Annotated in this window: 30 protein-coding genes and 1 pseudogene; 8 read left to right on the top strand and 23 right to left on the bottom strand. The window is 74.2% G+C overall.

Annotation, left to right across the window (positions count from 1 at the left end):
* The 3 genes from LG632_RS12785 to LG632_RS12775 form a co-directional block, all read left to right on the top strand.
* Positions 1 to 741 (top strand): citrate/2-methylcitrate synthase (locus LG632_RS12785; RefSeq protein ID WP_308108330.1); only part of this gene is annotated, 741 nt, incomplete at its 5' end.
* 565 nt (positions 742 to 1306) lie between these two features.
* Positions 1307 to 2959, top strand: coding sequence for an ATP-binding protein (locus LG632_RS12780; protein ID WP_226727133.1), 1653 nt, complete (start codon positions 1307 to 1309; stop codon positions 2957 to 2959).
* A complete protein-coding gene (locus tag LG632_RS12775) occupies positions 2956 to 3675 on the top strand; it encodes a response regulator (protein WP_226727132.1) in 720 nt (239 codons plus the stop codon). The genes LG632_RS12780 and LG632_RS12775 overlap by 4 nt, the downstream gene beginning before the upstream one ends.
* Before the next feature lie 22 nt (positions 3676 to 3697).
* Here the strand turns inward: LG632_RS12775 and LG632_RS12770 are convergent, their stop codons facing one another.
* The 3 genes from LG632_RS12770 to LG632_RS12760 all read right to left on the bottom strand — a co-directional run bounded on the left by LG632_RS12770 (position 3698) and on the right by LG632_RS12760 (position 8136).
* A complete protein-coding gene (locus tag LG632_RS12770) occupies positions 3698 to 5290 on the bottom strand; it encodes a monocarboxylic acid transporter (RefSeq protein ID WP_226727131.1) in 1593 nt (530 codons plus the stop codon).
* The gene (locus LG632_RS12765; RefSeq protein ID WP_226727130.1) at positions 5287 to 5874 is read right to left on the bottom strand and encodes a DUF485 domain-containing protein; all 588 of its coding nucleotides are present in this window, start codon (positions 5872 to 5874) and stop codon (positions 5287 to 5289) included. The genes LG632_RS12770 and LG632_RS12765 overlap by 4 nt, the downstream gene beginning before the upstream one ends.
* A 144-nt stretch (positions 5875 to 6018) precedes the next feature.
* The gene (locus tag LG632_RS12760; protein WP_226727129.1) at positions 6019 to 8136 is read right to left on the bottom strand and encodes a DNA gyrase/topoisomerase IV subunit B; all 2118 of its coding nucleotides are present in this window, start codon (positions 8134 to 8136) and stop codon (positions 6019 to 6021) included.
* A 457-nt stretch (positions 8137 to 8593) separates the two neighbouring features.
* Here LG632_RS12760 and LG632_RS12755 point away from each other — a divergent pair, with 457 nt between their 5' ends.
* Positions 8594 to 8824, top strand: coding sequence for a DUF7455 domain-containing protein (locus tag LG632_RS12755; protein ID WP_226727128.1), 231 nt, complete (start codon positions 8594 to 8596; stop codon positions 8822 to 8824).
* A gap of 329 nt (positions 8825 to 9153) precedes the next feature.
* Here LG632_RS12755 and LG632_RS12750 read toward each other — a convergent pair.
* The 7 genes and pseudogenes from LG632_RS12750 to LG632_RS12720 form a co-directional block, all read right to left on the bottom strand.
* Positions 9154 to 9978: pseudogene (locus LG632_RS12750) on the bottom strand (serine protease); the annotation flags it as partial.
* A 98-nt stretch (positions 9979 to 10076) separates the two neighbouring features.
* Entirely contained in the window at positions 10077 to 11642 is a 1566-nt protein-coding gene (locus tag LG632_RS12745; RefSeq protein ID WP_308108327.1) for an RNA polymerase sigma factor, read from the bottom strand.
* 770 nt (positions 11643 to 12412) lie between these two features.
* On the bottom strand, positions 12413 to 13300 hold the full coding sequence (locus tag LG632_RS12740; RefSeq protein WP_226727127.1) for a FadR/GntR family transcriptional regulator: 888 nt from the start codon (positions 13298 to 13300) through the stop codon (positions 12413 to 12415).
* A 130-nt stretch (positions 13301 to 13430) separates the two neighbouring features.
* Complete coding sequence (locus LG632_RS12735; protein WP_226727126.1) at positions 13431 to 15902, bottom strand: ATP-binding cassette domain-containing protein; 2472 nt, start codon at positions 15900 to 15902, stop codon at positions 13431 to 13433.
* Positions 15903 to 16012: 110 nt separating this feature from the next.
* Entirely contained in the window at positions 16013 to 16762 is a 750-nt protein-coding gene (locus tag LG632_RS12730; protein WP_226727125.1) for an NUDIX hydrolase, read from the bottom strand.
* 90 nt (positions 16763 to 16852) lie between these two features.
* Entirely contained in the window at positions 16853 to 18967 is a 2115-nt protein-coding gene (locus LG632_RS12725) for a glycogen debranching N-terminal domain-containing protein (RefSeq protein ID WP_226727124.1), read from the bottom strand.
* Between the two features lie 233 nt (positions 18968 to 19200).
* The gene (locus LG632_RS12720) at positions 19201 to 20430 is read right to left on the bottom strand and encodes a DUF4192 domain-containing protein (RefSeq protein ID WP_226727123.1); all 1230 of its coding nucleotides are present in this window, start codon (positions 20428 to 20430) and stop codon (positions 19201 to 19203) included.
* Positions 20431 to 20552: 122 nt separating this feature from the next.
* Here LG632_RS12720 and LG632_RS12715 point away from each other — a divergent pair, with 122 nt between their 5' ends.
* Both LG632_RS12715 and LG632_RS12710 read left to right on the top strand, forming a co-directional pair.
* Positions 20553 to 22712, top strand: a complete 2160-nt coding sequence (locus tag LG632_RS12715; protein ID WP_226727122.1) for a RecQ family ATP-dependent DNA helicase — start codon at positions 20553 to 20555, stop codon at positions 22710 to 22712.
* A 214-nt stretch (positions 22713 to 22926) separates the two neighbouring features.
* Positions 22927 to 23553, top strand: coding sequence for a hypothetical protein (locus LG632_RS12710; protein ID WP_226727121.1), 627 nt, complete (start codon positions 22927 to 22929; stop codon positions 23551 to 23553).
* Between the two features lie 2089 nt (positions 23554 to 25642).
* Here LG632_RS12710 and LG632_RS12705 read toward each other — a convergent pair.
* The 3 genes from LG632_RS12705 to LG632_RS12695 form a co-directional block, all read right to left on the bottom strand.
* Positions 25643 to 26299 (bottom strand): hypothetical protein, encoded by a 657-nt coding sequence (locus LG632_RS12705; RefSeq protein WP_226727120.1) that lies wholly within the window; start codon positions 26297 to 26299, stop codon positions 25643 to 25645.
* A gap of 59 nt (positions 26300 to 26358) precedes the next feature.
* Complete coding sequence (gene rnhB, locus LG632_RS12700; protein ID WP_226727119.1) at positions 26359 to 27069, bottom strand: ribonuclease HII; 711 nt, start codon at positions 27067 to 27069, stop codon at positions 26359 to 26361.
* 272 nt (positions 27070 to 27341) lie between these two features.
* Complete coding sequence (locus LG632_RS12695) at positions 27342 to 27923, bottom strand: TetR/AcrR family transcriptional regulator (RefSeq protein WP_226727118.1); 582 nt, start codon at positions 27921 to 27923, stop codon at positions 27342 to 27344.
* Between the two features lie 265 nt (positions 27924 to 28188).
* Here LG632_RS12695 and LG632_RS12690 point away from each other — a divergent pair, with 265 nt between their 5' ends.
* Positions 28189 to 29742, top strand: coding sequence for an MFS transporter (locus tag LG632_RS12690; protein ID WP_226727117.1), 1554 nt, complete (start codon positions 28189 to 28191; stop codon positions 29740 to 29742).
* Between the two features lie 85 nt (positions 29743 to 29827).
* On the opposite strand, the gene LG632_RS12685 is transcribed toward LG632_RS12690, so the two are convergent.
* The 7 genes from LG632_RS12685 to nrdR all read right to left on the bottom strand — a co-directional run bounded on the left by LG632_RS12685 (position 29828) and on the right by nrdR (position 38689).
* Positions 29828 to 31408, bottom strand: coding sequence for a DUF4153 domain-containing protein (locus LG632_RS12685; protein WP_308108332.1), 1581 nt, complete (start codon positions 31406 to 31408; stop codon positions 29828 to 29830).
* A gap of 531 nt (positions 31409 to 31939) precedes the next feature.
* Positions 31940 to 32878, bottom strand: coding sequence for an ADP-ribosylglycohydrolase family protein (locus LG632_RS12680; RefSeq protein WP_226727115.1), 939 nt, complete (start codon positions 32876 to 32878; stop codon positions 31940 to 31942).
* Positions 32879 to 32890: 12 nt separating this feature from the next.
* The gene (locus tag LG632_RS12675; protein ID WP_226727114.1) at positions 32891 to 33550 is read right to left on the bottom strand and encodes a histidine phosphatase family protein; all 660 of its coding nucleotides are present in this window, start codon (positions 33548 to 33550) and stop codon (positions 32891 to 32893) included.
* Complete coding sequence (locus LG632_RS12670) at positions 33550 to 34155, bottom strand: YdbC family protein (RefSeq protein WP_226727113.1); 606 nt, start codon at positions 34153 to 34155, stop codon at positions 33550 to 33552. The genes LG632_RS12675 and LG632_RS12670 overlap by 1 nt, the downstream gene beginning before the upstream one ends.
* 33 nt (positions 34156 to 34188) lie before the next feature.
* A complete protein-coding gene (locus LG632_RS12665; RefSeq protein WP_226727112.1) occupies positions 34189 to 35010 on the bottom strand; it encodes an arylamine N-acetyltransferase family protein in 822 nt (273 codons plus the stop codon).
* 139 nt (positions 35011 to 35149) lie between these two features.
* Positions 35150 to 38029 carry a vitamin B12-dependent ribonucleotide reductase gene (locus LG632_RS12660; RefSeq protein ID WP_226727111.1) on the bottom strand — a complete coding sequence of 960 codons (2880 nt, stop codon included), beginning with the start codon at positions 38027 to 38029 and terminating at the stop codon, positions 35150 to 35152.
* A gap of 147 nt (positions 38030 to 38176) precedes the next feature.
* A complete protein-coding gene (gene nrdR / locus LG632_RS12655) occupies positions 38177 to 38689 on the bottom strand; it encodes a transcriptional regulator NrdR (protein ID WP_226727110.1) in 513 nt (170 codons plus the stop codon).
* A gap of 505 nt (positions 38690 to 39194) precedes the next feature.
* Between nrdR and lexA the strand changes: the two genes are divergently transcribed.
* A complete protein-coding gene (gene lexA, locus LG632_RS12650; protein ID WP_226727109.1) occupies positions 39195 to 39989 on the top strand; it encodes a transcriptional repressor LexA in 795 nt (264 codons plus the stop codon).
* A 136-nt stretch (positions 39990 to 40125) separates the two neighbouring features.
* Here lexA and LG632_RS12645 read toward each other — a convergent pair whose 3' ends face one another.
* The 3 genes from LG632_RS12645 to LG632_RS12635 all read right to left on the bottom strand — a co-directional run.
* A complete protein-coding gene (locus LG632_RS12645; RefSeq protein WP_226727108.1) occupies positions 40126 to 42096 on the bottom strand; it encodes an ATP-dependent DNA helicase in 1971 nt (656 codons plus the stop codon).
* Positions 42097 to 42190: 94 nt separating this feature from the next.
* The gene (locus LG632_RS12640) at positions 42191 to 42871 is read right to left on the bottom strand and encodes a GNAT family N-acetyltransferase (protein WP_226727107.1); all 681 of its coding nucleotides are present in this window, start codon (positions 42869 to 42871) and stop codon (positions 42191 to 42193) included.
* A 33-nt stretch (positions 42872 to 42904) separates the two neighbouring features.
* Positions 42905 to 44701 (bottom strand): IucA/IucC family protein (locus LG632_RS12635; RefSeq protein WP_374203463.1); only part of this gene is annotated, 1797 nt, incomplete at its 5' end.

The raw sequence follows: 44701 nt of genomic DNA, 5'->3' as shown, positions 1-44701 counted from the left end.
CGGCCGACGGGCGGGCCCGAGCCCCGTGGGGCCGTGCCGGGGCTGGAAGCTGACGGGCCGCGACCCCACGCGGCCGAAGGGGCGGGCGAACCGCTGGCGCGGCGGCTGTGGGAGCGGCTCACGCCGCGGCCCGCCGATCCGGCGGCCGTCGCGATCCTCGACCTGGCCCTGGGCCTGCTCGTCGACCACGACCTGGCCGCCTCGACCCTGGCGGTCCGGGTCGCCGCCTCGGGCCGGGCCCACCCGTACGCCGCCGTGTCCGCCGGGCTCGGCGCACTGGAGGGGCCGCTGCACGGCGCGGCCGGGCGGCTGGCCCACCGGATGCTCGTGGAGGTGCTGGAGCGCGGCGGAGCGGCGCCCGTGGTCGCCGAGTACCTGCGCTCGGGCCGCCGGGTGCCGGGCCTGGGGCACCGGCTGTACCGCTCCGAGGACCCTCGGGCGAGCGCGCTGTTCTCCCGGCTGGCGGACCTGGACGCCGCGGCTCCGGCCCTGGCGGCGGCCCGCGACGTGGTGGCGGTCACGGCCCGCCAGGGCCGCGGGCTGCCGGCCAACGTGGACCTGGCCCTGGCGGTCCTCACCGTCTCCTGCGGCATGCCGCCCGAGGCCGGCGAGACGGCCTTCGCCGTCTCCCGCACGGCGGGCTGGATCGCCCACGCCCTGGAGGAGTACCAGGAACCCCCACTCCGCATGCGTCCCACCGGCCACTACACCGGCCCCCGCCCCCCGCGCCCCCTCCCCTGACCGACGACCACCGCCGAGCGAAGGCGGCCCGCCTCCCCGGCGAGACGGCGCCTCCCCCGCCGCCTCCGAGGCCTACGCCCGGCCAGGCCGCAGCCCCGGTGGCTGAGGACGCGGGGTCGCCACCCACCCCGCGGCCCCTGCGCACGCAGCCGAGCGGCGGGAAGCGCGCCCCGCAGCGTCCTGCCAGTGCCGCCCCGCACCGTCCCGCAGCCCCGGCTTCCGAGCCGAGGCCAGGGCCAAGCGCCGATCGGCCGGATCCGGGCCACGTCCGGACGGGCCGCGACCCCGGAAGCTCGGGGCGCAGTCCGAGCCCCACCCGGCGCCGCCGCCCCCGAAGCGGAGCCGGAAGGGGCCCACCAACGACGGCGTCCTGCGAGCCCCGCACCGCCCCGTCCCACGGCCCGGGCAACCAGGCGACCAGGCCACCACGCCGTGGCCAAGCGCCGTCGGCCACGCCCGCCCCGGGCCGCAGGACCTCGGGCCCCGGCCCCGTCCGCCCCGGCCCCGCCGGCCCGAGGCGTTGGTGGTTACGGGGAAGCGGAGCGGGGTCGTACCGTGTGGGGTCATGCGGAGTGGAGCGGGATCCGGGCGCCGCGCCCGGCAGGACGGGGCGCCTCGGCGTCGGCGGCGGTTCGCGCTGCCGCGGCGGGCCGTCTCGCAGATCCTGCTCACGCAGCTCGCCATCGCCGCCGGTGTCACGGCCCTGGCCACCGGCCTGTTCCTGGCCCCGCTCGGCGCCCAGCTCGACGACCAGGCCATGCGGCGCGCCCTCGCCATCGCGCAGAGCGCCGCCGCCGACCCCGCCCTGGCCCAGGGGCTGCTGGCGACCCCGCCCACCCCCGACAGCCCGGTCCAGGCCGCAGCGGAACGCATCCGCCGGGCGACCGGCGCCGAGTACGTCGTCGTGCTCGACCTCCACGGCATCCGCCGCTCCCACCCCAGCCCCGACCGGATCGGCCGGCACGTGTCCACCGACCCGGCCGACGTCCTCGCCGGCCGCGAGGTGATGGAGATCGACGAGGGCACCCTCGGCCGCTCCGCCCGCGGCAAGGTCCCGCTGCTGGCCGCCGACGGCGAGCTCGTCGGCGCGGTCTCGGTCGGTATCGAGTACGACAGCGTCCGCGACCGGCTGCTGGGCGCCGTCCCCGGGCTGCTCGTCCACGCCGGCGCCGCCCTGGCCGCCGGCGCGCTCGCGGCCTGGCTGATCTCCCGCCGGATCCACCGGCAGACCCGCGACCTGGCGTTCTCCGACATCGCCGGCCTGCTCGCCGAGCGCGAGGCCATGCTGCACTCGATCCGCGAGGGCGTGGTGGCCCTCGACCGGCACGGCCGGATCCGGCTGGTCAACGACGAGGCGGCCCGGCTCCTCGGGCTGGAACCGGGCGCCCCGGGTGCGGCCGGGCGCCCGCTGGACGACGTACTCGGCAGCGGCCGTACCACCGACGTGCTGGCCGGCCGGGTCACGGGCCGCGACCTGCTCACCGTCCAGGGCCCGCGCGTCCTGGTCGCCAACCGGATGCCCACCGAGGACGGCGGTGCCGTCGCCACCCTGCGCGACCGGACCGAACTGGAGCGCCTGGGCCGCGAGCTCGACTCGACCCGGGGCCTCATCGACGCCCTGCGGGCCCAGGACCACGAGCACGCCAACCGCCTGCACACCCTCCTCGGGCTGCTGGAGCTCGGCCTGTACGACGAGGCGGTGGAGTTCGTCACCGAGGTGGCCGGAGTGCACCGGACCACCGCCGAACAGGTCACCGAGAAGGTCCACGACCCGCTGCTCGCCGCGCTGCTCGTGGGCAAGGGCACCGTCGCCGCCGAACGCGGCGTCGCCCTGCGCCTGACCCCGGCCACCTCGCTGCCCGACCGGCTGGTGGATCCCGGCGGTCTGGTGACCGTCCTCGGCAACCTCGTGGACAACGCCCTGGACGCCGCCGCCGGTTCGCCCGAGCCCGTGGTCGAGGTGGAGCTGCGGACCGAGGACCCGCACACGGTCGTCCTGCGGGTCCGGGACAGCGGGCCGGGCGTTCCCGCCGACCGCCGCGAGGAGATCTTCACCGAGGGCTGGTCCACCAAGCAGCCCCACGCCCACCGCGAGCGCGGCCTCGGCCTCGCGCTGGTCCGCCGCCTCGTCGAACGCCAGGGCGGCTCCGCCCGGGTGGGCGCACCGGCGGCAGGCGGTGCGGAGTTCCTCGTCGTGCTCCCGGAGGCCCTGCGATGACCCGGCCCGGCAGCGCGGCCCCGGCGGAGGAGCTCGCCGTCCTGGTCGTGGACGACGACGCCCGCGTCGCGCGGATCAACGCCGCCTACGTCGCGAAGGTGCCCGGTTTCACCGTGGCCCGCGAGGTGCACACCGCCGCCGAGGCGCTGGCCTTCGTCGCCGCCCACCGCGTCGACCTGATCCTGCTCGACCACTACCTGCCCGACGGCACCGGCCTGGACCTGGTCCGCCGGCTGCGCCAGCTCGGCCACCACACCGACGTGATCATGGTCACCGCGGCCCGGGACCTGGCCACCGTACGGGCCGCGATGCGCCTCGGGGCCCTGCAGTACCTGGTCAAGCCGTTCACCTTCGGTGGCCTGCGCGCCAAGCTGGAGGCGTACGCCGCCCTGCACCGCGCCCTGGCCACCGGCGGCGAGGCCGAACAGGCGGAGGTGGATCGCATCTTCGGCGCCCTCGCCGGCGCGGCCAGCCGCAACGAACTGCCCAAGGGCCACTCCCCTGCCACGGCCGCGACCGTCCGCGAGGTACTGCTCGGCGCCGAACGCCCGCTGTCCGCCCAGGAGATCGCCGAACGCGCGGGCGTCAGCCGGCAGACCGCCCAGCGGTACCTCAAGCTGCTGGACCGCTCCGGCCGCGTCCGGCTGACCCTGCGCTACGGCGAGACGGGCCGCCCCGAGCACCGTTACGCCTGGATCCCGGCGGACCAGGGCTGACGAGCCTGCGCCCGTGTGCGCGCTAGACCGCCCCCGCCCCGGTGAGCGAACGGACCTCCGTCTCCGCGTGCTTGGCCGCGTCCGCCGTCTCCCCGGAGGTCACCGTGCCCAGCCAGCCGGCGAGGAAGCCCAGCGGGACCGAGACGATCCCGGGGTTCTGGAGCGGGAAGAGCTGGAAGTCGACGCCCGGGAAGAGGGATTCGGGGCTGCCGGAGACCACCGGCGAGACCACCACCAGCAGCACGGCCGGCACCAGGCCGCCGTAGACCGACCAGACGGCGCCCCGCGTGGTGAAGTTCCGCCAGAACAGCGCGTACAGCAGCACCGGCAGGTTCGCCGAGGCCGCCACCGCGAAGGCGAGGCCCACCAGGAAGGCGACGTTCAGGTCCTGGGCGAGCAGGCCCAGGGCGATGGCGACCGCGCCGATCCCGACGGCCGCCACCCGCGCCACCGCGACCTCGCTGCGCTGCCGGGCGCGGCGCCGCTTGAGCGAGGCGTAGAGGTCATGGGCGACGGCGGCGGAGGAGGCCAGGGTGATCCCCGCGACCACGGCCAGGATCGTGGCGAAGGCGATGGCGGCGACCAGCGCGAACAGCACCGCCCCGCCGGTGGTCCCCGGCCCGCCGCCCAGCAGCGTGGCCAGCAGCGGGACCGCGGTGTTGCCCGAGGCGTTGGAGGCCCGTACGGCGTCCGGCCCGACCAGCGCCGCCGCGCCGAACCCGAGGACCACGGTCATCACGTAGAAACCGCCGATCAGGGCGATGGCCCAGACGACGGACCGGCGGGCCGCCCGGGCGGTCGGCACGGTGTAGAAACGGGCGAGGATGTGCGGCAGACCGGCGGTGCCGAGGACCAGGGCCAGGCCCAGGCTGAGGAAGTCCAGCCGCGCCGTCCAGTCGCCTCCGTACTTCAGGCCCGGCCCGAGGAACCGGTGGCCGTGGCCGCTGCGGTCGGCGGCCGTGGTCAGCAGCTGGTCGAGGTCGCCGTGGAAGCGGATCAGCACCAGCACCGTCAGCGCCACCGCCCCGCCCATCAGCAGGACGGCCTTGACGATCTGGATCCACGTGGTGGCCCGCATGCCGCCGAAGGACACGTAGACCACCATCAGCGCGCCCACCCCGACCACGGCCGCCGTGCGGGCGGTGGCACCGGACGAGCCGAGCAGCAGGCCGACCAGACTGCCGGCGCCGACCATCTGGGCGACGAGGTAGAGCACGGAGACGGTCACGGAGGAGGCGCCCGCCGCGATCCGCACCGGCCGCTCGCTCATCCGGGCCGCGACGACGTCGGCGAGGGTGAAGCGGCCGCAGTTGCGGACGAGCTCGGCCACCAGGAACAGCACGACCAGCCAGGCGACGAGGAAGCCGACGGAGTAGAGCAGGCCGTCGTAGCCGAACAGGGCGATCAGGCCCGAGATGCCGAGGAAGGAGGCGGCGGACATGTAGTCGCCCGCGATGGCGAAACCGTTCTCCATGGGCGAGAAGAGCCGCCCGCCGACGTAGAACTCCTCCGCCGAGCCGCGCCGGTTGCGGCTGACCCAGGTGGTGATCCCGAGCGTGACGGCGACGAAGAGGCTGAACAGGATGAGCGCGAGCGTCTGCTGGTCGCCGGTCACCGACCCGCCCCCTGCCCGCCGCGGCTCCGCTCCCGGGCGTCGCGTGCGCCCCGGGCGTCATGGGCGCCCCCGGAGTCGCGTGCGCCCCGGGCGTCGCGGTCTTCCCGGGCCTGGTCCCGCGCCTGCTCGTGGGCCTGCTCGAAGACGGTCCAGCGCAGGTCGAGGGCCGCCCGGTCCCGCCGCAGCCGGGCGTGCCGGGCGTAGGCCCAGGTCAGGGCGAAGGTGCTGAGGAACTGGCCGAGGCCCGCCAGCAGGGCGACGTTCACCGCGCCCCACACGGGCCGGGCCATCAGTCCCGGCGCGGCCACGGCCGCGACGACGTAGGCGACGTACCAGAGCAGGAAGCCGAGGACCGCCGGGACGACGAAACGGCGGTAGCGGCTGCGCACCTCCTGGAAGGCGGCGCTGCGCTGGACCTCCAGGTAGATGTCGGCCGGGCGGGGGCGGGGTGGCGGCCCGGCGGGGCCGGGGGCGGCAGTGCGGGCGGCCGGTCCCGTCCCCTCGCCCCACCCCGCGGCCAGTGCGTCGTACCAGGGATCGTCCAGCCGGACCGTTCCGGGGTCGCGGCCATCGTGCTTGTCCACCGCAGTCTCCTTGTCCGCGGTCGCAGTGGCCGCGTGCCCCAAGGATGGGCGGAGTGACGTTTTCCGGACTGGTGTACCGATGCGCTTCACCCCATCAGGTGACGGGGTCGGGGACGGGGTGAAGCGCCGGTGTCCGGGGCCCGGTCAGGCGTCGATGCGCGAGCGGTCCAAGGTGGCCGCCGAGCTGGTGATGAACTCCTTGCGGGGCGCCACCTCGTTGCCCATCAGCAGGTCGAAGACCTGCTCCGCCGCCTCCAGGTCGCCGATGTTGATCCGGCGCAGGGTGCGGTGGCGGGGGTCCATCGTGGTCTCCGCGAGCTGGTCGGCGTCCATCTCGCCGAGGCCCTTGTAGCGCTGGATCGAGTCCTTGTAGCGCACGCCCTTGCGCTGGTACTCCAGCAGGGTCTGGCGCAGCTCGTGGTCGGAGTACGTGTAGACGTACTTGTCCTGGCCCTTCTTGGGCTGGACCAGCTCGATCCGGTGCAGCGGCGGGACGGCCGCGAAGACCCGGCCGGCCTCGACCATCGGGCGCATGTAGCGCTGGAAGAGGGTCAGCAGCAGGGTGCGGATGTGGGAGCCGTCGACGTCGGCGTCGGTCATCATGATGACCTTGCCGTAGCGCGCCGCGTCGATGTCGAAGGTCCGGCCCGAGCCGGCCCCTATGACCTGGATGATCGCGCCGCACTCGGCGTTCTTGAGCATGTCCGAGACGGACGACTTCTGGACGTTGAGGATCTTGCCGCGGATCGGCAGCAGCGCCTGGAACTCGGAGTTCCGGGCGAGCTTGGCGGTGCCGAGCGCGGAGTCGCCCTCGACGATGAACAGCTCGCTGCGGTCCACGTCGTCGCTGCGGCAGTCGGCCAGCTTCGCGGGCAGCGAGGAGGACTCCAGCGCGGTCTTGCGGCGCTGCGCCTCCTTGTGCTGACGGGCCGCGATCCTGGTCCGGGCGGCCGCGACGATCTTCTCCATCACGGCGCGGGCCTGCTGCTTGTCGTCGCGCTTGGTGGAGGTCAAGAACGCCTTGAGCTCCTTGGCGACCACCTGGCCGACGATGCGCGTGGCCGCGGAGGTGCCGAGGACCTCCTTGGTCTGGCCCTCGAACTGCGGCTCGGCCAGCCGGACGGTCACCACCGCCGTCAGGCCCTCCAGCGCGTCGTCCTTGACCACGTCGTCCTCGGCGACCCGGAGCAGCTTGCTCGCGCGGAGCACCTCGTTGACGGTCCGGGTGACCGCGCGCTCGAAGCCGGACACGTGGGTGCCGCCCTTGGGGGTGGCGATGATGTTCACGAAGGACCGGACGGTGGTGTCGTAGCCGGTGCCCCAGCGCAGCGCGACGTCGACGCCGAGCTCGCGGGTGACCTCGGTGGGGGTCATGTGGCCGCGGTCGTCGAGGACCGGGACGGTCTCCTTGAAGGTGCCCTGCCCGGACAGCCGCAGCACGTCGCAGACGGCCTTGTCCTCGGCGAGGTACTCGCAGAACTCGCTGATGCCGCCGTCGTAGCGGAAGACCTCCTCGGTCTTGCCGGCGCCGTCGATCGCGCGCTCGTCGCGCACCACGATGGTCAGGCCGGGCACCAGGAAGGCGGTCTGGCGGGCGCGCTGGTAGAGGGTCTCCAGCGAGAGCCGGGCGTCCTTGAGGAAGATCTGGCGGTCGGCCCAGTAGCGGATGCGCGTGCCGGTGCGGCCCTTGGGTACCCGCTTGCCCTTGCGCAGGCCGCTGCCGGGGTCGAAGGGCGCGTCGGGACCCTGCTCGGTGAAGATGCCGGGGACGCCGCGGCGGAAGCTGATGCTGTGGGTGGTGCCGCGGTCGACCTCGACGTCGAGGCGGGCGGAGAGGGCGTTGACGACGGAGGCGCCGACACCGTGCAGACCGCCGGAGGCCGCGTAGGAGCCGCCGCCGAACTTGCCGCCGGCGTGCAGCTTGGTCATGACGACCTCGACGCCGGACAGGCCGGTCTTGGGCTCGACGTCGACCGGGATGCCGCGGCCGTTGTCCTTGACCTCGACCGAGCCGTCCTCGTGGAGCACGACCTCGATGTGGTCGCAGTAGCCGCCGAGGGCCTCGTCGACGGAGTTGTCGATGATCTCCCACAGGCAGTGCATCAGGCCACGGCTGTCGGTGGAGCCGATGTACATGCCGGGGCGCTTGCGGACGGCCTCGAGCCCTTCGAGGACGAGGAGGTGCCGCGCGGTGTAGTTGGAGCCGTCCCGGTCTGCTCCGGTCAGCAGCGCGCTGGAAGGCACGGACGTGTCGGCGGTCACGCAGTTCGCTCCTCGCTGAATTTCTTTTCCCGCCCCGCTGGGCGCAGGGTGGCTCTGTTGCCGTCCAGAGGGTACCGAGGCCTGGTAGAGCCGATGCAACGCCACCCTCGTGGTTCTTCAGCCTAATACAGAACCGTACGGGTGTTCGATCGCCCGAAGGGGTGAAGGAAACATCACGTTCCCTTCCGCGCATGAACCATTTAGGGTTCGGGCACGTCCTCATGAACAACCGGCACACAGGCCGGGGAGGGCAGACCCCCGATGAGACGACCACAAGCAGCACCGACAGACAACGCGAAACCGTAGAGCAACGCAATACGGCTCCTTCGCCGCCAACCGGCAGCAGCCGGCCAGCTTCGGAAGGAAGTTTCGAGGAAAAGCCGCGAGCGGGAACGTTTTCGGCCTGGTTGGATGTTGACCCTGGTACGACAGCTCGTCGAGCTAGAGAAGAGGCGACGTGACTACTGTTCTGACCCCCGCGACCCCGCTGACGGCCGCTGACCGATGCGACCGTTGCGGCGCCCAGGCATATCTGCGCGTCGTCCTGATGAGCGGCGGAGAACTGCTCTTCTGTGCCCACCACGGGCGTAAGTTCGAGCCGGAACTCAAGAAGATCGCCGCGGAGATACAGGATGAGACCGAGCGGCTCACCAGCGTGCCGGCTTCCGCCGACACCGAGGAGCGCTGACACCTCGCATCCCGACGAGCCAGGACCGGCCAGGCCGGTCGACGGGCGGCCCCTGTGATCCAGGGAGCCGCCCGTTCTCGTTCTCCGGGGCCGGTCGGGCCTGCTGTCCGGGCCGGTCAGCCGCCGGTGCCGACGGGTGCCGCGGCGGTACCGGTGGCCGGGCCTGCGCCGCCGGTGGGGGTGCCCGAGGCTCCGGTCGCGGTACGGGAACCCGAGGCTCCGGTCGCGGTACGGGAGCCCGAGGCGCCGGTCGCGGTACGGGTGCCCGAGGCGCCGGTCGCGGTACGGGTGCCCGAGGCGCCGGTCGCGCCGGTCGCGGCGCCCGCCGCTCCCGTCACGAAGTCCACCAGCGGTGAGACCCGCGTGTACACACCGGGGCTGTCCGCACGTCCGCAGCCGCGCCCCCAGGACACCAGGCCGATCAGCCGACCCCCGGCCACCAGCGGGCCGCCGCTGTCGCCCTGGCAGGCGTCCTTGCCGCCTGCCGCGTGCCCCGCGCACACCATGGAGTCGGACCGGTACTGTCCGCTCGCGTCCCCCGGGTACGCCCGAAGGCAGTCGTCGTCGGCGAGCACCGTCACGCCTGCGGCGTGCAGCCCGTACGCGTAGTCACCGAAGCCGCTGGTGTCCCCCCAGCCGTAGACGGTCGCCGCCGTCCCCGCCGCGTACGCCGGGTCGCCGGCCGCGGCCAGCGGCAGCACGGAGGACGCCGGCACGGCCTCGGCGAGGTCCAGCACGGCGAGGTCGCCCGCGTTGCTCGCCGCGTCGTAGCCGGGGTTGACCCGCGCCGCCCGGACGGCGATCTCGCGGCCCTGGTCCTCGGCGCGCAGCTCGGTCCGGCCCGTGATCACCCGGAAGTCCTTCACCGACTCGACCGACCCGCCCAGCACCTGCCGGCTCAGGCAGTGCGCGGCGGTCACCACCCGGGTCGGTGCGACGATCACACCCCCGCAGAACTGCCCGGCCCGCGTTCCCCCGAACCGGTCACGGCTGGAGAGTGCCACCACCCACGGACTGTCGGCCACGTCCACCGGCGTGCCGCCGATCACGATGCTGTCGGCGGCCGCTTCCGGCGCCTGGACCAGCGGCGCCGCGCCCGCGCCCGCCACCAGGGTCAGCACGCCCGCCAGGACACGGGCAAGGGAACGACTCATAGGGCCTCCTGACTCTGTGTGTGCATGACTCCACCCAGAGTGGGACGCCCGGTGGCCGCGCGCACCCGCGCACGGCCACCTCGCGGGGGATCCGCGTGCTAGTCGAGGTAGTCGCGCAGCACCTGCGAACGCGACGGGTGGCGCAGCTTCGACATCGTCTTGGACTCGATCTGACGGATCCGCTCACGCGTGACGCCGTACACCTTGCCGATCTCGTCCAGGGTCTTGGGCTGGCCGTCGGTCAGGCCGAAGCGCATGGAGACCACGCCGGCCTCGCGCTCGCTGAGCGTGTCGAGGACGGAGTGCAGCTGTTCCTGCAGCAGCGTGAAGCTCACCGCGTCCGCCGGGACGACGGCCTCGGAGTCCTCGATGAGGTCACCGAACTCGCTGTCGCCGTCCTCGCCGAGCGGGGTGTGCAGGGAGATCGGCTCGCGGCCGTACTTCTGGACCTCGATGACCTTCTCGGGGGTCATGTCGAGTTCCTTGGCCAGCTCCTCCGGGGTGGGCTCGCGGCCCAGGTCCTGGAGCATCTGGCGCTGCACCCGGGCGAGCTTGTTGATCACTTCGACCATGTGCACCGGGATGCGGATGGTGCGCGCCTGGTCGGCCATGGCGCGGGTGATCGCCTGCCGGATCCACCAGGTGGCGTACGTGGAGAACTTGTAGCCCTTGGTGTAGTCGAACTTCTCGACGGCGCGGATCAGGCCCAGGTTCCCCTCCTGGATCAGGTCCAGGAAGAGCATGCCGCGACCGGTGTAGCGCTTGGCGAGGGAGACCACCAGGCGGAGGTTGGCCTCCAGCAGGTGGTTCTTGGCGCGGCGGCCGTCCTCCGCGATGATCTCCAGCTCGCGCTTGAGCTTGGGGGCGAGCTTGTCGGAGTTCGCCAGCTTGTCCTCGGCGAACAGGCCCGCCTCGATGCGCTTGGCGAGCTCGACCTCCTGCTCGGCGTTGAGGAGGGGGACCTTGCCGATCTGCTTGAGGTAGTCCTTGACGGGGTCGGCGGTGGCGCCGGCCACGGCGACCTGCTGCGCCGGGGCGTCGTCCTCGTCGTCGTCGGAGAGCACGAAGCCCTTGGCCTCGCCGGTCTCCTCCTCGTCCTCGGCCTTGGCCCCGGGGGCCTCGTCGAGCGGCTCTTCCTCGACGGCCTCGTCGACGTCCTTCTTGGCGGCCGTCTTCTTCGCCGCCGTCTTCTTGGCGGCGGTCTTCTTCGCGGCCGTCTTCTTGGCCGCGGTCTTCTTCGCCGCCGCCTTCTTCGCGGGAGCGGCCTCGGCGGCGGGCTCGTCCGCGAGGGCGTCGGAGGTGTCCAGGTCCGCGGCCGGCACCTCGGGCGCGGCGGGCACGGCGGGTTCCGGGGCCGCCGGCTTCGCCGCGGCGGTCTTGGCGGCCGTCCGCTTGGCGGGGGTCTTCGCTGCGACGCTCTTGCGGGGACGCTTGGGCGACTCCGCGGCACTGACCATCAGCGTCACACCCTCTTCCTCAAGGATCTGGTTGAGGCTGCGCAGAACATTCTTCCACTGGGTTGGCGGAATCTGGTCAGCCTCGAAGGCCCGACGCACGTCATCGCCGGCGATCTGCCCCTCGGCCTTGCCCCGCTCGATGAGCGCCATCACAGACTCGGACTCGGCGATCTCCGGCGGGAGCGTACGGGATGTGCTGGCCGACACGAACAACCTCTCGGGAACGATGGGAACGGCTTCCGACCCCGGCCGTGGTGCAGATACCGGAGCCGACGAGCACCGACTGGGGATGGGCCGGCGGCGCGGGCAGGGGCCGGGGAGCTGTCCAGCACCCGCAAGGGCTGCTGTCTTCCCTCCGTCGGCCATCACCACCTAGGTCATCGTGTGACCTCGCAGAGTGTTACGCCCAATCTTCAGTGGCCCGAGTCACACCCCCTTCGCCCGAAACGGGCCGTAAGGCCCTGACAGCGGGTCCGGCCCGGCGCGTGTCCCTACCGCTGCGTACTGTCCACGTCGCCCCGACGGCGCCGCCGAGGCTCATCTACGGCCTCGTACCCGCCCTGGCCCGGCGTACGCCGGTGCTGGCGGACGCGTCGGGGGGTCGCAGGGTCGGGGGTGCCGGCGGTGCGGGCGGACGCGTGGGTACGGGCGGGACGGGTGGTTGCGGGCGGACGCGTAGGTGCGGGCGGGACGGGTGGGTGTCGCGGGAGCCGTGGGTGTCGCCGGAGCCGTGGGTGTCGCGGGAGCCGTCGGAGCCGCGTCCCGCTGGAGCCGGATGTCGCCGGGCCCACCGATGGCCGGTCTCGTCGGGGAAGGCGTTGCCCGGACCCGACGGTACGTGATCGGACCCGACGGTGCGCGGCCGGACCCGACGGTGATCGGACCCGATGGTGCGTGGCCGGACCGCCGGTGTCGCCGGACCCCGGGGCCCGGCGACGACGTGTGCTACCGCCCCCAGCGCGCCGTTCCACCGCCCGTCAGTGCTCGCGCGGGGCCGGGACGACGCGCTCGACCTCGGGGTGAACGGTCAGGAGCTGGCGCATCGCCGACTCGGCGGCGGTCGCGTCGCCGGAGGCGAGCGCCTCGACGATGCGCGCGTGGTGCGCGACGCAGGTCTCGCTCGGGCGGTCGCAGGCGGTGACCGGGCTGCCGGAGACCTGGAGCGCGGCGGAGACGATGCCGGAGAGGTGCTCGAGCATCCGGTTGCCGGCGACCTGGATCAGCAGGGCGTGGAACTCGTTGTCGGCGCGCGAGAAGGTGATCGCGTCCCCCTGGCCGAGCGCGTGGCCCATGATCTCGACCATGTCGGCGAGGCGCTGCTGGATGTCCGCGCGGCCGTGGCCCGCGGCGAGACGGGCGGCGAGCGGCTCGATGGTCCAGCGGAGCTCGTTGAGCTCGCGGCGCTGGTCGTCGCGCTGGGGGCCGAACGCCCGCCACTCGATGATGTCGGGATCGAGGAGGTTCCAGTCGCTGACCGGGCGGACCCGGGTGCCGACGTTCGGGCGGGCGCTGACGAGGCCCTTGGCCTCCAGGACCCGCAGCGACTCGCGGACGACCGTGCGGGAGACCTCGAAGCGCTGGCCGATCTCCTCGGGGACCAGGGGGCGGTCCGCGCCGAGGTCACCCGAGACGATCATCTGGCCGAGCTGCTGGACGAGTTGGCCGTGCAGCCCGCGCCCGCGGCTGCCTGCCGCACGGCGGCCCGCCCGGCTCAACTCGACGTCGGCGCCGTCCCAGTGGGGCGCTCCGACGCGGTCGGTGCCGGGGGCCTCCGCGTAGGGGTAGCGATCGAGTTCGCCCGGGCCGGCGAGGCCGGTGTCGGCATGGCGGGCGGCGGTCATCATGGTGTGCGCAAGGGTACTCACGAATCCTTTGTCGGCCGTGCTTCGACGACCCTTGAGGTCTTTGGTGAAAAGCACACGAAAGGGTGATCGGTGCCACCTGCGCAATTGACGACTTATCGTAAAGAACCGTGCTGTTTGCGAGGAGTTGCGGTCACCACCGGACGCGGCTGCGCAGACCGGTGAACCCATAGGCGCACAAGAGGACCATCACCGACAACGTCAGCGCGGCCCCGACGGGTTGGGCCAGCACCCGGACCGCCCCGCGCACCAGCCGGTCCGCCTCCGGCGGCCACTGGTTCCAGGGCAGCCCGCGCAGCCGCGCCGCCAGCCCGGAGGCGGGGTGGGCGGACGGCCCGTCGAGGGCCCTGCGCACCGGCGGAACCACCAGCAGCGGTACAGCGAGCACCGCGCCGAGCCCGGCCAGGGCGGAGCGGAACACCCCCGAGGCCAGCACCCCGGCCCAGGCGCACCCGACGAGCAGCCCGGCCCAGCTCACCGCCGGGGCGATCCATTCGACGGCCGGGGACCGCAACGGGCCGCGCCCGAACACCAGCCACAGCGCGCCCGCGTCGGCACCGACCGCGAGGGCACCCAGCACCAGCGCGAGCGCCCCGCAGACCCCGAGCTTGGCGCCGAGCAGGCCCAGCCTGCGCGGCACGGTGCCCCGGTGGGCGGCCAGCGCGGGGTAGCGGTACTCCTCCCCGAAGGCCAGCGCCCCGAGCAGCCCCGCGCCCAGCGCGGCCGGGGGCAGCGGCAGCAGCTGCGGCCAGGCGGCGAGCAGTCGGCTCTGCGGTGCTCGCCCGGCCCGGGCGAGCACCAGCGAGACCAGCACCGACACCACGACGACGACCACCGCGGTCAGCACCGGCGTGGCGGTGCCGAACATGCGGCGCACCTCGTACCGCCACGGCCGCAACGGCCCCCCGACCCGCCGCACCCCGCACACGGGCACCCCACTCCCCGCCCACGCCCGCCCCGCGACCCCACCCACCCCGACACCCATCCCACCGCCACCGGCGCCGCCCCCGACTGCGGCGGCGACGGTGGCAGGGGTGGCGGTGGCAGGGGTGGCGACGGCACCCGGGGCGGGGCGGAGGGTGGGGACGGCGGAGACAGGAGCGGAGCCAGGGACGGAGGCGGAGGCGGAGCCAGGGACGGAGGCGGAGATGGGGACGGGAGCGGAGACGGAGCCGGAGGCGGAGGCAGGAGCGGAAAGGGAGACGGAGGCAGGGGCCGGGACGGCACCGAAGGTGGGGAGGCGCGGCGCGGCGGCAGCCGTCGCCCCGGCGTCGAGCAACGGCCCGGCCGGGGCCCAGGGCCGGCTGCCGGTCCCGGCGCCGAGCCGACGACCGACCTCCGCCCCGGCTCCGGCCGCAGGTCGGACGAGGGCGGCCCCGTTCCCGAGCTCGGCCCCGGCCGCAGGTCGGACGGTGGCGGCCCCGCCGCCGACCTCGGCCGCATGCCGGACGGTGACTACCCCGTCCCCGACCTCAGCCCTGACTCCCGCCGCGGGCCGGACGGGGGCGACCCCGCCCCCGACCTCGGCCCCGGCACCGGCCGCCGGTCGGACGGTGACGGCCTCGTCGCCGGCCTCGGGTCCGGGCCGGGCCGCTGCTCCGGCGCCGGCCTGTGGTCGGGTGGAAGCCGTGGAGTCGGCCCAGGCCTGGGCGTCGGGCAGAGGTGCGGCCCAGGCCGCGCGGTCGGGGTCCGGGGGTGCGGGGGTGGACGGGCTCGGGTGCGGCACGGGGGTACCGGTGTCACCCGTTTCGTCGGCGAGCTGGTGGACCAGCACTCCGTGCCGGTACGCCGTCTCACCGATCTCGGCGCAGCTGCTGCCGTAGACCGACAGCCGTGTGCCGCTCTCCGCCACGATCTCCACTGCGCGCTGCCGGTCCCGGGCCTCCCGGCCGAGTACGTCGGCCAGCCGGGCGGCGTGCGGCGTGCGGACCGCGACCCGCGGGCGCAACCGCGTGCGGGCGAACGCGGCCGCGTCCTGGTCGGCGACGAGCCGCCCCCCGGCGATGCTGACGACCTGGTCGGCGCTGCGCGCCGCCTCCTTGGCGTCGTCCGTGGTGTACAGCACCGCCCCGCCCAGGGCCGCGTGACTGCGCATCAGCCCGTACACCCAGTTGCGTTCGCGGGGCGAGAGCCCGGCGGCGGGCTCGTCCAGCAGCAGGGTGCAGGGGTCGGCGAGCAGTGCGGCGGCCAGTCCGAGGCGGCGCTCCATGCCGAGCGAGAGCGAACCGAGCCGCTGGTCCCGCAGGCCGGCGAGACCCACGACCTCGAGCATGGCGTCGGCGCGCGCGGCCGGCACTCCGGCCGCCGCGCACAGCATGCGCAGCTGGTTGCGGACGGTCCGGGACGGGTTGCCGGGCAGATCGCCGAGCAACACGCCGACCTCACGGGCGGGCTGCGGGACCCGGTGCAGGGGGCGCCCGCGGAAGTAGGTGACACCACGGCCCGGTTCGAGCTCGAGCATGAGCCGCAGGGCGGTGGTCTTGCCCGACCCGGTGTCGCCGAGCAGTGCGGTCACCTTCCCGGGAGGGGCCTCGAAGGTGAGGTCGTCCACGGCGGGCGGGAGGTCTCGACGGGGTGCACTGGTGAGTCCGATGGCCTGGAGCATCGCTTCTCCCGCGGGGAGTCAGACCGCTCTGCGGCAGTGTGAGTACCCCACGCAAGATAACGCGATATGTCCGATTTTCTGGGCAACCGGCCCGATGAACTGGCGGGTCGTCAGACTTCCGGCCGCAGCATCGGCGGATTGAGCAGGGTCGCCCCGCCGGCCCGGAACAGCTGGGCCGGGCGCCCGCCCTGACGGGTGGTCGTCCCCCCGGCGGGCACCAGGAACCCGGGGGTGCCGGTGACCTTGCGGTGGAAGTTGCGCGGGTCCAGCGCCACTCCCCACACCGCCTCGTAGACCCGGCGCAGCTCGCCGACGGTGAACTCGGTCGGGCAGAAGGCCGTGGCCAGCGAGGAGTACTCGATCTTCGAACGGGCCCGCTCGACCCCGTCCCCGAGGATCTGCGCGTGGTCGAAGGCGAGTCCGCCGGGGGCTTCGGCGTCGCCGGCCGCGAGCAGTTCGTCCACGGGTGCCCAGCGCGCGCTGTTGGCGTCCCCACCGGCCCGGGGTGCCGGCAGGTCGGGGGCGAGCACCAGGTGGGCCACGCTGACCACCCGCATGCGCGGGTCCCGCTTGGGGTCGCCGTAGGTGGCGAGCTGTTCCAGGTGTGCCCCGTTGTCCACGCCCGGCCGGCCGGGGTCGTGGGCGCACAGCCCGGTCTCTTCGGCGAGCTCACGGGCGGCGGCCGCTGCCAGGTCCTCGTCACCGCGTACGAAGCCTCCGGGCAGGGCCCAGCGGCCCTGGAACGGCGGCTCACCCCGCTTGACGACGAGCGCGCAGAGCGCGTGGCGCCGCACGGTGAGCACGACCAGGTCGACGGTGACAGCAAAGGGCGGGAAAGCCGACGGGTCGTAGGGCGACATGCCGCGATCATAGTCGTCTTCCTGACGATAAACAGCTCTTTGCTGATCCCGAAGCCCGGGAAACGCGGCCCGGCGGCCCCGGCCGGATCCTCAGCCGCCCAGTTGCAGCGCATCGGCGGCCTCCTCCACCATCCCGAGCCCGAGCCGGCTGACCCGCACGCTGAACGGCTCCCCCGCCACCCGCAGACCGGACAGCCGTACCGCCCCGAGCGGAGCTCCGGCGAGCGGGGCGAGGGCGACCGTGCCGGCTGGTGCATCGGGCCGGATCCCGGCCAGCGCGGTCAGCGCGTGGATCCCGGCCGCGGCGGACACCGCGGCCGGCCGGCAGGCCGCAGGGTGCGGCAGCGGGGCGCTGCCCTCGGTGCGCTGCTCGGCGGCATACATCTCGGGCAACCGGTAGCCGAACTTCTCGGCGGCGTCGAGCAGTCCGCGCAGCAGCGCCCCGGCCTCCTTCTCGAAGCCGGCCACGGCCAGCCCGGCCGCCGCGACGGCGCTCTCGTACGGGCGCACCGCGCCGGTGCGGTGACCGAAGGGGTTGTGTCCCGGCTCCCGTACGGCCATCCCCCGCAGCCCCCATCCGGAGTCCATGGCGGGCGTCCCCAGCAGCCGGGCGAGCTGCTCGGTACGGATCCGGTCGAGGAGTCCGGGGGCCGGCTGCCCGCGGCCCAGTAGTCCGGTGTCCAGCAGGTGCGCGGCGGCGCCGGTCAGCCGGGCCAGCGGACGCCCGTCGGGATGGACGGCGGCGGCCGGGCGGCCGCCGTCCGGGCCGTCGAGCCAGAACGCCTCGCCGAACCGCCGCCGCAGGGCGGCGGCCCACTCCCGCCACTCCTCGGCCCCTGGACGCCCGCAGCCGGCCAGCAGGTCGGCCCCGAGCAGCGCGGCCCGGTGGGCGTGGGCCTGGATCTCGCAGCGCCGGGGCCCGGTGTGCGGGTCGGGGTCGGCCAGGAAGCCGTCCTCCCCAGTGTTCCGGCGGAGCCAGGTCAGGCAGCGCTCGGCCGACGGGAGCAGCTCCCCCAGCTCCGCCTCCGGCATCCCCCACCGGCGGGCCTCGGCGAGCACCACGGGGAAGGCCAGGGTCGCCTCCGTGCCCGTGCAGCCGGGGGGCAGTGGGGGTCCGGCGCCGCGCAGCGGGCCGGGGATCTTCCCGGCGTCCGCGCCGCGGCCGCCGGCCTGGGTCCGGGCGAGGACACGCAAGGTGGCCGCGGCCAGGCCCGTGCCGAGCGGGAGCGCCATCCTGGCGGCCCACAGGGACTCGGCCGGGGCAAGACCGCACCGCCAGGGCACACCGGCCGCCACGAAGGCGTCGGAGGGCTCCTCGGGGTCCCTCAGCAGCAACGCGCCGAGGTCGTCGAGGCTGGTGCGGAACCAGGCGTCGACCCGGGGGTCGTCCCCCTCCGCCCGAGCGGCCGCCAGGGGGTTGGCCACCTGCCCGGCAGGGGCCCGCGAGGCGCGGTCCTGGGTGGTGCGCAGCTCGATGGTGCGGGCCTGTCCCGGCGCCAGTTCCAGCTGCCAACGCAGCAGCCCGCCTGCCGCCAGGGCGTCGTCGGGCGGCGGGTCGGCCGTGGTGACGGACCGGGCCCGGTCGCTGCTCCAGCGCAGCCCCGCCGCCGAGACCCCGGCGGGCAGTTCGGGTCCGGCCCGGCCCGCCGCGACGGCGGCGAGCTCCGCCAGGTCGGTGCCGAGCGCGATCTCGACGGGCAGCCGCACCGGGCGGGCGAGGTGGCTGCGCAGGGTGATCCGCTCGGTCCCGTCGGCATGGCGCACCCGCTCGACGGTGATGTCGGGATCCGGCCCGGGCTCCGCACCGGAGCGCACGGCCGCGGTGAAGGCGGCCCGGTCGGCGCCGAGGCTGCGGCTCTGCACGGCGACCGGATCCTGACCGCCGACGCGCAGCAGACAGCGGGAGAGCAGCCGGCGCCCCGCGTGGTAGACCCCGTCGAGGCCGCGCCCGGTCAGCTGACCGTGCTCCGGGGAGATCACCAGACCGGGCGCGGCGACGCAGAGGACCGCCCCGTGGACCGGTGGCAGCTCGGGCCGTGGGACGGCGCCGGGTCCGATGCCGGTGCCGCCGATGCCGCCGGTGGCGGGGCCGGAGCCGGAGCCGGCAGCAGGTGGCCGGGCGTGCGGAAGGCCGGGCTGAGGGGCGGGGGGCGGTCCGGAGGCGGACGCACCGCGGGGATGGGCCGGGGGTACGGGGTGGGCCATGCGTCGCCTTGTCTGGGCTCCGGTCGGATGCGCTGGGCGGCGCGGGCGCACCCCCGCCACCCGAGAGCTGAACGCCGGTCCCCCCGCCCGGGTCACGGCTGCCGCCGCCCTCCGGGCCGGCCTCAGCCACCCGCGGAGCCGTACGGCCACCGTCCTGTGGCCCCGTCCGGGCGCCGGAGCGGGGTGTCCCGGCCCGCCGAGCCCCCGCGCGCCGAGCCGCGAGAACCGGGCAGTCATCGGTCGCTCCCGCTCGTGCGGCGGCTCCGGGGACGGGGGAGGCGACGGCGGCCGGGCGGTCGGGTGGAGCGGCGCCTGCGGCGGGGCTCCCGCCTCAGGCGCTGCTCGCGCAGGCAGTGGCGCAGGCCCTCCGGGTCGATGCCCTCGTTGCAGGCGTGGTGCAGCAGCTGGGCGAAGCGGTATTCACCGTCGGCCTGGAGGGCGAGGGTGAGGGCGATCCGGGCGGTCGGCTCGTCGCCGGTGGACCAGGAGACCCATCCGGCGAGGGTGAGCGGGGCCGCGGCGTGCTCGCCGTAGGCCCCGACGCAGCGCCGGGCCAGGGCCCGCCACAGCCGCAGGGCGGGGGCCGCTTCCTCCCCCTCCATCCACTCGGCGGCGATGTCGCGCACCTCGCGGTCCTGGAGCCCGAGGATCAGCGACGCCGCCTCGTCGTGGCAGAGCAGGGCGTCGTCCCAGTCGTCCGCGCGGGGCCCGCCCTCGGCGGGCGGGGTGAGCGTGAAGCGCTGCACCAAGGTTCGGACCAGGGCCACGGTCTCGGCCCCGACCTGCTCCTTGGTGGCGCCGTCGAGGATCCTCGGGACGAGGGCGGCGGCGGCCCGGTCCAGGGCCTGCTCCTGGGCCTCGGCGGTGGGGCCCCGCAGCGGTGACAGCCGCCGTTCGATCTCCTTCAACGTGCCCCTGACCTGGAGCCCCGCGAAGGTGGCGGCGGCCGCCATCACCGAGGTGCCGGCTGGGGCCAGGGATGTGCCGTCGGCCGGGCAGCAGCGCGGGTCCGGGCAGCAGTAGGACCAGTACCGCCCGTCGGAGATGCACAGCGCTTCGAGGACGGGCACGTCGAGCGCCCCGCAGGCGATCCGCACGCGCTGGGCGAGGGGGCGCAGCCGGGCCATCACCTGCTGGGCGGTCTCGTCCTCGCGCGGGTCCTGGCAGAGGTAGACGACGATGCCGTCGGGCTTGCCGGAGCGCCGCTCGCTGCCGCGGACGAGGCAGTCCGCGACGAGGCGGGCGGTCTCCTCCCACTCCTCGGGCTCGGCGGGGATGCCGACACGGAGTCGGCCGCCGAAGCGCCCGCCCTCACCGTGCACGGCGACCATCACGAGGGAGTCGTCGGGGTGGAAGCCGACCATGTACGGAAGGGCGTCGGCCAGTTCGGCGGGGCTGCGCAGGGTGATCTGGGAGACAGTGGTGGTGGCGGACGGGTCACGTGGTTCGCGGTTCTTCGTCATGGCTCGAAGGTCCCGTGCCTTCGCCGATCCCAAAAGCCCTGTGGATAACTCTTGAAACCGAAACGTCCACAGCCGCCGGGCGCCGTTGGCGTGATGTCGGAGGCATCGGGTTGCATGGGTGCATGAACGCAGACCTGAGGTCATCGGCCGATTCCGTACTCGCCCGTCTCGTAGGAGACCCGACGGGCACCGCCCGGCTGCGCGAGGACCAGTGGCGGGCGATCGAGGCCCTGGTCGCGCACAAGCGGCGTGCGCTGGTCGTGCAGCGCACGGGCTGGGGCAAGTCCGCGGTGTACTTCGTGGCCACCTCCCTGCTGCGGGCGGCCGGCGCGGGTCCCACGGTGATCGTCTCCCCGCTGCTCGCGCTGATGCGCAATCAGGTGGAGGCCGCCGCGCGGGCCGGGATCCACGCCCGGACCATCAACTCCGCCAACCCCGAGGAGTGGGAAGGCATCCAGGCGGAGGTCGCGGCGGGCGAGGTGGACGTCCTCCTGGTGAGTCCCGAGCGGCTCAACAATCCCGACTTCCGTGACCAGGTCCTGCCGAAGCTGGCGGCGGCGACCGGGCTGCTGGTGGTGGACGAGGCGCACTGCATCTCCGACTGGGGGCACGACTTCCGCCCCGACTACCGCCGGCTGCGCACCATGCTGGCGGACCTGCCACCGGGGGTGCCGGTGCTGGCGACGACGGCCACGGCCAACGCCCGGGTGACCGCCGACGTCGCCGAGCAGCTCGGCACGGGTGCGGGCTCGGACGCGCTGGTGCTGCGGGGCCCGCTGGACCGGGAGAGCCTCAGCCTGGCGGTCCTCACGTTGCCGGACGCCGCGCACCGGCTGGCCTGGCTCGCCGACCACCTGGGCGAGCTGCCGGGCTCGGGGATCATCTACACCCTGACGGTGGCGGCGGCCGAGGAGGTCACGGCGTACCTGCGCCACCGCGGCCACCAGGTGGCCTCGTACACGGGCAAGACGGAGAACGCCGACCGCCAGCAGGCCGAGGACGACCTGCAGGCCAACCGGGTCAAGGCCCTGGTGGCGACCTCGGCGCTGGGGATGGGCTTCGACAAACCCGACCTGGGCTTCGTCGTGCACCTGGGGTCGCCGTCGTCACCCATCGCCTACTACCAGCAGGTCGGGCGCGCGGGCCGCGGCGTGGAGCACGCGGAGGTGCTGCTGCTGCCGGGCCCGGAGGACGAGGCGATCTGGAAGTACTTCGCGTCGGTCGCCTTCCCGCCGGAGGAGCTGGTGCGGCGCACGCTCGACGTGCTGGCGCAGGCGGGCCGGCCGCTGTCGCTTCCCGCCCTGGAGCCGCTCGTGGACCTGCGGCGCACCCGGCTGGAGACCATGCTCAAGGTCCTCGACGTGGACGGCGCCGTGCACCGGGTGAAGGGCGGCTGGACCGCGACGGGCGAGCCGTGGGTGTACGACGCCGAGCGCTACGCCTGGGTGGCCCGGCAGCGGGCGGCCGAGCAGCAGGCGATGCGCGACTACGCCGCTACGACGGGGTGCCGGATGGAGTTCCTGCGGCGCCAGTTGGACGACGAGGAGGCGGCGCCCTGCGGCCGCTGCGACAACTGCGCGGGCGCCCGCTTCGCCGCTGACGTGTCGTCGACCGCGCTGGAGGTGGCCCGGGGCGAGCTCGGCCGACCGGGGGTGGAACTGGAGCCGCGCAAGATGTGGCCGACGGGGCTGGCCGCGGTCGGGGTGGACCTCAAGGGCCGGATCCCCGCCGGGGAACAGGCCGCGCCGGGCCGGGCCCTGGGCCGGCTCTCGGACATCGGCTGGGGCAACCGGTTGCGCCCGATGCTCGCCGCGCAGGCTCCCGACGGGCCGGTTCCGGACGACGTCGCGCAGGCGGTGGTGGCGGTTCTGGCCGACTGGGCGCGTGGCCCGGGCGGCTGGGCCTCTGGCGCTGCGGACGCCCCCGCCCGGCCGGTGGGCGTGGTGGCGGTGCCGTCCCGTCACCGGCCTCAGCTGATCGGGTCGTTGGCCGCGCGGATCTACGAGGTGGGGCGGATCCCCCTGCTGGGGAGCCTCCGGTACACGGACGCGCTGCCGGAGTTCGGCCTGTCCGCCGCCAACAGCGCGCAGCGCGTACGAGGACTCCACCAGGCGTTGAGCGTGCCCCCGGAGCTCGCCGCGACGCTGGCGGAAGCGGCGGGTCCGGTGCTGCTCGTCGACGACCGGGCGGAGAGCGGCTGGACCCTCGCGGTGGCCGCGCGGCTGCTCCGCCGAGCCGGTGCGAAGGAGGTGTTTCCGCTGGTACTCGCCGTCCAGCCGTAGTCGAATGCGTCAGGTCCGGCGCGGCGGGGCAAGGATATGAACGGCATACCGTCCATTTCCGGTCGGCGGCACCAATTGCTCGTTGCCGCATGCTGACGCGCCACGCGAGAATTGGAGGGCTCCCGCTCGGCTCGTCGGCACCCACACGGCCGCGCTGCGGCGCGCCCACACCCCAGCCGTGCCCGTTCGCGGGCGTGTACCCGAAGGGAGGACCGTGACCTTCGGATTCGCTCCGCCCGCCGCCTCGTCGCTCAACGCCGCCGCGGGCGCCAGCCGGCACGGCAGGCTGCTGGAGCCGGCCGAATGGACGGCGTCCGGGATTCCGCTGCTGCGCAATCCTCGGGAGCTGGTCAGCGGGCTGCACTCCCGGCACCGGCCGGTGCCCTCGACCGCCGTGATCGCCGTCCTCGGGCCGGAGGAACGGCTCGTGGCCAGCGCCTCGTTCATGCAGCGCTCGGCCTCGGCGGACGGTTGGGAGTACCGCAACGCCCTGCTGTCCCGGCTGCGTCGGGTGCTCCCGCACGACCTGCGCAGACGCACGCCCGTCCGGACCGCGGTGCTGCTGTGGTGCCGCGAGGGCGACGAGCGGTGGACTGAGGAGGACGGGGCCTGGATGTGGGGGCTGCGCGACGCGTGCACCCTCCATGGGCTGCGGTGCGGCGCCTTCATCACGCTCAGCCGCGAGGGCTGGCAGGTGCTCGGTGACGGCCGTGGTGGGCGGCGGCCGTCCTTGCACTCGCGGCCGGAACCGCTCGGTGAGACGACGGTGGAACCGGTTGCGCTGCCGCTGAGCACCGGCGGCGGATCGGTGGAGGCCCTGCGGCGGACCGCCGCCCGCTGACCGGCCGCCACCGGTCACCGCCCCGGGGAGGCGCCGAGGGCGCCTCGGCCGGAGCGGCGCGAGGCTGCGGGCTTGAAACGGAGCTCTGTGCGGAGCAGGCCGTTCCCGGCGGGGGCCGAAGCGGAGCCCTGCACCAGCCCGGAGCGGGGCGCAGCGGCCTCCCGACCCGGGACCGGCCCGACGAGGCGGAGCCCCGCCCCGGCCCCGAGCGAAGCACAGCCGCCTGCGGCCCGGGACAGGCTCGCGCAGCGGGAGCCCCGACCCAACCCCGAACGAAGCACAGCCGCCTCCGGCCCACACTGGCTCGGCGGAGCGAAGCCCCGGGGCCTGGCCTGAGCAAAGGACAGCCGCCTGCGGCCCGGGACAGGCTCGCGCAGCGGAGCCCCGACCCAGCCCTGAACGAAGCACAGCCGCATCCGGCCCACACTGGCTCGGCGGAGCGAAGCCCCGGGGCCCAGCCCCGAGCGAAGCACAGCCGCCTCCGGCCACACCGGCTCGGCGGAGCGAAGCCCCGGGGCCCAGCCCCGAGCGAAGCACAGCCGCCTCCGGCCCGGGACAGGCTCGCACAGCGAAGCCCCGACCCAGCCCCGAACGAAGCACAGCCGCCTCCGGCCACACCGGCTCGGCGGAGCGAAGCCCCGGGGCCTGGCCTGAGCGAAGCGCAGCCCCCTCCGGCCCACACGGGGACTCGGCGAGGCCGAGCCCCGGCCCAGTCCCGAACGGAGCACAGCCGCCTCCGGCCCGGGGCTGGCTCGCGCAGCGGAGCCCCGACCTAGCCGCAAGCGAAACACGGCAGCCTCCGACCCACACCGGCTCGGCGCAGCGAAGCCCCGGGGCCCAGCCCCGAGCGAAGCACAGCCGCCTCCGGCCCGGGACAGGCTCGCACAGCGGAGCCCCGACCCAACCCCGAGCGAAGCACGGCAGCCTCCGACCCACACCGGCTCGACGAGACGAAGCCCCCGACCGGCTGGGAACGAAGCGCAGGGCATCCCGCCCAGCTTTGGCTTGGCGAAGCCGAGCCCCAGGCGATCGGGAACGAAGCGTAGGAGCTCCAGCCTGGATGCGGCTCGGCGATGGCGGGGATCGGATCAGCCCGGAGCCAAGCGCAGGGCCTCCGGCCCTCGGCTCGGGCTCAACGGAACCGAACCCCGGACCGGCCGAGAGCGAAGCGCGCCGCCTCCGGCCCGGCGCCGGCTCCGATCCGGCTCCGGCTCCGGCTCCGGCTCCGGCGCGACGGAACCGAGCCCCGGACCCCTCGGGGGCGAAGCCCTGGACAGCCCCGGACGAACCGCGCGATTGCGGCCCTGCACTGGCTCGGCGGAGTGGAGCCCTGGAGCAGCTCGGGAGGCTCAGGGCTTCCGGCCCGGGGTTGGGTCGGCGGGGACGAGGCCTGACGCGGGGGCGTCGGGCGGGGCTCGCCCGGGTGGGGTGCCGGTCGTCCGCCAATTGCTGGCCTCCGTGGGGCCCCCACCTCATCGGGCGTCCCCGTGTCGCGCCAGTCGGTACGGGTCGTCCGACAGGCGTCGGTCAGGCACGGGTCGGCGCGTACGCGCCTGCCGTTCCGGGCAGCCAGCAGGCGGGCGACGCGACCGGGCGGGTGCCGTCCGCCAGTTGTTTCACGAGGTGGCCGTCGTACGTGGGCCGGCCTCCGCGCCGGTCGTCATGGGTCGGCCGACACCCCCATCGGCCGTCCTCCGCCGGTCGTCATCCGGCGGCCGTTCTCCGGAGATGGTCACCCCCGGCGGCCGTCCTCCGCAGATCGTCACCGAGCGGCCCTCATCCGCCGGCCGGCACCCATAGGCCGGCATCCGCCGGCCGCCACGGGGCGGCCGTCGCACGTCGTCCGTCAGCCGTCAGCCGTCAGCCGGCGTCCGTCGCACGTGTCGTCCGTCGCACGTCGTCCACCGTCCGCTGCCGTCGGTGTGTGGTGGTAGTGGTCCGCACCGGGGTGTTCGTGACCCAGCGGCCCTTGCCCCCGCCAGGGGGCCGGCGAGCCGGGGTGGCCGTCGGGGGGCCGCCGGTGGGGAGGGCTTCAGCGGGGCCGGCGCGCGGCCTGCCCCGCCCCTCGCCCTCGTGCGGGTACGGGGCGTCAGACGCCCGCACCCAGCACGGAGTTGATCTGCTCGGGGTCGCCGCACACGACGAGCAGCGCCCCGGCGCGCGCGAGCGCGACCGGCAGGGCCGTCGCCATGGCGTCGGCCGGACCGCCGTTGGCCGCGAAGACCACGACCGGGCGGCCCGCGGCCCGCTGCGCCTGGGCGGCGTCGGCGTAGAAGACGTCGTCGCCGGCGTCGTGCTGGGCCCAGTAGGCGGCTTCGCCGAAGGACAGCTCGTGCGCGGCCCACGGGTGGAGCTCACCGGTGGTCAGCACCAGGATGTCGCCGGGGGCTCGGCCGGTGTCGAGCAGCAGGTCGACGGCTTCCTCGGCGGCGTCCAGCGCGCCCGCGGCCGAGGCCGGGATCAGCTGGATCTGCGGCACCGCGGCGGAGACCGACGGAGTGGTGGCAGGCGCCGCGGGAGCGGCGGCGGGCGGAGCGGGACGCGGCGCGGGCGGCGCGGGCCGGGGCACGGCACCGGGGCGGACCGCCGTGGCGGGCGAAGGACCGGGGCGGCCGGGCCGCGGGACGGCGGCGGGACGCGGACCAGGTACGGGGCGAGGGGTCGGCGCGGTGCGGCCTGCGGCCGGGGTCACGCGGGGACCCTGGGCACTCTCGGGAATCTGAGGCTCCTCGGGTATGAGAGGCATGAGTTGATGTCTATCAAACACCGGTACGAAACGTACCGGTCGGTGGCACTTGGGTGCGATCAGAAATCGAAGCCGAGTTGGCCTCCGTTTTCCAGCTCCAGCTGTTCGTCGCTGCGGCGCACCTTCTTCAGGTGGCGCCATCGGGGCAGCGCGTCGAGGTACGCCCACGACATCCGGTGGTACCGGGTGGGCCCCAGTGCCTCGAGCGCCGCCTTGTGCACCGGGGACGGGTAGCCCGCGTTGGCGGCGAAGCCGAATTCCTCGCAGCCACCGCCGACTTCACCGAGGCCGGCCATCATCCGGTCGCGCTCGACCTTGGCGATCACCGAGGCCGCGGCCACCGCGATGCAGGACTGGTCGCCCTTGATCACCGTACGGACCTGCCAGGGCGCGCCGAGGTAGTCGTGCTTGCCGTCGAGGATCACCGCGTCCGGCCGTACCGGCAGCGCCTCCAGGGCGCGTACGGCGGCCAGCCGCAGGGCGGCGGTCATGCCCAGCTCGTCGATCTCCTCGGGGCCGGCGTGCCCGAGCGCGTGCGCCGTGACCCAGCTGCGCAGCACCACGGCCAGCTCGTCGCGCCGCTTGGGGGTGAGGAGCTTGGAATCGGTGAGCCCCTCGGGCGGCCGGCGCAGGCCGGTGATCGCCGCGCACACCGTCACGGGACCGGCCCATGCCCCTCGTCCGACTTCGTCGACCCCGGCGATGACCTTGGCGCCGGTTGTAGCGCGGAGGGAGCGTTCGACGGTGTGGGTGGGTGCTTCGTACGGCATGGCGCCAGCAAGGTTACGCCGCCCGGGGCCCGCTGCGACACCCCGGTCCGCACCCTGGCGCTCGCCCGGCCCCGCGAAGGCCCCGCCAACGGCTCGCGGACCACCCGCGCACGGCCTCCACCGGGCCTCCGCACCGGCTTCACCGCGTCTGCGCGCGACCCTCACCCGGGCCGCTCGCCCGTTCCTCACCACCGCCCGACTCGCCGCCCGACCCACCGCCCGGCTCGCCGCCCGACCCGCTCCGACCCGCTCCGACCCGCTCCCCGGGCCGGTCAGCGACGGAGCAGCGGCACCAGCACCTGGTCGAGCATCTCGACGATCTCGGCGTCCGTCCATTCGCTTCCGCACACCTTCGAGCGGTACATCATCAGCGCCGGAATCACATCCGCCACATAGTCGCCGGTGGCGTCGGGACGGACGTCTCCCCGCTCGATTCCACGGCGCACAAGGCTCTTCACATGGCGCGCGGAGGGCTCCGTGACGACCGACCGGATGAGCTCATGGAACCGGGAAGCGCTCTCGCTGTCGCATTCGTGAAGAACCGATCGGAGCGCCTGACCGGACCGCGAGTACATCGCGTCGCGCATGCCGCGGCACAGGACCCGCAGGTCCTCCCGGACGGATCCCTGGTCGGGGATCTCACCGACCGGGGGAATGCCGGCCCGCAGCACCTCCGCGACGAGGTCGGCCTTCGAGGACCAGCGCCGGTAGACCGCAGCCTTGCCGGTCCGGGCGCCGGCGGCGACGCCCTCCATCGTGAGGCCGTTCCAGCCGACCGTGCTGAGCTGGTCCAGCGCGGAGTCGAGGATCGCCTGCACCAGCTCCGGGCCGCGCCGCCGCCCCACCGCCGACACGGGGCCCACCGCCGACACGGGGCCCGCCGCAGCCACCGGGCCCGCCACACCCAGCGCACCCGGCGCACCCGACTCACCCGGTTCACCCGCCGCTCCCGACACACCCGCCGTACGCGCCGCCCCGGCCGTACCCGCCGTACCCGTCATACCCGCCTTCGCACATGTTTTCAGCCGTAGTGAACGCTTGCGTTCCCTAGTTCGCGCCTCCTACCGTGGAGCCGCAGTGAACGGTTGCGTTCACTATTTCACTTTGGGGGGATCCTCAGTGACAAGCTCTCAACTCGCCACGTCCCGAATACCGGGCGCGGCCGGCCGTGACGGGCGCCCGGGGGTGGCGCTCGTGGTCATCGCCGCATGTCAGCTCATGGTCGTGCTCGACGCGACCATCGTGAACATCGCCCTTCCGCACATCCAGACCGCCCTCTCCTTCTCCACCACCGACCTCTCCTGGGTGCTCAGCGCGTACACGCTCACCTTCGGCGGCCTGCTGCTCCTGGGCGGCCGGGCCGGTGACATCCTGGGCCGGCGCCGGGTCTTCATGGCCGGAATCCTGCTCTTCACCGCCGCCTCCCTGCTCGGCGGCTTCGCCCAGGAGCCCTGGCAGCTGCTCGCCGCCCGCGCGCTGCAGGGGGTGGGCGGCGCGATCGCCTCGCCGACGTCGCTGGCGCTGATCACCACGACGTTCCCCGAAGGCCCCGCCCGCAACCGCGCCTTCGGCGTCTTCGCCGCCGTCTCCGCGGGCGGCGGCGCGATCGGGCTGCTGGCCGGCGGCATGCTCACCGAGTGGCTCGACTGGCGCTGGGTGCTCTTCGTCAACGTGCCCATCGGGGTGCTGATCGCGATCCTCGCCCCGCTCTACATCAGCGAGTCCGAACGCCACCCCGGCCGCTTCGACATCGCCGGCGCCCTGACCTCGACCGCAGGCATGGCCTCCCTGGTCTACGGCTTCATCCGGGCCTCCGAGGACGGCTGGCGGGACGGGTTCACGCTGGGCTCCTTCGCCGCCGCCGTGATCCTGCTCGGGCTGTTCGCCGTGATCGAGTCCCGGGCCCCGGAACCGATCACTCCGCTGCGCATGTTCGCCGACCGCAACCGTGCCGGGACGTACCTGATCATGCTCAGCCTCGCCGCGGCGATGTTCGGCATGTTCTTCTTCATCGTCCAGTTCGTGCAGAACGTGCTGGGCTTCTCCCCCATCGCCTCGGGGGTCGCGTTCCTGCCGGTCACCGTGGCCATCGTGACGGCCGCCGGGCTCTCGCAGCGGTTCCTGCCGCGGCTCGGCCCCAAGCCGTTCATGGTCACCGGCGCCGCGCTGACCGGTACGGGGCTGACCTGGTTGGCGTTCATCGACACCGGCAGCACCTACCTCACCGGGGTGCTCGGGCCGATGCTGCTCTTCGGCTTCGGCATGGGGCTGAACTTCGTGACGCTCACCCTGACCGCCGTCTCCGGCGTGGCCCCGCACGAGGCCGGGGCGGCGTCCGGGCTGCTCAACGCCAGCCAGCAGGTGGGCGGCTCGCTCGGGCTGTCCATCCTGGTCACGGTGTTCGGCACGGCCAGCCGGAACGAGGGCGAGGAGCAGGTCGCGGACTTCCTGGCGCGGGGCGACGCCGAGCAGAAGGCGGAGTTCGCGCGGACGGGCCGGCTGCCCGACGCCTGGGCGGACGCCGTGCTGACCCACGGCATCGCGACCTCCTTCCTCGCCGCCGTGGGGATGGCGGCGCTGGCGCTGCTCTGCGCGGTGCTGGTGATCCGGGTGCGCAAGAGCGATCTGGCCGCGCTGGGCGGGTCCGCGGCGGGGGCGGGCCCGGTCCACTGAGGCCACCCGGTCACCCGGCCTCACCTACGCCGACCCGGCCTCGCCTACGCCACCCCGGCCGGGCCCGCTCAGCGCTCGGCCCCGCTCAGCGCTCGGTGCGGCTGCCGAAGGTGCCGAGCTTCGCGCAGACCTCGTACGGGGCCGTCACCGGCCGCTCGCGCAGGATCCGCCTGGCCCGCTGCTCGCCGAGGCTGGTGGCGTACCAGGGCACGCGGCCCGCGTCGGCCAGGCCGTTGTTGATGCCGCGCAGGGCGCAGGAGCGGTGCGGCTCGGGCAGTTGGTCGAGGGCCGGGACGGCGTCCGCCGACAGGGACTGGAAGTACGCCAGGTCGATCTCGCGGTCCTGCTGGAAGCGGGCGACGTTCTGCCGGGCGACCAGCCCGTCCGGCGAGAGCAGGCCGAACGCCAGGACGGCGGCTCCGGCGCTCGCGACCACCGCGCGCGGCAGCCAGCGGGCGCCGAGCACGCCGGCCGCCATGAGCAGGACGACGACCAGCCCCAGCCACAGTTCCATGGCGGCCACGGAGACCCGGAGCCGGGTGAGGCCGTACGCGTCGACGTACAGGTCCATGCGGCGCAGGGCCGAGGCCACCACCACGAGGGTGAGCAGGCACAGCGTGCCCAGGACGCCCCGGACGAGACGGGTGTCGCCGGGGCCGGAACGCGGCGCCCAGCGCAGGGCGAGGGCGATGACGACCAGGGTGAGCAGGGTGGCCCAGAGCAGTTGCCAGAAGCCCTGGCGGGCGTACTCGGCGTAGGTCAGGCCGGTGTGCTCCAGGACCTTGGCGTAACCGCCGAAGAGCACGGCGAGCTGGACGGCGATGAAGCCGGCGAAGAGGAGGTCGAGCACGACGAGCGGCAGCGCCCACTCGACCCGCGAGCGGGGGCGGCCGGGGGTGATCGTGAGCCGGTCCCAGCGCAGCGGGGCGGCGGCGACGCGGGCCACGGCGAGGGCGGACAGCAGGCCGAGGAGGAAGAGCAGCACGCGCAGCGGGCTGTCGCCGACGGTCACGTCGGGGGTGAGCCCGCCGAGGAGGTCCGCGAAGGCGGCGTCGGCGGAGGCGAAGAGGGAGCCGAAGAGGACGAGCAGGACGACCGCGACGCCGGCGGCCCGGACCACGGGCCACCAGCGGTCCCGGCTGCCACTGCCCCGCTCCCGCAGGCCGGCCCAGGCCCACTGGACGCCGGTGACGGCGCCGTCCACGAAGCCGAACGGGCTGAGCAGCACGCCCGGCCAAGTGCGGCTGCCGTAGAGCGCGAGCGCGGCGAGTCCTACGGCGGCCAGGACGGCGAGGGAGGAAGGCCAGGCGGAGTCGCGCAGGGCCGGCACGGCGAGCAGGGCGAGACAGCCGAGGGACCAGACGAGGGTCCAGGGCCGGGCGCGGCGGCCTGCCGCGCGGGCGGCGACGTACGCGGCGGCCACGGCCGGCAGGACGGCGAGGAGCAAACCGGCGCCGAGCCCGTCGCCGAGCAGGAGTGCGGCGGTCAGGCCGCTGAGCACGGCGGCGACGAGGGTGCCGGTCCGTACGGGCGCGGGGGCCGCGCCCTGGACGGTGGCGGCCCAACCGGGCGACGCCGCCGCACCCTTCCCGGCCGTCTGCACGTACCCGTGCTGCGCGTACCAGGCCCGCCAGGCCTCGGCCCCGGCGTCCCGCGCGGGCATCATGGCGGGCACGGACCCGGGCGCACCGGCCCCCGATCCCGCCCCGGCCCCGGCCGCATCCCCTGCCCCTGCCCCGGCCCCGGCCGCAGCCATGGCCGCCCCCTCCGCTCGCGCCGACCGTTCCGCCCGTCCCCTCGCGTCCGCCGATCCCGCCGATCCCGCCGGTCCCGCCGGTTCGCCCGCGTCCGCCGATCCCGCCGGCCCAGCCGCGTCCGCCGGTCCCCCCGGTTCGCCCGCGTCCGCCGGGCCCGCCGGCCCAGCCGCGTCCGCCGGTCCCGCCGGTTCGCCGGCGTCCGCCGGGCCCGCCGGTTCGCCGGCATCCGCCGCGTCCCCCGGTCCCCCCGGTTCCGCTCGTCCCGCCCGCCCCGCCGCGTCGTCCGCGTGCCGGTCCGTGTCGTCGGGCATGCGGGCCCCCTCCCAAGTCGCCGTCAGGCGGTCAGGGTAGGGCTGTGACGTGCGGTTTCGGACGGCGGCGGCAGGGCCTGTGGCAGGACCGTGACAAAGGCGGGGCCGTGCCCGGCACGGCCCGCGGCGTCAGCGCGTGGCGTGTTCCGGAAGCCAGGCCGGCAGGGCCTCGGTCTGGGACAGCCAGTCCGCCGGGAGCGCCGCCGCGCCGCGCGCGCCCAGGACGCCGCCGACGATGGCACAGGTCGTGTCGACGTCCCCGCCCACCTGCGCGGTGGTCCAGAAGGCCCGCTCGAAGTCGTCCAGCGACCGCGCCGCCGACCACAGCGCGAACGGCACCGTGTCGTGCGCGGTCGTGCGCCGCCCGCAGCCGAGCACCGCCGCGACCGTGGTCGCGTCGCCGTAGTCCAGCATGTCCCGGGCCCGCCGCAGCCCCGCGCCGACCGCGCTGCGCGGCACCAGCGCGATCACCGCGTCCAGCAGGTCGGCCGGCTTCGGCGGCCCGTCCGGGGCCGCCGCGAGCGCCGCCGCCGCGGCCACGGCCATCGCCCCGCACACCGCCTCGCGGTGCTGGTGCGTGGTGTACGAGGAGATCTCCGCCTGGTGGGTGGCCTGTTCGGGGTCGTCGGCGTACCAGGCGCCCAGCGGCGCGATCCGCATCGCCGCGCCGTTGCCCCACGAGCCCTGCCCGTTGAACAGTTCGGCGGCGAGCGTGCGCCAGTCGCCGCCCTCGCGGACCAGCCGGAGCATCCGGTTCACGGCGGGCCCGTAGCCGCGGTCGACGTCGTGGTGGTGCGCGAACGACGCGGCCAGTGCGTCCTGGTCGATGCGGCCGTGCGCGGCGAGGACGGCCACGACCGAGCAGGCCATCTCGGTGTCGTCGGTCCACTGCCAGGGCCCGGCGGGCAGGGCGCGCCGCTTGAGCAGCGGCAGGTGCGCGGGGACGAAGAACTGGGAGCCCAGGGCGTCACCGATCGCCAGTCCGCGCAGACTGTCCAGGGCGCGCGCGTAGCGACGGTCCGGACTGTCGGGACTCCGGGGACGCTCGGGAGAGGAATCAGGGGTCATCGCTGGGTCACTCTAGCCGTCCAGGTCGTAGGGCTCGGGTGTGGTCCACCGCTCAAACGGGCGGTCCAGACGGTAGCGCCCGTCGTCCCCGAGCAACAGCATCCGGAACTCCCCGTTCCCAGGGTTGGACAGGGCTTCGAACTCGGCCACCGTCCAGTGGAACCACCGCATGCAGAACAGCCGCATCGTCAGCCCGTGCGTCACCAGCAGCACGTTCGGCGGGTGGTCGGGGTGCTCGAAGCTGCGGTACAGGCTCTCCAGGAACGCCCCGACCCGGTCGTACACGTCGGCCCCGGACTCGCCCTGCGCGAAGCGGTAGAAGAAGTGCCCGTACGCGTCCCGGCGGGCCTTCTGCAGCTGTACGTCGGCCCGGTCCTGCCAGTTCCCCCAGTCCTGCTCGCGCAGCCGCGGCTCCTCGCGCATGCGCACCCGCGCCGGGTCCAGCCCCAGGTCGCGGAAGGTCTGCAGGGTACGGCGGTACGGCGAGACGTACGCGCTGATGTGCTCCTCGCCGAAGATCTCGCGCAGCCGGACGCCGGCGGCCGCGGCCTGCGCGTGGCCGGCCCGGGTCATCCGCAGGGCGTGGTCGGGCTGGCGTTCGTAGACCGTGTCGTCGGTGTTGCCCTCCGATTCGCCGTGCCGGACGAGGACGATGCGCCGTGGTCGTGCCATCACACGGTCCAGCTGGGTTCCAGGTCCACGACGTCCCCGGTGAGCGCCTCGACGTCCGCCTCGGTCTGGGCCCGCAGCGTCAGCCGCTCGACCCGCTCCTGGCGGTACTTGCCGTGTTCGGCGGCCGACTTCCACATCGACAGCACCAGGAACTCCCGCCCCGGCGCCTCCCCGAACAGGCCGCGCAGCATGCCCGGGGAGCCGGCCATGGCGGGGTTCCAGACCTTCTCCTGCATGAGGGCGAAGTGGTCGACCCGGCCCTCGCGCACCCGGCAGTGCGCCACCCGCACCACGTCGGCGTCGGTGAACCGCGGCTCGAAGCCGGTCTTGACGTCGAAGCGGTGGTCGAAGAGCGTCACGCGCGGGTCGGCGTACGTGCCGTGCTGCGCGGCGGCCAGCCGGTCGTGGGAGCGGGCCATGAACGAGTCGTAGAACGACCGGCTCTCCCAGAACGCGAAGATGTGCGCGACGCCCTGGCGCCCACGGCTCCAGCCGCCGCCCTGGCCCCGGAATCCCGGTTCACCGAGCAGCCCCGCCCATTTTCGCTGCCCGCGCTCGAACCCGCGTCGGTCCGACACCGTGCAGCGAATCCACTTGACCAGCACCGCGCCATCGTACGGTGCACGACGGCGGCCGGGTCACTCCCCGGCCGCGAGGATACGCACCAGTTCAGCCGCGTCTCGCCCGGGCAGCCGAATCCCGAACTCCCGCTCGACGGTCCCGGGCAGCTCCTCGGGCGCGACGGCGGACCGCTCCTCGTGCCCGCCGGGCAGCCAGCGCACGAGTTCGCGCTGCACGAGCGCGAGCCGCCGGGTCCGCCCCGGGAGCATCGCGACGAGCCGGCCGGTGAAGAAGGACGCCGGGTGGGTGGAACTCCAGTGGTTCATCAGGGCGAAGTCGACGGGGTACAGCCGCTGCGGGGCGAACGCGTACAGGTCCCGCCACGGCTCGCCGGTCCGCCGGGTGCGCAGGACGAGCAGCCCCTCGTCCTCCTCGGCCACCCCGAAGTCCCAGTCGCCCTGGGTGGTCCCGCTCCCCGGGCGCAGCGGCACGGGCTCGGTCGGCCCGTTCGCGCCGAACCCGGCGTCCACGAGCCAGGGCTCGCCGTCCACGGTGACGACGAGCAGGGCGTGGGTCACCGGCAGCAGGGCGTCCCCGCGGGTGCGGTTGCGGGCGCCGCGGGCGGCCACGTCGAAGCCGATCCGCTCCAGCGCGGCGGCGAGCAGCGAGTTCTGCTCGTAGCAGTAGCCGCCGCGACCGCCGCGTACGAGCTTGCGCTCCAGGCCCGGCAGGTCCAGGGCGACGGGCCGGCCGAGCAGCACGTCGAGGTTCTCGAACGGCACGGCGGCGGTGTGCGCCCGCTGCACCGCGGCCAACGTCGCCAGGTCCGGCCGCAGTTCGCCGCCGTACCCGATGCGCTCCAGGTACCCGTCCAGGTCCAGCCGGTCACCGCTCCACATGGCACTCCCCCGCCCTTGCGCACGCCCGACGGCCGGGCGCCCGTACCCATGATCGACGACGACAAGCGGGACCCGCCCGAAGGGCAGGTCCCGCTTGTCGGTCCGGTCGGTCACCGCCGGGTCATGGCGGGGCCGGTGATCAGCTGCAGCCGCTGGTGGAGCCGCAGCCCTCGCAGATGTAGCAGGAGCCGGCGCGCTGCATCTTGGTGCCGCAGGAGAAGCACAGCGGGGCGTCGGCGGAGACGCCGAGCTGCATCTCGACGAGTTCGGCGTTGGTGTGGGCCACCTTCTTCGGGGCCGGGACCTCGACCGCGGCCGGGGCCGGGACCGCCGCCAGCGGGGCCGACTGGGCGAGGGACTCGGTGTCGAGCTCCTCCTCCAGCGGCTCGTAGGAACCGGTCTCCAGGTGGCGCTGACGCTCCTCGGCGGTGTGGATGCCGAGCGCCGAGCGGGTCTCGAACGGCAGGAAGTCCAGGGCCAGGCGGCGGAAGATGTAGTCGACGATCGACTGCGCCATCCGCACGTCGGGGTCGTCCGTCATGCCGGCCGGCTCGAAGCGCATGTTGGTGAACTTCGAGACGTAGGTCTCCAGCGGGACGCCGTACTGCAGGCCGACGGAGACGGCGATGGAGAAGGCGTCCATCATGCCCGCGAGGGTCGAGCCCTGCTTGGACATCTTCAGGAAGACCTCGCCGAGACCGTCGTCGGGGTAGGAGTTGGCGGTCATGTAACCCTCGGCGCCACCGACCGTGAAGGAGGTGGTGATGCCCGGGCGGCCCTTGGGCAGGCGCTTGCGGACCGGACGGTACTCGACGACCTTCTCGACCGTCGCCCGGATGGTCTCCTCCGCCTTGGCGGTGACCTCGGCCTTCTCGTCCTCCTTCTTCTTGGCGGAGAGCGGCTGGCCGACCTTGCAGTTGTCGCGGTAGATCGCGAGCGCCTTGACGCCCAGCTTCCAGGCCTGGAAGTAGATCTCCTCGACCTCCTCGACGGTCGCCGTCTCCGGCATGTTGACCGTCTTGGAGATGGCGCCGGAGATCCACGGCTGGATGGCGGCCATCATGCGGACGTGGCCCATCGGGGAGATGGAGCGCTCGCCCATGGCGCAGTCGAAGACCTCGTAGTGCTCGGTCTTCAGGCCGGGGGCGTCGATCACGTTGCCGTGCTCGGCGATGTGGGCGACGATCGCCTCGATCTGCTCGTCCTGGTAGCCCAGGCGGCGCAGGGCCTGCGGGACGGTGCCGTTGACGATCTGCATCGAGCCGCCGCCGACGAGCTTCTTGAACTTGACCAGGGCCAGGTCCGGCTCGACACCGGTGGTGTCGCAGGACATCGCCAGACCGATGGTGCCGGTCGGGGCGAGCACGGAGGCCTGGGAGTTGCGGAAGCCGTTCTTCTCGCCGAGGCGGATGACGTCCTGCCAGGCCTCGGTGGCCGCGGCCCACACCGGGGTGTCCAGGTCGTCCATGCGCGGGGCGGCGGCGTTGGCGTCGGCGTGCTGCTTCATGACGCGCTGGTGCGGCTCGGCGTTGCGGGCGTAGCCGTCGTACGGGCCGACGACGGCGGCGAGCTCGGCGGAGCGCTTGTACGCGGTGCCGGTCATCAGCGAGGTGATGGAGGCGGCCAGCGCGCGGCCGCCGTCGGAGTCGTAGGCGTGGCCGGTCGCCATCAGCAGGGCGCCGAGGTTGGCGTAGCCGATGCCGAGCTGGCGGAAGGCGCGGGTGTTCTCGCCGATCTTCCGGGTCGGGAAGTCGGCGAAGCAGATGGAGATGTCCATCGCGGTGATGACGAGCTCGACGACCTTGGCGAAGCGCTCGACCTCGAAGGACTGGTTGCCCTTGCCGTCGTCCTTGAGGAACTTCATCAGGTTCAGCGAGGCGAGGTTGCAGGACGTGTTGTCCAGGTGCATGTACTCGCTGCACGGGTTGGAGGCGGTGATACGGCCGGACTCCGGGCAGGTGTGCCAGTGGTTGATCACACCGTCGTACTGGATGCCCGGGTCGGCACAGGCCCACGCGGCCTCGGCCATCTTGCGGAACAGCTTCTTGGCGTCGACCGTCTCGATGACCTCACCGGTCATGCGGGCGCGCAGGCCGAACTCGGTGCCGTTCTCGACGGCCGTCATGAACTCGTCGTTCACGCGGACGGAGTTGTTGGCGTTCTGGTACTGGACGGACGTGATGTCGTCGCCGCCCAGGTCCATGTCGAAGCCCGCGTCGCGCAGGGCGCGGATCTTCTCCTCCTCCTTCACCTTGGTCTCGATGAAGTCCTCGACGTCCGGGTGGTCCACGTCGAGCACGACCATCTTGGCCGCGCGGCGGGTGGCGCCGCCCGACTTGATCGTTCCTGCGGAGGCGTCGGCGCCGCGCATGAAGGAGACCGGGCCGGAGGCGTTGCCGCCGGAGGAGAGGAGCTCCTTGGAGGAGCGGATGCGGGAGAGGTTCAGGCCGGCGCCGGAGCCGCCCTTGAAGATCATGCCCTCTTCCTTGTACCAGTCGAGGATCGACTCCATGGAGTCGTCGACGGACAGGATGAAGCAGGCGGAGACCTGCTGCGGCTGCGGCGTGCCGACGTTGAACCAGACCGGGGAGTTGAAGCTGAAGATCTGGTGGAGCAGGGCGTAGGTCAGCTCGTGCTCGAAGATCTCGGCGTCGGCGGGGGAGGCGAAGTAACCGTGGTCCTGGCCGGCCTTCGTGTACGTCTTGACGATCCGGTCGATCAGCTGCTTCAGACCGGTCTCGCGCTGCGGGGTGCCGACCGCGCCGCGGAAGTACTTGCTGGTGACGATGTTGACCGCGTTCACCGACCAGAAGTCGGGGAACTCGACGCCGCGCTGCTCGAAGTTGACCGAGCCGTCGCGCCAGTTGGTCATGACGACGTCACGGCGCTCCCAGACGACCTCGTCGTACGGGTGCACGCCGGGGGTGGTGTGGATGCGCTCGATCCGCAGGCCCTTGCCGGCTGCCTTGGCACCCTTGGCGCGGGAACCGCGTGCCGGGCCGCTCGCCGTCTCTGTCATGCTGCCGCCTCCCATATGCGGGCAAAAACGCCCTGATGTGCCAGCAATATTCCGTGGCACGGTTCTGACTGTCGATCTACGTTCTGCTCCCCGGCCACACCGGGGGCCGCTCCCTGCCCACCCGGCCGCCCTGCGGCGGCGGGCCGGTCAGTCGGCGGCGGAGGCGGGCGCGGGGACCGGGGCGGCCCCACCGCACTCGCACTCCTCGGGGTGAGGACGCCCGTCGCGCAGCTCGGCGATGGCGGCCTCGAAGTCTTCCAGCGTGTCGAACGCCTTGTACACGGACGCGAAGCGCAGGTAGGCGACGACGTCCAGCTCCTGCAGCGGTCCGAGTATGGCCAGCCCCACGTCGTGAGTGGTCAGCTCGGCACTCCCGGTGGCGCGCACCGCCTCCTCGACCCGCTGGCCGAGCTGGGCGAGGGCGTCCTCGGTGACGGGCCGCCCCTGGCACGCCTTGCGCACGCCCGAGATGACCTTGGTGCGGCTGAAGGGTTCCGTCACCCCGCTGCGCTTGATCACCATCAGCGACGCGGTCTCCACCGTCGTGAAGCGACGGGAGCAGTCCGGGCACTGGCGGCGCCGGCGGATCGACGTGCCGTCGTCCGTGGTGCGGCTGTCGACGACGCGGCTGTCGGGGTGCCTGCAGAAGGGGCAGTGCACGGCTTCCCAACCCTCCTCTTGGCACGACTGAATTGCCCAGGCGCAGCCCTGAGAGCGACGGTCGAGGCCGTCGTGAGGGGCTCCTGAAGCAGCCACCAGCATATGCGATGTCGCGGACCCCGTTGACCGGCGACCACAACCCCTGGGTGGCGCCGCCCATCCAACCACTAGATCTTGGGTTTCGCAGTATTTCCGCGCGAGCGTGTCGCGGCGTGGCTGACCGGATACGGAGGGTCCTGCTGACACACTGGGCGCATACCCGGACGGTCGAGTTCCGACCGGGAAGGGTACCGTAATCAGCGAAACGCGGAGCCGAACCCGCATTCGACAAACAGCCACCGGAACGGGCCCCGAACCAGGCACCGGAACGGCCCGCTCATACACCTCTCATTGCCGCCACGCAGGGCGATCTGCGATTTTTCACTCGAACGTGTGTTTGGCGCAACCTTTCGAAAGCAACTACCGTTGGCTGACTAGGGAGAACATTCCGAGAGGGGCCGCCGACGTGACCACGACCGCAGCAGACAGTGCCGCCATCACTGCCCAGAACCGCTCCCAGAGCCGACTCGACCCGGTGCACGCCATGAACGACGCTTCCATGAATCCGGACCCCGACACCCTGAGGCCCGCGCGTTCGCTCCCCGGGCGGCCTCCCGGCATCCGCGCCGACAGCTCCGGCCTCACGGACCGGCAGCGGCGGGTCATCGAGGTCATCCGGGACTCGGTGCAGCGGCGCGGTTACCCGCCGTCCATGCGGGAGATCGGCCAGGCGGTCGGCCTGTCCAGCACGTCCTCGGTCGCCCACCAGCTCATGGCCCTGGAGCGCAAGGGCTTCCTGCGGCGCGACCCGCACCGGCCCCGCGCCTACGAGGTCCGCGGCTCGGACCAGCCCAGCTCGGCCCCCACCGACACCGCCGGCAAGCCCGCCGCCTCCTACGTTCCCCTGGTCGGCCGGATCGCGGCCGGCGGGCCGATCCTCGCCGAGGAATCGGTCGAGGACGTCTTCCCGCTCCCCCGGCAGCTCGTCGGCGACGGTGAGCTCTTCGTGCTCAAGGTCGTCGGCGACTCGATGATCGAGGCGGCCATCTGCGACGGCGACTGGGTCACGGTCCGCCGCCAGCCGGTCGCGGAGAACGGCGACATCGTCGCCGCCATGCTCGACGGCGAGGCCACCGTCAAGCGCTTCAAGCGCGAGGACGGCCACGTCTGGCTGCTCCCCCACAACTCCGCCTACCAGCCGATCCCCGGCGACGAGGCGACCATCCTCGGCAAGGTCGTCGCCGTCCTGCGGCGCGTCTGAAGCGACCGCCGCCGCAATCAGCCCCGGGACCCCCTGCGCCGGTCCCGGGGCGCCCCCTCGTCCGCGGGCGGCCCCTTGTCCGCGGGCGCCCCCTTGTCGCGGGCGGCCCCGCGCTCCCGGGCCGACGCCGCGCCGGCTACTTCCCGTCCTGCTGCGCCGCCGCGTCGATCGCCGCGAGGGACCTGCGGACCTGGTTGCGGTCCGTGGTGTACCAGAAGTCCGGGAGCGAGGCCTTCAGGAAGCTGCCGTAGCGGGCGGTGGCCAGGCGCGGGTCCAGGACCGCCACCACGCCCCGGTCCCCCGAGGCCCGGACCAGCCGGCCCGCGCCCTGGGCCATCAGCAGGGCCGCGTGGGTCGCGGCGACCGCCATGAAGCCGTTGCCGCCGTGCTCCTCGACCGACTTCTGCCGGGCGCTCATCAGCGGGTCGTCCGGCCGCGGGAACGGGATCCGGTCCATGACCACCAGCTGGCAGCTCGGGCCGGGCACGTCCACGCCCTGCCACAGCGACAGCGTGCCGAACAGGCAGGTGCGCGGGTCGGCCGCGAAGTTCTTGATCAGCTCGCCGAGCGTCTCCTCGCCCTGGAGCAGGATCGGATGGTCGAGGCGGCCCCGCAGCTCCTCCGCCGCCGCCTTGGCCCCGCGCATCGAGGAGAACAGGCCGAGCGTCCGCCCGCCGGCCGCCTCGATCAGCTCCGCCAGCTCGTCCATCATGTCGCCGCGGGTCCCCTCGCGGCCCGGTGTGGCCAGGTGCTTGGCGACGTAGAGGATGCCCTGCTTGGGGTAGTCGAACGGCGAGCCGACGTCCAGGCCCTTCCAGACCGGCGCGTCCTCCGCCTCGACGCCCTCCGGCGACAGGCCGAGCGAGGCCGCGACGCCGTTGAAGTCCCCGCCGAGCTTGAGGGTGGCCGAGGTCAGCACGACCGAGCGGTCCTCGAAGAGCTTCTCGCGCAGCAGCCCGGACACCGACAGCGGAGCCACCCGCAACGTCGCTCCGAACCGGTCGTGGCGCTCGTACCAGACGACGTCGTACTCGGAGCCGGTGGTGATCCGCTCGGCCACCGCGTGCACGTTCTCCACGGCGGCCAGGGCCTGCTTGCGGACGGCGTCCTCGTCGGCGACGGACTTGTCACGGGTCGCCCCGATCGCGGAGATCACATCCCGGGCGGCGTCCCGCAGGGCCAGCAGGGCGTAGCCGAGGTCCTCCGGGACCACCTCCAGCCGGCCCGGCAGGGCCAGCTCCATGATCCGCTCGAAGGACTCGGACGCCGTCTGCAGGGCGTCCGCCGTCTTCTCGTCGACCAGCTTGGCCGCGCGCTTGACCGCGCGGTTGACCTGCCCCGGGGTGAGCTCGCCGGTGGCGACGCCGGTGACGCGGGAGACCAGCTCGTGGGCCTCGTCGACGATCAGCACCTCGTGCTCCGGCAGCACCGGGGCGCCCTCGATCGCGTCGATGGCCAGCAGCGCGTGGTTGGTGACCACGACGTCGGCGAGCTTGGCGCGCTCGCGGGCGGCCTCGGCGAAGCACTCCGCACCGTAGGGGCACTTGGTCGCGCCCAGGCATTCGCGGGAGGAGACCGAGATCTGCGACCAGGCCTTGTCGGAGACGCCCGGCGTCAGGTCGTCCCGGTCGCCGGACTCGGTCTCGTCGGCCCAGTCGCGCAGGCGCAGCAGGTCCTGGCCCAGCTTGCTGCTGGGGGCGGCCGCCTCGAACTGGTCGAAGAGGCCGTCCTCCTCGTCCTGCGGGGCGCCCTCGTGCAGCCGGTGCAGGCACAGGTAGTTGGAGCGGCCCTTGAGCATGGCGAACTGCGGCCGGCGGCGCAGCTGCGGGTGCAGTGCCTCCACCGTGCGGGGCAGGTCCCGCTCGACGAGCTGCCGCTGGAGCGCGAGGGTGGCCGTGGCCACGACCACGCGCTCGCCGTGGGCGAGGGCGGGCACCAGGTAGCCGAGGGACTTTCCGGTGCCGGTGCCGGCCTGGATGAGCCGGTGGGAGTTGTCGTCGATCGCTTCGGCGACGGCTTCCGCCATGGCCACCTGGCCGGGACGCTCCGTGCCGCCGACGGCGGTGACGGCGGCGTGCAGCAGGTCGGGGAGGGAGGGCTTCGTCATAGCGCTTCCCAGCCTACGGGGCGCCACCGACAGTGACCGCATTCCCGCCGGGCGAGGGGCGGGATCAGGCCGCCGCCCGCGGCGCGCGCGCCCCTCACAGGAGCGTGCGCAGCGCCCGCTCGCGGATCATGAGCGCCGCGCGCTTGTCCGGGAGGTCAATCGTTTCGGCGAGCCGGAAGCCGGAGCTGAGGAAGGCCGAGACCGAGCGGGTGTTGCGGACGTCCGGCTCGGCGACGACCCGGGTGCAGCGCGTCCGGTTGTCGAGCACCAGGTCGGCCGCGGCCCGCAGCAGCACGGTGCCGAGCCCCCGGCCCCGGTCCGCCGCCGCCCCGAGCAGCAGGTGGATGCCGGTGTCGTGGGGGCGGGCGGCGTAGTGCCGGGCGACCGGGTCGAGGTCGGCCCGGTAGATCTCCCAGTAGCTCATCGGGGTGCCGTCGAGGACGCCCAGGCAGGGGATGCTGCGGCCGTCACCGCGCAGCTGGGCGCGCAGGTGGGCGGCGGTCACGGACGCGGGTCCGGCGAGCTGCCAGAACGCGGCCACCTCGGGGTCGTTCATCCAGCCGGCGATCAGGTCCAGGTCCCGGTCGGGGCGTACGGGGTCGAGCCGGAAGGCACCGGCCGGGGTACGGGTGGTGCCCCAGACGGCCGGGCTGTCGAGCAGGTCGGCCTCGGCGAGCAGGGGCAGCACACCGGCGGCGAACCGGGGCGGCGGCGGGGTGCCGCCGGCGACGAGGCCGGCGGGGGTGGCGGCGGTCGGGGCCGTGAGGGGGTGCATGGGGGCTCCCGGTCAGGCGTGCAGGGGGTTCGGTCAGGCGTGCAGGGGGTTGGAGACGGTGACGTAGACGGACTGGGTGTCGACGGGACCGACCAGCTCGTCCAGACCGCCGAGACGGGTGAGGAGGTTGGCCTTGCAGCGCAGGGTGGGCGAGTCGAGCAGCCGGGCCGGCAGCGGGCCGAGGTGGGAGGCCTTGCCGAGGAAGCGGCGGAAGGCCGCGAGCAGGACCCGTTCGTCGGCCAGCTGCTGGGATCCGAAGGCGCCGACGAGGCCGAGCACGTTGTTGATGCCGAGGTAGTAGGCGAAGCGTTCGTCGGCGACGGCGTCGGGGACGAAGGTGTCGCTGGCGGCGCCGATGCCGGGCAGCCGGCGCTCCAGCTCGGCGCGGCGCGAGGCGCGGAAGTAGTAGCCCTGGTTGTCCCGGTACCGGCCCCCGACGGGCCAGCCGGCGTCGTCGAGCAGGACCAGGGTGTTCTGCTGGTGGGCTTCGAGGGCGATCCCGGCGAGGTGGTCGAAGGCCAGCACCGGCAGGACGACGTGGTCGAGGTAGCGCAGGAACCACTCGGCGGCGACGGCGGAGGGGGGCCGCCCGGTGCCGGCGGAGAGCCGGAAGACGGTGTCGGCGAGCCGGGAGCGCATGGCGGTCCGGCCGGGCCAGGGCCGCGGCGAGGTCAGCGCCGCCACGCACACCGCGTCGTCGCCGGGACGGAAGGGGTGGTGGCGCAGGACGGCGTCCAGCCCGGGGACGGGGGTGCCGTCCGGGGAGTCGACGGCGACCCAGGCGGGGTCGCGGACGATGTCGAAGCGGGGGTGGTGGGCCTGCCACTCGTCGGCGAGCCCGGTGCGCAGCAGCCGGTGCACCTCGACACCGCGGTGCAGCTCCTTGCGGAGGTTCTCGCGGCGGGAGTTGGTGATGCGCACGGCCAGGGACAGCTTGAGCATGGCGGGGCTGCCGGGCCGCTGGACGGTGCGGACGGAGGAGGTGGGGAACCACGGGTCGCCGTACGGGCCGAGGTCGTGCAGCAGCCCGGCCTCGCGCAGGGCGGCGACGGCGGGCCGCTGGTGGACCTCGCGGGCCTGCCAGGGGTGCAGGGGCAGGGGTGCGGTGCCGGCCGGCAGCTTCAGCCCGGGGGCGAGCCGCAGGAGGAGTTCGTCGGCCGTGACGGGGCGGCCGCCTTCGGTCCAGGCGGAGTCGGTGGCGAGGACGGAGCGGTCGACGGCCGTCCAGTGCAGGGGGAAGGAGCCGTGGAGCTCGGGCGAGTAGCGGCGGACCTCGGCCTCGGTCAGCCCTTCGCGGCTCTTGGGGTCGGGCTGGAGGGGGTGGCCGAGCAGGAGGGACTGTTCGGCGCTGAGGAAGAGGTGGCCGGCGACGGGGGCGGGCGGGGTGGGGCGCTCGCGCCGGTCGGTCACGAACTCGGTGGTGCGCCGCACGGAGTCCGCGACCCGGGCGACCAGGTCGGTTCCGCGGCTGCCGCCCTCGCGGGCGAGCAGGGCGGCGAGGGTGACGGCGTCGAGGGCGGGGGCGTCGGGGGGCGCGGTCTCCAGCCGGGCGGGGGCGAAGCGGTGCCAGCCGACGGCGGACCAGTGGCGTACGGCGACCAGCAGGGCGGTGCCGCAGGCGGGCAGCGGGATCCGCAGCAGGGTGCCGGCGGGGCCGTCGGGCCGGCGGATGCCGCGCTCGCGCACCCAGCAGCGCAGCAGGTTCTCCACGGCGGCGGCCTCGGCCGCGATGCCGGGGTCGGGGTGGTCGAGCAGGTCGGGCAGGGCGGCGGGGTCGGGCCCGGTCGCGGTGCCGGCCGGCCGGGGCCGGGGCGTGCCGTCCTTCTGCCG

Source organism: Streptomyces antimicrobicus (genome assembly GCF_020532625.1).
Taxonomy (GTDB): Bacteria; Actinomycetota; Actinomycetes; order Streptomycetales; family Streptomycetaceae; genus Streptomyces; species Streptomyces antimicrobicus.
This window is presented reverse-complemented; position numbering and strand designations above follow the sequence as displayed.

What these genes read in the sequence shown, in the direction of transcription:
- LG632_RS12780 (WP_226727133.1), top strand. Translation starts at nt 1,307, where the DNA reads ATGCGGAGTGGAGCGGGATCCGGGCGCCGCGCCCGGCAGGACGGGGCG.
- LG632_RS12775 (WP_226727132.1), top strand. Translation starts at nt 2,956, where the DNA reads ATGACCCGGCCCGGCAGCGCGGCCCCGGCGGAGGAGCTCGCCGTCCTG.
- LG632_RS12735 (WP_226727126.1), bottom strand. Translation starts at nt 15,902, where the DNA reads ATGCTCCAGGCCATCGGACTCACCAGTGCACCCCGTCGAGACCTCCCG.
- LG632_RS12730 (WP_226727125.1), bottom strand. Translation starts at nt 16,762, where the DNA reads ATGTCGCCCTACGACCCGTCGGCTTTCCCGCCCTTTGCTGTCACCGTC.
- LG632_RS12725 (WP_226727124.1), bottom strand. Translation starts at nt 18,967, where the DNA reads ATGGCCCACCCCGTACCCCCGGCCCATCCCCGCGGTGCGTCCGCCTCC.
- LG632_RS12720 (WP_226727123.1), bottom strand. Translation starts at nt 20,430, where the DNA reads ATGACGAAGAACCGCGAACCACGTGACCCGTCCGCCACCACCACTGTC.
- LG632_RS12715 (WP_226727122.1), top strand. Translation starts at nt 20,553, where the DNA reads ATGAACGCAGACCTGAGGTCATCGGCCGATTCCGTACTCGCCCGTCTC.
- LG632_RS12705 (WP_226727120.1), bottom strand. Translation starts at nt 26,299, where the DNA reads ATGCCTCTCATACCCGAGGAGCCTCAGATTCCCGAGAGTGCCCAGGGT.
- rnhB (WP_226727119.1), bottom strand. Translation starts at nt 27,069, where the DNA reads ATGCCGTACGAAGCACCCACCCACACCGTCGAACGCTCCCTCCGCGCT.
- LG632_RS12685 (WP_308108332.1), bottom strand. Translation starts at nt 31,408, where the DNA reads ATGATGCCCGCGCGGGACGCCGGGGCCGAGGCCTGGCGGGCCTGGTAC.
- LG632_RS12680 (WP_226727115.1), bottom strand. Translation starts at nt 32,878, where the DNA reads ATGACCCCTGATTCCTCTCCCGAGCGTCCCCGGAGTCCCGACAGTCCG.
- LG632_RS12675 (WP_226727114.1), bottom strand. Translation starts at nt 33,550, where the DNA reads ATGGCACGACCACGGCGCATCGTCCTCGTCCGGCACGGCGAATCGGAG.
- LG632_RS12665 (WP_226727112.1), bottom strand. Translation starts at nt 35,010, where the DNA reads ATGTGGAGCGGTGACCGGCTGGACCTGGACGGGTACCTGGAGCGCATC.
- LG632_RS12660 (WP_226727111.1), bottom strand. Translation starts at nt 38,029, where the DNA reads ATGACAGAGACGGCGAGCGGCCCGGCACGCGGTTCCCGCGCCAAGGGT.
- LG632_RS12645 (WP_226727108.1), bottom strand. Translation starts at nt 42,096, where the DNA reads ATGACGAAGCCCTCCCTCCCCGACCTGCTGCACGCCGCCGTCACCGCC.
- LG632_RS12640 (WP_226727107.1), bottom strand. Translation starts at nt 42,871, where the DNA reads ATGCACCCCCTCACGGCCCCGACCGCCGCCACCCCCGCCGGCCTCGTC.